Here is a 57671-nt window from a genome sequence, read left to right as displayed (position 1 = left end):
TTCCGGGCGGCCGGGAAGCTGTGCGGGACGAGCGACGAGAGCGCCGCAATCGCGGCAGGGCACCTCGATCGTGGTGACCTGTCCGAGGACCGCAAAGATGCGGCGGGGGCTGTTGGGTGTGCTCATGCAAGTCCCTCGAGTTCGCTCAGATCGGTATGGGCGCGCACCCCCGAGGCGGCGGTGTTGGTGGCGGCGACGCCGTTCGACGGACCTGCGGTACGGGAGGTCCGCATCGCGAGCAGCGCGCGCGACACAACGTCAGGGGTGGGGAAATCGGCGTCCCGGATGTAGAAGCGGGCATTGCCCTCCTCGAACCACCACCGCATCAGCGCACCGAGCTCGGCGGCCGGAACCGCCTCGATGCCGTCGCCTGCGAGGGCGCGGTGGAGGTTGCGGCCGGTGCGGGGCACCGACGGAGACGCCCCTCCCCCGTGCTTGCTCTGGTACCGCGTCCATGTCCGTCCGAGGTCGCGCAGTTGCTCAGCCATCTCGGGTTCGGCGACATCGGCGATGGTCCAGTCCTGTCCATCGGCGCGCCAGTCGCCGAGCATCTTCTCGAAGGTGGACTTCGACGGGGCCTGGGTGATGGTGCGCTGCCAGTGGGGCCGTGAGCGCAGGCACCAGCAGATCACGGTGACGGCCTGATGAAGGTTGCCGCCGGTGACGTGCGCGGCGGCGAGAAGGTTGCGCCGCCAGGTGTAGGTCGCCTTTGCGGTGTGCCGTTCGGCGATCGCGGCCCGCACAGTCTCGACGGCAGCGCTGAGGTCGATGACGAGGTCGGCGCGATCTCGAGTGGTGGCAAGAGAGTGCTCGGACAGCAGCTGGTCGAGTTCGCTTCGGGTACTGCGCCCTTGCCTCCTGGCGATGCTCGGTGCACCGCGGAGGCGTCGCCAGTAGTCGGTAGGGCACTGATCGGACCATGCCCACTCCAGCGCCGGCGCAGCGGCCGGGTAGTGCTCGGCGACCGCGGCGATCCACGCGTCCGGGTCGGTCGGCCGGTGCTTCGGGTTCGCGGCGAGCACCGCTTGAAGCCCGGCAGTGGCACCTGCCGGTGCGGGTGTGTCGGCGATGAAGCTCTGCTGGACGGTGAGGCGAGGGTCGGACAGCACGGCTGCGGTAACAGCGTCGATGAAGGCGGGCAGGGCGGCTGCGACCGCGTCCGAGACGACTGTGGCGAGTTCGGTGTCCGCGGCTGCGCGGAGGGGCATACCGGGGCCTTTCGATTGGTGGTCGTGGTGGTGCGCGAAAGGCTACGGTTTCGCTTCTCCAGTCCGGTCGGAAGACGAAATGGTCGTGTGTCCAGCAGTTTCGGTGTCCCTATCGAGGTGGCGCCTTGGTTCGACCGCGACCGGGTGTGCCTGTTCGGTGAGGGTGCATCGAACGGAAGCGGGCGGGGCCGGCGCCCGGGAAGGGGCGCATCCGATGGACGGGCAGAGGGTTACGCGGGTGAGCTGGCGTCGAGAGGCGGCCGGGCGGCTGTTCTCCGGTCGATGTTTTGTACGGCTGTGCGGGCCGTGGGGCGCCTGAAGCGTGTGGGGTGGGTTCCTGTGCCCGGTCGGGGGTTTCATAACGTCTGAGAGGCGGATCGATCTGGCGTCTCGGCGTCAGCCGGGACAGCGGGCCTGCAGCCTGGCGACGGTTCGTTGGGTCCGCAGCGTCGATCCGGCTGCAGGTCGCGTTCGTGTGGCGACCGTGCGTCGCGAATTTGCCCCTCCCCCCACACCCCCCACCTACCCAAGGTGACCACTAGTAGTTCTTATTTCTCAGTTCTTATTCGCGCGATAGGCGGTATGCCATGGGTATGCCACCCCTATGCCACGCCTATGCCAGACCGATTGGGCGGCATACCCTACGCCACACAAGCGTCGTTCCAGAGAGTGTGGCTTGACCTGCGGTGATGATTCCGGAACCCATCGTTCATCGCGCGGATGGCATACCCCATGACTGTCCGAATTATCTGAATCGGCATTGGGTATGACAGGGCTATGCCAGATTGGGGCCGACGGAAATCGGCATACCCTATGGCAGACCTACACCACCCCTACACCACCGGAAATACCGGACAAATGCCCCGCCGAGCCCTTTCGTGGACAGCTCGAAATCCCGTCCTGCGAAGGTAGTTCCGACCCCACGACGAAGCCCGCCCCGACGTGATCGGGACGGGCTTGTTCCTGTCGTAGCCAAATGCTCAACCGTGCACGATCGCACCGAACAGTGCTGCCTGCACGACGTGCTCGGCGATCCCCGCGTCGATGTCACCGTGTCGGCCATTCGCCGGCATCATGTCGTTCTCCCGGCTGGCGGCGGCGATCCGCGCGCGATGCGTCTCGGGCAAGTAGTCGACCTCTCCCTTGACGATTCGACTGATCCCTCGCGCTACGACATCGAGATCGACGATAAGTTCCTCCGCGTCCGGACCGGGAACCCAGCTCATGGTCTCGTGATCGAGAATGAGCTCCTCGGTGTGAACGAGCACCGCCCGCGGCGACTCGGTGTGCCTGTACTCGAGCACTGATGCCCAGTACGAGACCCCGCCTTCCATCGCGGTAGTGAAGACATCGGTGAGGAACTCAGTGCGTTCTGCGGAACGAGTGGCAGGCATGGGCAACTCCCTTGAAATCGGCCGGCGGCTGCGGCGGTGGTGGGCTGCGCTGACCGGACGCTCGGGAGTTGTTGGGAGCCACCGGCCGTGGATATAGCTCGGCGGGCCCACCAGTGGCGGGCCCGCCGTTCATGCAACGGTGCAGCGGACAGAGCCGGTCAACCGAGCCGGGTGCTGTTGAGATGCCCGAACCGATTGTCTCCGAACCGGGACAACAGTGAGCGCTGCAGTGGGGCACGCAGCGGCTCGTCGATCACGGACCACGACCGCGAGGTGAGGCCTTTGAATGCCGTTTCCGCGCCGGGCATCACAGCAAGGTGATCGAGCATCTCCTCCGGGGGCCGCAGGAGGTCGCCGGTCATCGAACTGGCGGGAATTAAAGGGCAGCCGGTGATTTCCTCCCAGTACTCCGAGGCGTACTGGTACATCCGGTTCTTCTCCAGGTCCGCGGGCGTCTGGTCGCACAGTCGCAGGCCGAGGAGTTCGGATCCGATCACCATCCGGAGCAACGGTGAGTCGACTTGGTGCACAAGGCTGTACAGACCAGAGGAGAAGTACTTCGGCTGACGAAACCCGCGAGTGGGCATCCAGCCGCGGATGAGGACCCAGTACCCATCGAGGGCGAGCTTTCCTTTGGCCTGCAGGTTGTCGAGGAGTCGCCCGACGTGACTGGTTCCGCCGAACACGTCGTTCCATTCGTTCGGGCGGTAGAGGACGCCGACGTGTTTGGTCTCGGGATGGGTGTTCGCGAGGGTGAGCAGTCCGATCTCTTCGAGGGTGAGTTCGTCGGCCAGGCACTGCTTCTCGAACGTCTTGGGGATCTGGACGAAGCCGGGGCCACTGGTGGTCCGGCGCGGTCTCCGCAGTTGACGGGGTTCAGGCACGACGCGCCTCCACTCGGAGCCACTGCCCGCCCAGGCGAGCGGACAGGTCATCGAGGTCGGTGTCGAGCCACCATCGCACGCAGGCCCGAACCACGGCGTATCTACTGCGCACTCCTCTTGCCGACGGATGTGCTGCGGCGATCGAGTCGAGCTTGCTGGCGACGTCGCCGTGCAGGGTGACGGTCGTGCGGACGGTGTCACCACGGGCGGGGGTGGCAAAGTAATTGGTCAGATTGGCTCCGTCATTCGTCGCGTGGAGGACCGCTTGAGTCACCAGGAAGCTCACCGGGCGGCCGGTCGTCTCGCGGAGACGGGCGAGCGTGGTCGCCGTTGCGCGGTCCCATCGCGCGGGCATCGTCTCGGTCATCGCGGTCCTCCTGGGTGGTTGGGCGTGGTGGTCGCGACATAGGACCATGTCGCTTCTCCACCGGCGCTGACCACGAGGAATTCGACGAACCTTCGGGCACGTGTCCCCCGCCGGCGGGTTTCTCTCCTGCGACCACGGAGGCGGACAGGCGTCTCCCGGGGAGACGGGGAGATTCGTAAGGCCGCGTCCTCTCGGCTCCACCAACGATGCGAATGCTCCGACTCTCACCCAGCGTAGAAACCGCCCCGGTGACTGTGCCGGGTGAGAATGAGACTCCTTCCCCACCTCCGATTGGACTGTGCGATGCGACGGATGCTGGCTCTGGCAGCTCTGACGGTGATGGCCGCGGCGTGCGGACCAGAGGTTTCGGTGTCCCCGGAGGAAACCGCCGATGCGCCGTCGGCTCCATCCACCGTCGCCACACCGAGCTGGGCATCCACCACCGCACCAGTAGCCTCCCCGCCCACCAGCAGCACGGCCACCCAGACTTCGACCATTCCCTCTCCTACGCCCGCAGCCGTTCCACATGAGAAGCCGCAGGTCAGGTTCGGGGGCACGATCGACGAACCTGCCGCCTTACCGATGCCACCGGCGGAGTTCATGGAAACGGTGGGAGCGCACGTACAAGTAGCTGGTGGCTGGCAAGGCGTTGTGGTGCCGACCAGCGTGCACTGCGAGACCGTTGGAGATCCGCCGCCTATAAGCGGGACGGGTTGGGGCTACTCCGCCAACGAAGATGGTGTCTTCGAGTCGCTCAACGTCGGTTTGCAGGCCGAGTATGAAGTGCCGAAACCGCGAAGCAATCGACCGCCCTACAGTCCATCCGTGCTCCTCGGGTGGGTAGATGAAACGGGGACTGGATGGAAGGCTCACGCCTCCTGGGCCATGGGGGCCGGGGGCCGAATGTGATCGTCAGTCCCGACCGTCGATCGATCCGTTTCAACGGGTATGCCTTGGCGACACCGTTGCTCGCAGGCTCGGGTGAGCTCGATCGCGTCACGTAAATTACCTTCGACGGCGCTGTGACCTGCGCAGATCCGATGCGTGACCTCAACTAGAGGAATCAACCGCTCCCGCCTTCAGCGCCCTATAGAGATAGGCCTCGCTCAATGCAGAGCTCGATGCAGAGATGGGTATGGGTGGTAGGGCACCACTCCCCACCCCGGACAGCGGTATCCCCGGGAGACACGTGGTCGTCCCGGGGATACGGCTCTCTCTCTATATATGTAGGGCGCTCAGGACTTTCGGCGGCGCCGTGCGTCGACCGGCAGCAGATCCTCAAGCCGATCGTTGGCCTTCGGGTCCTTGGCGATCGTCTCGAGACCGAGGCGCATCAACGCGATGACCATGGCGTTGTCCGACGGACGGCGGCCAAGGCGACGCTTGCGCTCACGACGGTCGCGGTCGCCGTACCAGTCGTCGCAGCCGTCCTGGAACTCGTCCTCGATCGACTGGTCCCACTCGACGTACTTGCGACGGACCTCGCTGTTAGTGGATTCGACGACCCGCTTGCTGCGCGACGTGGTGCTCTTTTTCTTCGTCGGTTCCGGAGCGGCCTTCGGTTCCGGAGCTTCCTCGACCTCCGACGGCGCGGGTGCGGGAGTCTCGGCCACCGGCGTCGTCTCCGGGACGGCAGTGAGCGAGGGCTCGACAGCTGCAGGTGCCGTTGCTGCCGGTGCCGTTGCGCTAACGAACGCCGGAGGCAGAGTGCCGCCGCCGAAGCGATCGGGTCGACCTGACGTCATCTTCGCCATTACTGAACTCCTTCTGCGACGGCCACGGCAACCGCCGCACCTTCATCTCCACCGGCGTCTGCGGCCGGCACATGGTCGTCTTCGTCGGGTTCGACGGTGAACTTGAGCGGGCTCTCGAACAGGACCTCACGCATCACCTGAGGAAGCTGTTCGTTCTGGAGCTTCTCGATGGTGTCCTCGTACCGCTCCGGGGCGAGCAGCGCGAGAAGGTTGAGTGCGTGCCGCATGTAAGCGGACACCAGGCGCAACTGCGAGTCGGTATTGATCTTCGGCTCCCCCGCTGCAGTGAACATCGAGGGCAGAGCGTCGGCGACGGACTCGCCACGACCGTTGGCAGCAGCGACGAACGCGGCTTCGTTGATAGCCGGCGCCCACACCCCGGATGCGAACGCGTCCCGCGGATCGTCGGCGTCGAAGCCGGAGTCAGGCCAGGTCCCATTCACGAACTGGACCGTGCCTTCGACTCCGATGCGGTGCTCGGTGGTGCGGTTGACCTTGGTGACCACGACGCCTGCCACTGCGAGCGGATGACGCCAGGCCTCCGCGAAGTGCTGGACCGCTCGGACGCCGTCAGCGAACCCGACCGTGCCGAGCAGTTCCGGGTGGGCCGGGAAGATGGCCCATCCGGAGGCGAGAATCGCGAGTTCCGTGGTCGACCCCACCGAGGGTGGGCAGTCGATCAACACGACGTCGTAGTCCGAGGACAGTCCGGACTCGTGCAACCCCTTCCACAATCGCAAGTGCGCGGCTGCGGGCTTCTCGTCCGCGATCTCCTGCAGCGCTGCGCCCGGTGAGGGCACAACATGAACCGAGCCTCCGGGTACGAGCGCTCCCCCGAGCTTCCAGGGCCGGGTTGTGTCGGGCTGCCACGGTTCGGTAGCCAGGTGCGCAGCGCGAGCGACGATGCTGGGCTCGGTCGGGTACTTGATCAGGTCGGCGATCGAGACGGGGTCCTCGACAGTCGGCCCGGTGCCGGTAAGGACCGTCATGCTGCGGTTGGTATCGGCGTCGACGATCAGGACCTTCACACCGACGTTCGCGAGGAACTTCGCGTACTGGGCGGTGGTGGTGGTCTTGGCGACTCCACCCTTCTGAGAGGTCATCGAGCAGGACTTGTCGAGTGCGGCGTTCAGTTCCGCAGGGGTCAGGCTCATCGGACCCCTCCCCCGCTGTGTCGACGCGAGGGGGCGACGAGATTCGTAGGCTGCACGGCAGCTCCTCGTGTTCTGGTGGTTGATGTGGTGCGAGAACCGTAGGTGGCGGGTTCTCCACGCGATCCGCGTGTGTCACAGGGTCCGGTGGTAGCGCGTGACTCCCGTGACTGGAGAGGTTCGCGTGGTTGAAGGGTAACGCGTGGACAGCGTGTCTCGTGTGTCTCCCCGGTTTCTAGTGATGCGCGTGTTTAGAGTGTCTCCCCCATTTCTCTGGTTCCATGCTGGTCACGGGTATCACGCATACCACTGGTGTCGGGTATGCCACGTGTATCTCGTGTCTCGCGTGTCGCCCTCGCCTCCCGGGTTTCGCGGGTGACAAGGGTGCCGTGGATAACCCGTGTGGCATGGGTCAGTCGGGTACTGCGGGGGTCACGTGTGACCCACGATTCGTGGGTGGCACGCCCTCTCCGGGTAACGCGGGTGTCTCGTGTTACCCCCTCTTCCCGTCAGGTTCGGGTATCGCGTGTGAGGTGTGTTCGTTGGGTGACCGGTTTGGCACGTGTTGGCCGGGTATTCCGCTATACCAGTGGGTTCCGGGTATCTCGTATTCGAGGGGTATAGCGGGTGACCGGCGATTCGTGTGTGTGTTGGGATGCACCGGTATCGCGTGTGGCGTGGGTGTCCCACTGTTTCCAGGCTCCGCGTGATTCGTGGGTGTCGCGTTGGTCGTGCGTTTCGCGTGTTGTCCCGGTTGAGTGTGTCTCCAGTTGTTCCCGTTTTACCGGTTGACGTGGGGTTTCGTGTGACTCTCGTGTTTCACGCAGTACCCCTATTGCCCGGGTATTGCACGGAACGCGTGCATCGGGGGAATCGCGTGTCACATGGGGTTCGCGGGTACTTGGGGTTTCGCGGGTGTCTTGTGTTGGTGGGGTCTCGCGGGGGTCATGGGAGTGGGGGAGTTATGTGACTCGCGGGAGTCGCGGGCTTCAGGGGTATCGCGGGAGTCGGGTGGGCCTAGGGAGTCGGGGTGTAGACGGGTATCGCGCGAGTCGGGTGGGGCGGGGGATCGGGGGTGCGGACGGGTATCGCGGGTCTCGCGCGTCTCCAGTGAGAGCCGGTGTTGTCGGGTATCGCGGGAGTCGAGTGGAGCTGGGGAGTCCGGGCGTGCGCGGGTGAAGCGGGTGTCACGGGTCTCGGGGGAGTCCGGGCAATGGCGGGGGGCGCGTGTTTCGCGGGATCCGGGTGGGGCGGGGGAGGGGAGTTGTAGGCGGGTATCGCGGGTGTCGCGCATTTCCAGTGCGGCCCGGCGTACTCGGGTTGAGCGGGTATCTCGTGTGTCGTGGGATACCGGGTTCTGGCGTGTGGCGTGTGTGTCTTGGGTGTCGGGTAGTTCGCGCGATTTGGGGAGTGCGCGGGTTTCGTGTGTATCCCGTGTTTCGCGTTTTGCGCGTGGCCCACGTGTGGCGCTCGGTTCTCGTGTTTCGGGCGTATCCCTGCATTCGTGCCGGTCTCGTACCCATTGGGTGTCGCGTGTTTCGTGTATTACCCGGGTATTGCGTGTATCGCGTGTCTGGCGTGTTGCGTGTATCCCAGGGGTCACCCTGGTTTCGTGCGGCGCGGGGGTTTCCCCTGCGATGCACGGCTCATGGGAGTCGTGTGGAGCGGGGGAGTCGTGCGGCGCGGAGGAGTCGTGCGGCACGGGCGACGGGCGACTCGTCGGGCCCGAGGTCGGCGACCGGGGCGGCTCGGGTGGCGTCGAATCGTCTTGGCCGCGATTGGTCGGCTGGCAGGCTGCGCCGGATGGGGCCTGCGGATGCCTGCGCGGCCCGCTGGCGCCCGAAACGGCGTCGGACGGACCCGGGGGCCCGATTTGCGTCCTCGACGCGTCAGCGGCTCGCTGACGCGTTTCTGGGTCGATCGGAGATCTGGGGTCCCGAACGCGAACGGGAGACCCCCGTTTTGCCGCCTGAGAGCCACGCTCGCGGACGAAAAAGCCAATCTGGGGTTCCTGTGCCGGAAAGGGGGAGCGGAGCGCTCAGAGGGCGTGCCGCGTTTCGCGTCCTCCGGGCCGCCTGCGGGCCGAACAGCGGTCTCGGAGGCCACACGACCGAGCCGAGGAGACACCCCTCGCCGACCGGGGTCCGGCGAGAGCAGGTGAGCCTCGTCGAGCCCTCCGCTCAGGCGGGAGCGGGAAGCTCTCACGGGAACAGCCAGTACGCGACCGCCACGGTGGCGGCGAGGACTGCGGCGGAGCCCGTCAGCGGGCGCCAGAGGCAGCTTCGAGCGCCGAGGTTCGCGTACCGCGGCTGGTGCAGCGCGACACCCAGCGCGAGGAGACCGAGGAGCGCAAGCGCGCCGATCCCGAGAACTGTCGGAAGCGGTGCGGCCGCGAACGCGAAGGCGAGGTCGCTGGTGCCTGTTCGAGTGCTCATGGCCACGAGTGGACCGAGCCGGTTCACCGCCTGTTGCAGACCCGAGAGTCCGACGACGGGACATACCGTCGGCGATGCCCTGCGACCTGGCTGGACAGCGGTCTCCCGGGGAGACACAAGGCGGCGGGGGAGACACCCGCGTCGGGTCCGGAAACGCCTCGGGGCCGGCTCCTCGAAAAGGAGCCGGCCCCGTCGTCACGCTCGCGTCCATGCGACCACCAGAGGCACGTGGACGACAACCCCGCGACCGATGTCCACGCGGGCGGACAGCGGTCGGATTCCTCGATCGATCGGATTCCGCTACCACCACGGAGGGCGGCGTGACCGATCTCAGCGTACGGGGAACACGCGGTGACCACCGGCGAACCCGCCACCGGCCCGTCGGCGTGTCAACGCGCCCCCGGGCTGCTCACCGGTCGGTGTGCCGCCACAGCGGGCGGAACGCTGCAGCTGCTTCCGACACGATCCGCCATGCCTCAAGCGTGGGGACCGGACCGCTGCGAGCCGCGCGTACCAGCGCCAGGCGCCCGGCCTCGACCGCATCCTCGACCGTGCGACCGACGAGGTCGTCGATCTCGTAGTCCCGGCGGCCCGGCTCCGCCTCACACGCCGCTCGCTCCACTTCGCCGGCCTGGCGGGCACCGCACTCTGCAGCGACCTCGAGGGCCTGGAGCTCACGCAGCGGACGGTCGCCACCCCAGCGGTCCGCGAACTCGGACAGCGCATCGGGGGAGGAGTCCGCATCCACCCCGGTGGCGGCTCGCTGCCGCGCGTTCTTCCACCGCACGTTCGCAGCGGCCCGGTTGATCCCGCCGAGAGCCTCCTGGCACTGCCGCCACGGCACGTCCATCTCCCGAGCCCGCACCAACGCGGCACCGGTCACCGCGGTGGCCATCGCGAGCCGGCCACGCTCGTCGCTCTCGCGGGCATGAGCGCTACGCAACGCATCCAAGGCTGCAGCCTGCTCCCGCACCGAGTCTGTGACCACCGCGTTCACGGACAGCACCGCCTTCTCGACTCCCGAAACTATGTCTACGTCCACAATACATAGACACACCGCCCGGGTGCCCGAACCACACACCCCACCGCCCACGCCCGCACCGCGCGCCCAAAACCCAGCCACCTGTGGTGGGTGGGGTGGGCGCCTGCCGGTGGTGGCCGGGGTGTGTGGGTGTCCCGGGGCGAAGGGTCGTCGTCGTTGGGGGTGTTCGTCCTGGGGTGCCGGTGCCCGGCCCGGTCACCCGGAGGGTGGCCGGGCAACCCAGCCCGTCGGGCTGGGTTGAGGGCGCCGGTTCCCCAGGCTCCCGGCCGCCGGTAGGGGCCGGGGGTTGACCTGCGCGGTGTTGGTGGGTGGTTCGTTCCCGGGGGCGGTGCGCCTTCGGTGCCGCACGGGTCGGTGGGTGTCGTTCGGCGCGGTCGCTGCAACGCGCCGTTGGTGACGGGGTGGGGTTCCTGATTTCGGCGGCACATCCTCGTGTGCCGGGCTGGTGGGGTGACCGGGGGTGGCCTCCGGCCGGATCGTTGTGGGCTGTGGGTGGGGCGGGGGTCGGCTTCGGGGGTGGCTTGTGGGCCTGCGGTGTGGGTGGCGTGCGACGTGGATGGTTGGCCCGTGGCGGGGTTGGCCCTGTGCTGACCCGTGAGGTCACTTCGGGTCGACACAGCACCGGGCGGGTCGACGGAGTTCCAGGGGGTTTGGCGCGGTCGCTGCAACGCGCCGTTGGTGACGGGGCGGGGTTCCTGATTTCGGCGGCACATCCTCGTGTGCCGGGTCGGGAGGGGTGGCCTCGCGGTGGCCGGGTGGGTGTGTGGTTTAGCGGCGGGTTCGCTCCGCTCAGATCGTGGTTGGCCGGCGGTCCGAGCGTTCGACGCGTGCGACCCGCCCCTCGCGGGTTGCCCGTCGGGATGACTCGGCGTCCACCCCGGGGGGGCAGCCCGACGACCCGACTGTCACCCACACGGGGCGGCCCGAGGGAAGACCTACGCCACCGCCGCAACAACCCCAGTCGGGGACGGCGCCTCCGGTGAGGTGCGCACGTTCGGGCCGGAGGCCCACCCGGCAGGACGGCGATCACCGCAACCACCCAGAAGCCACCAACCGGGGTGAACACCCCGCGGCCGTGCCCGGCAGCGCCTCCGGCGCGAACCCGACAGTCACCACCCCTGCGCGGCCGCCGCAGCAGGTTGATCCGACAAGGGCAACCCGCGCTGCCCCGGGGGCAACACCCCTCGTCCAAGGCGACCACCACACACCCACGCGATGCGAGGGGGTCCTCACCCCTGGGCGGCCCGTGAACCACGCAGCGTTCCGAGCGAGCGAGGAACCAAGGGGTTCACACCAAGGCCGCCCAAAAGGGGTGACCCCCACGCACCGCGCGGGCACCGACACCCCAAGAGGGGGCAGCAGGGGCACCACCGGCGAGGCACGAGACCAGTGGAACCCGCGACACCCCCGGGTGGAGGTGAGTGGCGGTGGTCGGCGGGGGTGGGGTGGGGGCTTTTCGCAGGTGTTTCAGGTGGAGAAGGCGGGTGATGGGGTGTGCGCGGTAAGCCCCCGGGTGGGGGGCGCGTTGGTGGGGGCCTTGTGGCTGGTGTGGCTGCGGGGTCTGGGGCTGGCGCGTTGGACGTGATGTGAGGAGTGGTGTTGGTGCCGGAGTACGTGGAGAAGGCGTCTGATTTGGGGGCGGGGTACCGGGTTCCGATGACGCGGAAGCGGCGGGCGGCGGCGGCGCGGCGGGGGAATCAGGGGATGTCGTCGGGGACGGTGCGGCGGCACGGGTGGCGTCGGACGCCGGGGGATGAGCAGTTGTTGGAGTTCGCCGGTGCGTTCGGTGCGATCACGCTTCGGCACGCCGCCGAACACTTTTATGGCGGGGTGTGGGAGACGGCGCGCAAGCGGGTGCAGTACATGCGGGAGGCAGGGCTGTTGGAGCGGTCCGACAACCTTCGGTGGGCGGGGACGGTGTTGTATCCGACGGCGGCGGGGATGGCGGCCGCGGCGGCCCCGGGGTTCCCGGAGCTGCGGGCGTTGGTGCCGTCGGAGGAGCGGATGCTGCACCGGTTGTTGGTGGCGGAGGCGGCGCTGCGGATGCGTGCCCGTGGGGTGCCGGTGGTGTCCGAGCGGCAGATACGGGCGGTGGAACGCGCGAATGACAGTGGGCAGGCGGCGGAGGCGTTCGCACGGTTCGTGGGTGTGGCGGTGGCGGGGTCGTCGGCGGCGGATGAGTTCGGAATGGCGGTCTCGCCGACAATGGATGGGGCGGGGCGTGCGCGGTGGTTCGGGGTGCCGGTCGGGGTGGCGGGGGAGCTGCATTGGCCGGACTTCACGGCGATTGTCGGTGGGCGGATTGTGGCCGTGGAAATGGAGATCACGCACAAGGAGCGGTGGCGGATGCTGCAGGTGCTGCGGGGCTACAAGATGTCGATCGAGGCCGGTCATATCGCGCAGGTGCTGTGGGAGGTCACCCCGGATGTGCAGATGCAGTTGGAGGGTCGGCGCAGTGTCGGCGGGTGGGATGACGGGTTGCTCGCGGACCTTGGTTTCCTTGAGTCCGGACAGGCTCCGGACTGGTCTGTGAAGGGTCGGCCGATGGTGGTGCGGCCGGCGCAGGGCCGTGATGACGGGGTGCGGTACGCGCTGTCGCAGAAGACGCTGCCGCCGTCGCTGCGGTGCTCGTATCGGGTGTGGCGGCAGTGGCTGCAGGTGTGGGAGCGGGATGACTCTGCGTTGGAGTTCGAGGAGTGGTTGATGCGTCCGCGAACGCTGCAACGCCTGCAGAGTTTGGGCTCCTGATCTGACCTGAATGCGTGCTACGAGTGGCTACAGTGTCGGCAGATCCGGAGGTCGCGCCATGGATTCTCGGTCCCGATACATCACCACTCCAGAGGACGCCGAGCAGTTCGCGGCGTCACAGATGAGGGATATGGGCTTCCCGGATGCGAGGGTGACCGGGCGCGGCGCTGACGGGGGCGTCGACGTCGTTGCCCGCCGTGCAGTCGCTCAAGTGAAGTGGATGCACTCGAAGGTGGGGCGGCCGGATCTGCAACGCCTGTACGGGGCGCGGGGCGCAGAACATTCCAAGGACATGCTGTTCTTCGCGGAGCTGCTGTCCCCTTCGCCGTACACGCAGGACGCCGTCGAGTACGCAGACGAGCACGGGATCGGCTTGTTCGCCTATACCTCCGACGGCAATTTGTTCCCTCTCAACCAGCACGCGAAGGACTTCGCGGCGGGTATCGATCAGGTCCGCGCGGCTCGTGCCGCAAGGGCCGCGTTCATGGTTACGGTCCGCACGGTGGTGTGGTCGAGCCTGCTGGTTGTGTCGATCTGCGGGCTGTTCATTTCTGTCTTGACGGTCCCGTCCGCCGCCCCGGTGTGGCTTGGATTCCTTGCGCTGTCTGTGCTGGGGCTGGTGCTTGCCCGGGTCTATCAGCCAGGCGCCAAGTAGGGGAAGCGGCCCCTCCGAGCGTCGAGATGAGTGCGGCCCGGGCTCGCGTCGAGGAGAGGGAGACGCGAGCCCGGGCCGTGTTGGTCACCGCGGTGAGGGGAGGAGCGCGGTGACCGGCGGGGCACTGTTTCGAGGGGAGGAAAACAGTGCCGTTGTCTGTTACGCCAAGTTCTGCCTCGACGTGTCTCCATAATTGCCTACCGCTTCTCCACCTGTTTCAGCGGCGGTATTCCGGCCGGGTGCGGCGAACCCTCCGCGGCGGTCAGAGTGCTCCATGAACCCGAGCTTGGACAGTGCCTCCAGGCGGTCCGAGGCGGTGAGCTTCCCGGCTCGCAGTTCCTTGCGGCGCGACTGCACCCACATGCCGAGGGCGAAGCCATCCTCGGTGACGTGGCGGCGGGGGACATCGGCGTTGCCATGGGTGGCGACGTACGCCCGCAGATGGTTCAGTCCGTGATCCCACTGCTGCTGGTGCAGTGAGGTGGGGCCGCGTACACCGCGAGGGCTCGTGGTCTCGAAGCCGACGGCGTGGAGCTGAGCGATCCGTTCCGGACCCAGCGAGGTGTTGCCGGCGCGGATCGCGGCCCGCTTATGGGCAACCCAGCTACCCAGAGCGAACCCGCAGTCCGGGCACACCCAGGACCGGGGCACGTGCCCGTCACCGTGCTGTTCGACGTAGGTACGAAGGTGCGACAGACCCGTCTCGAACCGCTTCTCCCTCATGCCCGCAGAGGTTAGAAACCGCCTTCTCCAGTCCGGATCGGTCGAGGCTCCGCGGTGGCGGTTCCTAACCTCGGACTGGACACGACAGTCCAGGTCAAGCGTTATCGGCTCTCGCTGAGGTCGCCGAGTGCGACCTTCTTCGCGCTGCTCGCGATAGTCGACAGATCCCGTCGCATCGCCTCCAACGTCTGTGTGGATCGCTTGTGCAGACCGAGGTGGTCGTCGGAGTGCATCGTGCGGGCCTCGCCGTAGAGCGTCGTAATGTCGAGGACGAAACGATCCTCGAATCGGCTACGACGGCGGCGCCGACCACCGTCTCCAGGGGTGTTCGGGGCGTCGAAGTACTCGATGGTCGCAACCACGCGATCGGCGATCGGCTCGTCGTTCACCGATTCGCCGGCCGCTTCCTCGTGCAGGATGTACCACGTATTTTTCAGCATCGTGCCGGGCATCAGGTTTGGGATGGTCTGGTCGTAACGCTGTATTAAGAACGGCACGAGGCTCGGCTGGCCGGATCGCGTGCCGGTATCGGCAAGCGGCGGGTCGAAGGTCACCGTGACGTCGTAGGCGACGGTCTGGCCGTAGTTCCGCACCTCTAGATCCGCGCTTTGACTCGTGGGGTGGGGGTTGAGCGTCAGGGCAGCGCCGACCATCGGACGCGATCGAGCGTGACTGTCAGCGGCCTGCGCGCGTAGCGATCGCACACCGAGGAACGCGGCGACGGCAACCGATAACGACGTCGCTATCGCTCCGCCTACGGTCGCAGCGGCAGAAACAACAGGCGCTGATTCAGCGGTAATGCCAAGCACGGCGACGGTTCCCCTTCCATCGGAGAGGGCCGAGCGTACGGCCTTACCCCGACAGAGCCGGGACTACCTCAAGCTCGGGGCGGGGATCCTTCGACGACTTCGAGGAGGTCTTGAATGCGAGCAAGGAGTTCGTCGGTGCGGTCGTCGAGCTCTTCGAAGGCCGGCTCAAGGTCTGCCATCGCTTTCGCGGTGCCGCGGCGCGCGGCGAGACCTGCTTCGTAGCGTGCCGCGAGCTCCTCGCTGGACAACTCTGGGGGCTCGACAGGCTCGGTGCTGTCCTTCTCGTCTTCGCTGATGGTTTCGACGACGTCCTCGACGGCGTCGGCCCAGCCGTCGTCGAAGAACTTCACCTCCCGTTGTTCCCGAGTGCTGGTGGTGCCGCTCAGGTGCGCGGTGAGGATGCGGGTGATGGCGCGGCGGGACAGGCCGACGCGGCTCAGACTGGCGTGGCCCCATTTGTCGAACGAGGGCAGCAGCGGTCCGTTGTGCCGGATTGCTGGGAGCAGTTGGAGGCCGGTAACGGAGTCGTCGGTGACCGGGGTGGCGTTGGTGAGGGACTCGCCGAGCCACCGGTTGGAGGGGGTGCGGTCGGTGAAGGCCTGCAGTCTGGCCCACCGCAGGTACACGGCGACCTGTTCGGTGCGGGGTGATTCGTGGGGGTCGTGGGGGATGAAGATGCCGTGGCTGGGGATGCGGAGGGTGCGGCCGTCGAACGTGATGTCGCTGCGTTGGAGGCGTCCGACCTGGATGGGCGAGAGGCCCATGCGGCAGGTCAGGGTGAGCAGGAGGGCGTCGCGTCGGCCGAAGAGACCTCCGGGCCAACCTGAGGTGGGCAGCCGCCGAATCACGTCGGTGGCAGCGTCCCGCAGGTCCGGGCGGGGCCGGGTCCGGCGGGTCAAGCGTTCCCGCAGTGCCTGAGCGGTCCCTGGAGCGGGGTAGCCGCAACGGGTGTGGACGGTGTTGATCGCGGTCACGCGGCGGCGGTGAGTGCTCGTGGCGGCGGGGTGTTCGTCAAGGAACAGCGCGATCGTCAGCGGATCCGCCGGCAATGCGGACGCCTCGACGGCGGTGCACCAGTCCGCGAACAGCTGCCAGTCGTACCTGTACCGCGCGCCGATCGCGATGGCCGGCACGAGGTCGCCGAGGGGGTAGGAGCTCGTCATGGCGTCATGCTCGCATCGCCCTGGTCCGGCATGAGGATGGGTGCGTCGGTCACCTGGGAAGGCTAGCCAGGGTGAGCACCGGGTCGGCCCGCCTCCCGCGGAATGCCAGGGGACGGGCCGATGCGCAGGTCGTGCGGGGTGTCAGGACACTTTGAGCGGCCGACCGTGTCTGCGCTGGTCACCTCGCTACCTCATGGTGGCCGATCCGGACGGGACTCGGCGGGCCGAGATCGGGCAGCTGCGGCCGGTTCGCTGAGGGGGGCGCGCACCCCGCCAGCACCAGGAAGCCCCCGGCACCGGGTGGTGTCGGGGGCTTCTGACGCCGATCGGGTGCTGGTCAGACGGCCTTGTTGGTGCCTGCGTCGGCGAACTGGTCGAGCAGGCACTCCGTGGGGGCCTTGTCGTGGCGCTGGCGGATCAGGCGCGGCTGAACCATCCGCGGGTGCTCGGGGTTGGCGACGTACAGGAACGTCACCACCCAGACCTGACCGACCTCGACTGCGCCCTTGCCGATGGTGGACGCGGTACCGACCTGGACGAGGTTCCCCTCGGCGTCGTGGACGGCGAGCTCCGCGGAGTCCTTCACCGGGTGCAGGGCGGTGACGACGACGTCGACGTCCTTGATGAGCTTGTGCTTGACCAGCATGGTCGAGCGGCGACCGGACTCGTATGTCCCGCAGTAGTGGCGCAGGATGATGCCTTCGCGCTGCTCGGCCACAGCGGATTCGAGCATGTCAGCCTTGTGCTGCGCGGTCACCGCGACGGGCGCGAGCACCACCGGGCTGCCCTCCGTGGCCTTGTCGACGGCGGGGATGCCCAACACCTCGGTGAGAATGGTGAGCGTGTGGTGGCGGACCGGGAACCCCATGGACTCGCGCGCCCAGGTGTTGATGCCGTCGGTGGCGACGATGAGGTCAAAGAGCACCAGGGTGCGTCCCACTACCTCACCGTCGAAAACCCAGCGCCCGGAGTGCAAGGCGCTGAACGGATGCAGGTGCGACGGTCCGACGTTGCGGACCTTCGCCTGCCCCTGGCGGTTGAGGACGCGAATCTCGCCGTTGTCGATTTCGATGACGACGCGGTCGCCGTCGTACTTGAACTGGGCGCACCAGTCGTCGGAGTCCATCGCGTCCGCCACGATCTCGGCGGGCTGCACGGAGGCGAGCATCGGTCGCACCGGCAGCGAGGGCATGGTGTCCTCGGCGACCGCGGGCTCCCCGAGGAACGAGGTGGCGGTCAGTGCCTCGACAGCGGCAGCGGTGAAGTCTTCACGACGGGTATCCATCTCGACGGCGGCGACCGGCTCGGTGACGATGCCGACGGCGTCGCCCTTCTGCAGACTCTCCACGAGCGTATCGAGCACCGCGAGGTTGTCCGCGGTGATGACGGTGCTGGTTTCGACGCCACCCGAGCGCACGGGCTCGTAGCCCTTCTTCACCTTGCCGGCGAACTTGGCGGCGGCGGCCTTCACTGCCGCCTCGGGGCTGGCGGTCTCGACGATCTTGGTGAAGGTGCCCAGGGTGCCGTTTCGGCCGTACTGGGAAACCCATGCGGAGCCGAAGGTGAAGGTCCGGTAGAACTTGTCGTTCCCGGCGCGCGGGTCGATGTAGACGGCCTCGTTGATGTGAGCGGTAGTGGTCACTGCGGTCCTTGTTTCCTTCCGGGGCGAGTCGATGTGCTGGTCGTGGGGGTCAAGACGCCTTGAGCAGGCCGACGGTGTGAGCCAGGCCCTCGATGTCGTCGCGGTCCTCGCTCGACTGGAGGGTCGGGTTGACGATCGTGACCGGCAAATCCTGGTCGAGGTAGAGGGTTCCGGCCTCGGTCTCGACGCTGACCATTCTGGGCATGACGTCCGACAGTTCGACGGTGCCGGTGACGCGGACGTGGCCGTCGTGGGCGCCGACGATCACGGCGCCGGTGATGTGGGTGAGCTCGCCTGGCGCAATCTCGATGTGCGCGACGGTGGCGGGGCTGTCGGAGTGGGTCGTCATGGTGTTCTCCTGGTCGTCGGTGCTGGTCTGGGGCAAACGTAGGAGTGGGCCGGTCCAGGTGTTTCAGCACGGCAATCCGTGAGTCGGGCTGGGTGCTGGGCGGCCGCCGGTAGGTTGCGCAGATGGCTCAGTTCACGAGTGACCCGGTGCGGACCCGTCAGCGGATCGCTGAGCTCGACGAGTACATGTCCAGGTCGGTGTTCGGTGCGGGCGGTTTCGTCTGCCGATCCAGTGCCAGCTGTGGCAGTGCGGCCGCGAAGAAGGCTGCCGACTTCTACGAAGGACAGCTCTCTCACGTGGGCCTGCACTACGACCTATTCGAAGACGGCGTCCCCCTGCGAGTGCTGGTGCTGGGCATGGAGATGGGGCGCCCGGACCGGCACATCTCCCTCGAGACGCGGCGACTGCAACAGGACGAAGCGATCGGGATGAGGTTCGGCGCCCGCCATGCACACATGCTCGGCACCACCAGCGCACTGCGCGCCGCGTTCGGCCGCGGCCTGGGCGATGACCGTGCTGGGGAGTTGTTGCCGCTGGCGAATGACCCGGTGCCGCAGCACGTCATGCAGTGCTATGCCCTGGTGAACAAGCGATTGTGCTCGGCGGTGCGGCCGGTCGACTCGGCGAAGGGCCGCCGATTTCAGGCCGCGCAGGTGCCGGCGATGGACCGGGCATGCCTCCCGCACCTTGCGGCGACGATCCGGATCCTCGAGCCCACCATGGTGATCCTGCAGAGCAAGGCACTTCGGTCGCTGATCGCGCCGCACCTCAAGCATGTTGAGCGGATCGATCCGGCGAACGAGCAGCTCGAGTACGCCGAGTTCGCCGGCGTCGCCACCGCGATCGCGAACTTCAGTCACCCCGCCGCTCACGCCCCGTACAACTGGGGCAGCTCGCACCGGAACGTCTACGCGATGGATGTCGTCGAGCCAACGTTGGAGACTGCGCGCAGCTTCCTCCTCGGATAGCCGCCGGTTGTCCTCGGTCGTTATCGCATGCGAGGGGCCGTTTCCACTGCTTACACTGCCGACATGGGTGAGCCCTGGGTCGACCGCGAGCGACTCGCTGACGCCGCTGACCTGTTCGCGGAGAAGGTCGACGTGCTGCTCGACCGAGTCGTGGACAGCGCGATCGGCCCTGCCCGCGCCCACTCGGCAGACCAACTACGGGACGACAGCGAGGCGCGGCTGCTGACGCGGATCGCGATCGCACATCGCGCCGGTGTCGATCCGGTGCTGGACGTGCAGCGCGCGCTGCGCGTTGGGATGACGTGGGAGCAGATCGGCGACGCGACCGGGATCGGTGCAAGTCCGGCGAGGACGAGGTGGTCAACGGACCAGCCGGTGGAAGGGACGTCGGACAACCGATCGCGGCGGCGCCGTTCGGTCGATGACCAGCAGATGTCGATGTGGTGATGGGTCTCCACCTGCGCTGATCGTCCCTGGTCTGTGGTGAAGCGCCGGGGATATGCGGGGAAAGCGTGCGCGGTTGAGTTCGAGACTTGGTGGACGCCGGCTGGTCTCGAGCACCGGTGTGCGAGGAAGGCAGCGAACAATTCGAGTATTCGCATAGTCATGCGACCCTGCCTGTGCACGGAGCATCATCGATTCACACGAGGTACCGCGGTCGGAAGCGATCCGCCTCGACTTCTTCCCGGCAGGAGTCGCCCCACCGCTCCGACAGTGTTGATGGTGACGCCATTGCCGGTTAGCAGGTTGTGCTCGCGGGCGAAGATCTCGACGGTGGCGGGGAGGCGTAGCCGGTCTGGGGGCGCTGGAGTGGTGGGGCGCCATATCTCCCCGAGGACATCACTTACGCGAACATCGAGCCAGGGAGTGCCGCCTGGTGGTCGTGCCGCCTGGTGGTGGTGCCACAGACAGTGACGCACTCACTGATCCCTGCCTGTGACGGTGAAACACGTCGGTGCCCGATGGGAGATTCTCGGTTCACGCTCGGCACCCCGATCGAGCGATCCGCACCACATAGGAGGCTTCGTGTCCGTCCCCCCTGCGTTCGCTCAGATTCCCGAGGTCAAGCCGGAGGCGCCGCCGTTTGTCCCCGACCTGGTCGGCGCGTTTGACCCGGTGTGGTGGCTGCTGCTGATCGCCGCGATCGTCGTGTTCGGGATTGCGTTCGCCTCGTACCGCGGCGTCATCCGGCTGCGGATCGCCGAGGAGTTCCCGCTGCTGTTCCTCTCCCCGGTGGCGGCGGCCGTAGCAGTCGCGGCCCTGGCGTACGGGACATAGCCGCAGCCGGTAAGACCGAATAGCGAAACGGCGGTGGGCTGTCCCGAGACAACGGGCAGGCCGCCGCCGTTCGTATCTGATCGGTGCTGGTCCGCGTCGAGCAGCTCGCGAACAACTTTCGGTCAGCGAGCGAAACGGGTGACAGCGTTGCCCGTCAGCGGGTTGTGCTCGCGGGCGTAGATCCCGACGGTGGTGGGGGAGGCGTGCCCGGTCTGCCGCTGGATTTCGTGGGGTTGTGCGCCGTTGCGGAGTGCTTCGGTGACGAACCCGGCGCGGACGGAGTGGCCGCCGAGTTGGGCGATCTTCGCGGGGGAGAAGCCGCCGGCGTGGGCTGCCCTGCGGTAGACGGCGTGGATGGCCTGCCCGGACAGTGCGGTGTCGCCGAGGTTGCCGTTGACGCGGATCGGCCGGAACACCGGCACGTCGATGTCGGTGAGCTGGGGGTGGGGGAGATGGCAGACGTGACCGGTTGGCTCGTCGTCGGTGCGGAGCAGTCGGATGATGCCGGGTCGGCCGGCAGCTTGGTGGGCGGCGATCACGTCGAGCCAGCGGCGGTAGGCGCAGGGGCCGCACACGGTGTGGGTGAGGGCGACAGGGGCGGCCTTGATCAGGCCGTGGCCGGTTTGGTCGGTCTTCGAGCGGCGGACCCGCATGTGGAGGCCATCGCTGGAGTGGATGGTGACGTCGCGGATCTGCAGGTCGGACAGCTCTGACCGGCGGAACGCACCGAGGAACCCAAGGAGGAGCAGTGCGGAGTCGCGGCGCTCGCGCGTTCGGGATTGCCAGGTCTTGGCCTCGCCGCGGAGAGTCGTGACGATGTGCTCGATCTCGGCGAGCTCGAGCGGCGCGACGCGTTTGACGGGACGGTCGCCGGCCGCGGCGTAGGTACGGCGCAGACCGGAGATGGTGTCCTTGACGAGCTGGTATTCGCCGGGTGCGCGGTGGTCGACGGCGCGGTGCCAGTAGTTGATCGAGGCGACCCACCGGGCGAGGGTGTTCATCGAGTAGGCGCGCTCGCCGGTCTCGGTACGCAGGTCCGCGCATTCGGTGAGGTAGTCGGCGACGACGGCGGGGTGGGCCGGTATCGAGATGTGGCCGTGGGCGCTGCACCAGGCGGTGAACTTCTCCCAGTCCTGCCGGTAGTTGCGGGCAGTGGAGGGGGAGTGGCGCTGTTCGAGAACGGCGACGATGCGAGCTTTGGATTCAGCGGAGAGGACGGGGGCTGTGGACAGCTCCGGGTTACCCGCGGCCACCGGGGCCGGTGCGGCAAGGATGGTTTCTCCCAGCAAGTGCTCTGTGGTCAACGCCGCTCCTCTCCTGTCTGGAGGGAGCCTACCGAGGAGCACCGACGCCTCGGTGGGACCGCGGTTCCTATTGGAACCGGGCCAGGCACAGTGCCCGGAGGAGTGATCTGGAGTCTGTCATATGGCCGGCCTATCCGCGATGTCCCATACCGGGGAGGCCACCGCCAACGACGGTACGGACCTGCGTCGGCTTACGGCGGTTCTTTCTCCGTCGCTCTTTCGCTTGTTCGGTGAACTCCAGTTCTATGAGAGCGCTTAAGGACTGTTGGAGCTCAAGGGCTTCATTGCGTAGACGCGCCAGTTCCGCAGGCGAACATGAGTCTGCAATGTGCTGCATCACCGTGTTGACTGGTGACCCGGATTCAAGAACTTCCCTGTCGGGAAGTCCGATTCGGGCTATGTGGCTCTGAACCGCTAGATGAACGGCATTCTTGACCGACTCACCGCCAATCGCGAGCGGCTTTACCTGCTTTTTCTTGCCAGGCTTGGATCGCGGACGGGGAGGAACCACAGCGTTTTGCACCTGCTGACGCACGATCTTCCGTGCACCGCACCGCGGGCATCCGACAGCAGCACTAGCTGATGGATACCGCACACCGCATACACAAATGAACGCCATCACGTGCCTTCCCATAGATTTGCCCCACTGTATCGACCCCACTGCGGAAATCAGCCAGTTCATCAGAAGGCTTGCGATCGGTGCATTGCCATGCGTGCGAGGCGATGCTGCTGTTCTCCGATGCTGCGGGTGCCAGCGAGTGGGGTGCGGGCGTGTGGCCACACCTGCTGCGCGAGCCTGGTGTAGTCACGTCCGGCCAGGATGACGACATTGGGGTGTCCGAGGAGTCCCTGCTGATCGGCCTGCTCCTGGAGCTGCTCGGCGGTGACGGATCCCGGTCGGCCGAAGCGCAGATCGTACGGTGCGATGACCTGGTCCAGGGGTAGTAGGCCGTGGAGGGCGCTGATGATGCGGATGTTGTCGCTGCTGGTGAGGGCATCGGCGGCGCGGCGGGTGAGTCGGTGGTAGCTGCCGGTGTACAGCTCTCCGGCCGGGCAGGGAAAGGGCGCTTTGGCGGCTCCACAGGGAACGATGACCAGCGGATCGCTCGCCGTCTCGGAGTAGACCGGAGTGACCCCGAGGTCCGCTTCAGTCCGGAGCTGGCGGAGGTCGTGTGCGACATGGTCGGCGACCGTCCACCGTAGCCAGTGCCAGCCGCGCCGTTCCGAGAGCTTGAACTCGCCGTGGCTATGGCCAGCGACGTGGAACGGGGCGTGCCAGAGCTGCAGATCGGTGTTGGGGAGGGTCATCTCGACCTGGTCGTGGGGTCTCCAGAGACGGGTGTGCAGCGGACCGATCGCGCGGGGGATTCCGATGTACTGTCCGCCGGTGGCGGGACCGATTCCGGGCAGCGATTCCACGAGTCCGACCTGCATGATCAGGTCGACCCCGGGGGAGGGTGGGGTCAGGTCGGGGTCGTCGTAGTCGTATGTGAGGCGGAAGTTCGGCGGCATCGAGATGTCCTTGAGGTTGAGGGAGGGGAGTGGCTACTCGCTGGGGGTGGTCTTGTTCGCCCAGTCGCAGCTGAGGCCGCCGGCGTCATAGCCGGTGCTCTGCTCCCAAAGGCACAGGACGGACGTTCCGTCGGAGAGCTCGATGGTGTGGACGCGAACCCAGACATCCCATGGCGTATCTGTGTCAAGCAGCAACTGCTGACGGGGCGTGTGGCCAGGCAGTGATCTCGTCGTAGATCGTGCCGGTCTTCAGACATCCATGGAGAATCCCGACGAGCCGGTTACCGAGCTGACGCAGCGCGGCATGATGGCCGACCTCCCGGGCTCGCAGCGCGTCGTAATAAGCCCGAGCACCCGGCGAGGTGTTCATCGAGCAGAACGCCCATTGATGACACGCATCGGCCAGGTGCTTGTTGCGGGCGTAGCGCGCCGACACCGTCTTCCTCTTTCCCGACGCTCGGGTGATCGGCGAGGTCCCGGCGTAGTTCTTGCGGGCCTTGGCATTACGGTATCGGTGCGGATCGTCGCCGAATTCTGCCAGCACCCGGGCGCCCAGCACGTCTCCCAGTCCGGGACAGCTGCGGACGATCTCAGCGGCCGGGTGCCGACGAAAACTGCGCTTGACCTCCTGCTCGAGCTCCTCGATCTGCTCGGCCAGATGCTCGAGCATGCGCGCTTGTCCGGCGACGACGACCGCGTAGGCATGTTCGATCGCAGCAGGTTGCCGCAGCGCCGGTGCCCGCAGCGCATCGCGGATGCGGGTGGCCGTGGCGGTGCGGTCCCCGCGCCGATGCGCCCGGGCCAGTTCCGCGGTGATCTGCCCGGTGGTCAGTCGTGCTGCGCGATCCGGATCGGGAGCTTTGCGCAGCAATGCCAGGGTGTCCGGGGCGGCGAGGTTGTCGAACGCGGTCAATGCGGCCGGGAAGTACTCGCGAAGCGCCGACCGCATCCGCTGCAGGTGCCGGGTCCGGTCCCAGATCAGGCCTTGGTGGGCCCGGGCAAGCAGTTTCAGGGCTTCGACCTGCGGGGAATCCCCGGCGATCTGGCGGTGATGACCCCGGTCCAGCCGGACGATCTCGGCGAGAACGTGAGCGTCGCCGGCGTCGGATTTGGCTCCCGAGGTACCGTGCCGTTCCCGATATCGTGCCGCCGACATCGGGTTGATCGCATAGACCTGATAGCCACAGGCGAGCAGCGCCGACACCCACACCCCACGATCGGTTTCGATCCCGACCACGACCGCACCCTCGGGGAGGTCACTGCTGCCGGTGCTGTCAGAATCGAAATGTTCGGCCACCACCTCGTGCAATCGGGCCAGCCCCTCGACGCCCTCCGGCAGCCGTATCCGCGCCAACCGGCGGCCGACGTCGTCTTCGACCTCGATGTCGTGATGGCCTTCCGCCCAGTCATCGCCGATGAACAACATGGAGTGAACCTCCGAACAGGCTGCTATCCACTATTTTTCGGTCCGGTAGCGGAGGAAAGCCGTCGGCGACCTAATGGCTCGAGTACTCACCGACACGCACGGCATCGGGGTACGTCATCCCATCAGCGATCACCGCTTCCCTCACGACCGGCGGGTACACGGTCTGAGTTCAGGCATCAGCCCGACTGCTCGGGGACGGGCCACGCCTGGTCTTGAGAGTGTTATCCCGCCGGTCGCTACCTACACCGAACCTTGCCACAGTCGTGGGGGTCGGTAGCTCCCATTAGGTCTTGGGGTCGCCTCCGATTCGGGTGACTTTCGGGGCATTGTCGCTGGTGGGGGTGCAGGCGGCGAGGGTCAATGTGGTGGTGGGCGGCGAGCAGCGTTGCGACGGCGATGCGGGAGGGGCGGTTGCGGTAGGTCATCGGCGGCTCCAAGCGTCTGGCGATCAGGTCGTTGGGATCCTGTCGGGCCGATGTTCGGGGTGTTTCAGTTGCCGCTGGGCGTTGGCTGGCGGAGGGGAATGTCCTGGTCGGGCGGGTAGTTGGGCGGCCTCACCGGCCCGTTACGTCACGTGACATAACGGGTTGCGCCATGAGGTGGCCGAACCCTCATCTTGGGGTTTCCGCAGCGGGTCGATGAGTCGCAATGGGCCGTGGCGAGGGGGGATTCAGCACCCGTCGGCGTCGGTCACCTGACGCCCGAAATGACCGGATTCCCTCGGCGTGCGGATAGGCGGACCGCCTCAAAGTCGGTGATCGCCACATTCCTGGTCATCGCATCAGTGTTGGCGCTAACTGTCATTAGCGCTGCTCGCACCATCAAAACGGGACGTTACTTGAAATACATCCCTGTTCCGCCACAAAACCCCAGGTCACGACTACTTGAGATGCAGCGAGAATTAACAGAATCCGCGGTTTTTTAGCAGGCTGCGAAGCAATCATACTGCCGCTGACCTGCGAAAACATGCGAAACCCGCTCCCGACTCCAGGGAGTCTTGCTCGAATTGCTGAGAATCTTGTCGACTCGCCTCACGAGGGACGCTCTACGGGAGCCGGCCGACCCGCTCTACCCCCTGCGAACTGGACCATGACGCAGAGCGGTTGCCGCTTCCTGCCAGCCACGTGGACGGTTCAGATACAGCTCGGGCCCGAGATGTCTCAACACCTCGGGCCCGAGCGAGACGGACGGACAGTCGTCCGTCAGCAAGTCACCAAGAAGGAGAAGATCGCGTTGGCGTTCCGCGGGGAATCCTCACCCGCCAACTTCAACTGCACGTCGCCGGTGCCGTCGATCTCCACTCCGTTCATCCCCCACGTCACAGACTCCGCGCGTATCGGATTCGTGACGGGCTGTATCTCCGGCGCCGTCAGTACAACAGTCTTGGCGGCACCGTCGATCTTGACCTGAATGTCATTGGGGAAGGCAACATCCGCATTCAACGACGGCCCCGTCCCCTCACACGTGACGGACGCGAGCGCAGGGGAGACGTTGTCGAACCCGATCTTCTTCTGCTCCTTGTTCCAGTTCACTTCCAACATGACGCGCCCGTCGACCTGACTCACTGAGCCAGAACGCGTCGCGGAGGCGGCGGTCGACGCCCCGGTCCCAGCCGCCGCTTCGCTGCCGTCATCGTCAGATGAACCGCATGCCGAGACACCGATCAAGCACAGCGCAGCGAGCGCCGTTCCTGCGTACGTCTTCATCCGGGTCACGAGCGTTTCCCCAACCTTCCGCCCGCCGTACTTCGGCGGTCTTTGTTCGAAAACTACCGGACGAGCGATGCGGCCTCTCGGCTGCAACACGACTCCCGACTGCAGCCAACGCCGGCCAACTCGCACGTGCCGGGACCTGGAGAAGGCGTTTCCGAGACTGCTTCCGACCGAATTCCGGTGAAGGGAGCACGATGTCCGACGAGGACGGCTACGACGAGGACCCCAGGTCGCCAGGGCGATCCAACGAAACCTCTGCAGGACTACCGATCGCGGCCCGCGTCCTGGCGGTGCTCGTTCCGATCGTCACGGTGCCGGCGACCATCGCAGTGACTGCGGTGTCATTGCTCATCGTCGAACGGCGACGAGTCCGCGGGCGGTGGTGGGCAACCTGGGCAGCCCTGAGTTTCCTACTCGGCGTCCTCATCTCCGGTTCGTTGCTTGCCTGGGTGCTCCAGCCCCTCCAACTTCCCGCGTGGCTCATCACATCTCTGGCTGGCGCCTCGCCAGCCGACGCTGCCTCCGGTGTCGACGGTGACGTCGGCGCCGCGCTGCGGGACGTCGCGACGTCGACGGCCGGGGCTGCGGTACTCGGGCAGCTGCTGTTCGCGTTGCCTGTCGGCTTCGCGGTCACCGCGGTGTTCACCCGGGTGCGCCGATTCAAGCGGGAGAAGCTCGGCGAGATCGAAGGACCCGAGTTCTCGAACTGGCGGCCCGTCGGTGTCCTCGATCGGATGCGTGCGCGCCGCGTCACCGAACAGATCCGCGCCGGCCATCACACCATCGCACCTATCGAGGCGACCTCATGACACTGAATCCGATCTCTGCCAAGACCACGCTGTTTCGCCGACGCGGCCACGATGCGGGGCAGGTCGCCGTCGGCATCGGCCGCTACGGCTTCCCAGCCGTCTGCGACCTCGACGCGTTGAAACTGCCGGCGCTCGTGCTCGGCGGCCCCCGTACCGGTAAGACACGACTCGCGAATTCGATGAATGCTCAGCAGGTCCGGGTGACCGGTGGCGGCGCGTGCATCATCGATTTCAAGGGCGGCGACGACATTCCCTCGTACTGGGCGGAGGTGGCGCAGCAAGAGAATCGGGCGTTCCATCACTTCACGCTGAACGAGAAGTCCTCCGGCGCCTACCGGCGCCCACACCCGTACGCGCGCACCCAGCCCTCGTTCTACGACCCGCTGGTGCGCGGCAACGGTGACAGCAAGACCGCGATGCTCCTCAATTCGGTGGACCGTGACGGCGACGCCGCGGCGTACTTGAGGACAGCCGAGGACGTCGTGATGTTGGCGTTCGACATCGCCGACCTGACGGGGTTCTCCGCCGGCAAGGGCGGGCTCGAGACGCTCACCGCGATCCTCGACCCGGCCGCCCTCGACAAGGCAGCCAACCAGCTGACGGTCGACGCGGTCCTTCGTGCGCATCCCTCGATGGCCGACGTCGATGCCCGCCGCCGCGTCAACGATCTACAGCAGCGGGTCGCGGAGATGGGGCAGAAGACCCGCGGTGCAGGCAATCTGCTGGCCGGCGCGATCGGGGACAGCCAGACGCTGATCTCGAAGTTCGCGAACTCGTCGGCACTGGGAGGTCGACTGCGCCCGGGACGCGACGCGACCGACACGATCGACCTCGTCCGGGCGGTGCTGCAGGGCGAGATCGTCGTGTTCTCGCTGCCGTCGAACGACTACCGAAGCCTGTCCATTCTGGTGTCGACGATGGTGCTGCTCGATCTGCAGAACACGACCTCGACGCTGCGGAAGAACATCGCGGATGTCCGGAGGCTGACCGGGGATACCTCCCGCAAAGCTGACGCGACGCCGTGGAAGCCGTTCGTGGTGCAGGTCGAAGAGCTCGGCTCCGCGAAGTCGACGGCGGCCGCGGCCGCGTTGCTCGGGCTGCTCAACAAGTCCTCGAACGAAGGCATTCGCGTTACGCTCTCCTCGCAGGGCTGGGGTGATTTCGTCGCCGTCGACGGCACCGGTGTGTGGGCGAACCAGGTGCTCGAGCAGGTCTACAACCTCTTCTGTTTTCAGCTCGGATCCGACGCCGACGATCAGACCGTCTGCGGGTTCTCGGGACAGGTCGACAAACGCAAGCCGCGGATGAAGCACGAGATCGACATCGGCGGCAGGTGGCGGCTGTGGTCCGGCGCCCGGTCGATGAACTCGGGCATGACCGATTCTGTCCGGGAGACTCGCATCCCCCTGGGAACGCTGCAGGAGCTGACCAAGGACGACGCGACCGACACTCGCGAGTTCATCTGGATCGCGAAGACACCCACGCTGAGCGCGGTGCACACCGTCGACGAGGGGCCGAACATGTGGTTCGAGCCGCTGCGGTTGGTGACCGTGCTCGAACCTCCGAACCGGCACGATTTCTTCGGCGATCCGGCTGCGGTGGAGCAGGCCGAGGCTCTCCGTGACGAGGTGCTCGACAAGACATCGGAGCGGGTGCGGTCGGACGCGGTGCTCGCTCACGTGCTGTCGGCGGATGCCGCTTCGGTCGAGGAACCGACGCACGAGGCCGCGTCTGCGCCCGTGCTGGCCGACGCCGAGGATCCGTGGGCCGTCGCTGCGCCCCTGCCGGCGAGAGAGCAACTCCGCGAGCCCGTCTCCGTGCGTCCGGTCGATTCCGACGTGCCATTGCGACCAGATCCCGGCCCGGACCCGTGGGACGAGACGGACACCGAGTGGGGGATCGATCCCTGGGATAGCGACGCCGATCGTGGCCAGGCGGCGGTGGAGAAGTACGGAGGTTGAATGTGCCCGCGCAGTGAATTGACCACGCCGCCCGACGCCACCGATCTGTGAGGCCTTGAATGTCAGCTCCCACCCCGCCGCCCGGGTATCGGCCCGTGCACCCGCTTCCGCCGGCTCCGGGTTACACGCCCGCGCCGGCCGATCCGCCCGCAGTGTCGGCTCCGTCTGCTGGCACACCGACCGCTCCTCCGGTCCCAGATCGCAGGCCGCCGCGCCGGGCGATGCCGCCCGCACCGGTCGTTGCCCCCGGGACGGCTGGGGCTGCCCCTCGCATGCAGGAACGTCCGACCCGGCCGCGCCCAGCGCCGTCTCGGGCCCCGGCTGAGGCGCAACCCGAGCCTGCCTACGCCGCTACGCCGGACACCCCGCCTGCGAAAGACAAGAAGACCGGTAACAGCCTGCGCGGGCGAGCAACGGCCGCGTTCTCGGCCGTACGCGGAGAGCACGAGCCGGCGCCGAAGTACGACGGCTCCACCAATGACGACTTCGATGTCCCGCCGATCGGTGGGCATCCGTCCCACACGAAGAGCCGCCAGTGGGCGGTGCGGCTGGGTATCCCGGTGGGTGTCCTGCTGTTGGCGGCCGGCACCACGTTCGCAGTGGGGGTGAACATCGGGTCGTCGCGTGTCCCGGCGCAGGGCGCGATCTCGCAGAACGAGGCGCTGCGGTTCCGCCTGTCGTCGTATCCCGTCGAGCAGGCAGCGGTGTTCGGTCAGCAGTACCTCAACGTCTGCCTGACCCGTCCGGCCGCGTCGAACACTGCCGCGGTCCGCACCCGCGGCGAGGTGCTGGCTCGGATGGCGACGAGCGGCACGGAGTCAGGGTGTGGCTATTCCGGTACTTCGACTGCGGAGGCAGAGAAACCGGAGAGCATCGTCTTCACCGGACAGATCAGCTCGGTGCGCGAAGGCTACACCGAAGGGGCCGCCGCGTATTTGACGTACCAGGTGGCCTACGACTCGGAAAAGACCTTGGAAGCGGTCGTTCCGGTGTGGGTCAACGATCGTGCAGACCCGACGCTGATGCGGGTCGTCGGCAATGTCGGCTTCATGCCGGCACCCCGGTTGGGTGCGCCTCCCGCCTACGCCGAGACGCGAGCCAAGGACGCCCAGCTGGCGACGCAGCTGCGCGATCAGGTGCTCTCTCCGTTCCTGCAGGCGTGGGGATCATCGGATGCCCAGCAGCTCAATCTGACGTTGACCGAAGACGCATCGTTTGCGGCTCGCGCTGGCCTGCGCGGCTTGTTGGTCAACCCCACCGTGGAGAAGGTGACCGTGTACACCGCCCGGACAGAGTCCGGCGGAACGATCCACTACCAGTCCGGCGACGAGGTTGTCGCGGAGACGACTGTCGAGTGGACCAGTGCGATGAGCACGTCGAAGCAGGCTGGCACGTACCAGATCCGGTTGCGGTACGTGCAGGGGAAGTGGGCGGTTCTCGACGTCACGGGGTCCGCCTTGGATCCGTCTGGGGGACCGGTTCCGAACAGCGGCGCAGCCGCGTCGTCATCGGGTGCGCCCGACAGTTCGTCACGCAGTGGATCGTCGTCGCCCTCGTCGCCGACAACGCCTGTGCAGCCGCAGGAGCCGACGCAGGCCGCGTCCGGTCCATTCGATCCTGCAGGGGTCCCCAGCGCGTAGTCCCCGGGGAAGTCCCTCGTAGAACGCCAATTTCGGCGTCTGTCGGGTTCGGGTGGAGAACCCATGCGAGATCGTGCAGTCGCCGCGACTGGCCCGCAAGGCGGGTGCGGCCCTTACGAGAAAGGAAGCACAGCATGTGGGATCAGGTTCTGGCATTGACGGGAGACCCGTCGACCGCTGTCGTCGCGCAGCAGGGGTGGGGCACGGTCAACGAAATCGCAGAGAGTGTCCGCGACAATCTCCTCCTCATCGGCAGCACTCTGCTGACCGTCTTCGGGTCCATCCTCGCCGTGAAGATCGGTGGCTCCGGCAAGGGCAAGATGCGCGAGCGCATCGGTGACGTCGGCGTGTGGGTCTTCGCCGGGGTCTTCGCTGGGCTGGTCACCTTCATCCCGGGCCTCGCCACCTCGCTCGGCAAGGAGACTGTCCAGTCCGGCACCACTGGTGGCGGGGTATCCGTGGTCGACGGACAGTAGAGCCTCGCGATGTCCGCCGGCGACAACTCTTCCCGAATCATCTCCCATGACTGGACCAACCTGTTCCGGCACCGGTCCCGTCAGTTCTCGATGGACGAGTTCCGCCTCCCTGGCGTGGACTGGGTCGGAGCAGGTGTCGCAGGCGGAGCCGCGCTATCCATCGGGATCGGCACCACGCTGCTGCTGTGGCTGCTCGGAATCGGCTGGTGGTGGATCGGACTGCTGGTCGGCATCGTAGCCGGTGGTGCGGTCTACCCCGTGGTGGCCAAGGACACCGAGGGGCGGGTCACGCCCCTCGAATCGACCACCCTCTGGATCGACTACCACCTGTTCCAGCCCGCAATGCTGCAGGGCACAGGCAAGGACGAGTACCCGACCGATCTGCACTGGCAGGCCATCCTCTACCGCCCCGAGGACATGCCGGATTACAGCGACAGCTTTCCCACACCCGCGCCTTACGGCACCTACCGGAAGTAGCTTCCCGTGACATACATCTTCCTTGGCGTCCTCGTCATTTGCGTCGTCTACTTCGGTGCTCGGAAAGTCCAAGCGCGCAAAACCTCCGCCCCCACGGGGCGCGCTCGGCAGAAGAAGCTGACGACAGTGGCGGACCGGGAACGGCTGCCGTACCGATACGCGGACGACCTGATCTTCATCTCCGGAGACTCAGTGTGGACCGCGCTGCGGCTCGCCGGCACGACCGACGAGTTCCTCACGGCCGACGAGAAGCAGTCAGCTGCCGAGTTGGTGGCGCAGACCTACAACACGCTGCTGGCCGTCTTCAACGGCAAGTCGGTGCAGTGCCACGAGATCATCCGGTACCGGCCGACGTCGGCGGAGGAGTGGGCCCGGGGCTACCTCAAGACGTCCTGGAATCCGTCGCGACTGATGCGCCAGCTTCTGCGCCACGTGTCGGCGTTGCTGTCCGAATCCACACCGGAGCGCCAGCGCTACCTGATGGTGCGGCTCGGCGAGTTCACCGGCGAGACCGTCCCCGACCCACTCAGCGCCATCGCGAATCGGGTCACCGCCGTCGCCGACGAACAGTTCCGAGCATCGGATCTCGAGCCGTTCCGCGATCTCGCGATCCGGGTGCACCTCCAGCTCGCCACGTTCCGCGCAACACCGTGCACCCGCGGCGACCTGATCTGGCTGATCCGAAAGACACTGTCCGGGCACCGCTTCCCGTCCGAACAGCCGATCCTGACGTCGAAGCCGCTGCGGACAAGTTTCTTCGACATGGCCGTGAACTTCCGTGGTCGCAATGGGCAGGACTATGTCGAGATCATCGACACCGACCCGGATACCGGGGACGAGCGATCGACCTACACCGCAACCCTCGTCGTTGCGTCGTCCGCACCGATCCTCGAGTTCAACCCGGTCATGGCGTGGGGTCCGGCCCTCGCGCAGCTTCCGCGGCCGGTCGAGCTGTCGTGGCGCTACGAGCTGATCTCGGCGGCCGAGTTCAAGGACCGAGCCCTCAAGGTCGCCAAGAACATCAAGGATGAGGCCGCCGACCGCGACAAGGTCCAGGCCTCGGAGGATCCGCGATTCGAGAACAAGTACGACCGGGCGCAGGCCTTGTTCGAAGAGGCGAGTACCGCTCCGCAGCCCGCGATGATCGGCCGGTTGCGGCTGGTGCTCTCAGCGCCGACGCCCAAGGAACTCGTCGCCGCCGAAGAAGACGTCCGAGCGATGATGGGCGACCTGGAGATGGTGCGCGTTCCCCGTGCCCAGTCCCACCTGCTCAAAGAGCAGCTGCCGGGGGACTACACGGGCAAGATCTTCGGCGGCCTCGTCGCTGCGCAGGGTGGCGGGGTGAAGATCGGCGAGCGCACCACCGATGTGTGGGCGCCGGCGGTGGCTCGCCTCGATTCCGATGACCAGGTCGGCGACGCAGTCGAGGCGAACCGGGGGAGGACCCGAGGCTGGCGCGGGTTCCCGGTCGGCTACACCTACACCAATGGCGCGCCGGTCCACTTCGGGCTGCACGTGCAGGTTGCGCGGGACCGCGGCGCAGGCATCGCGATCATCGGCGCCTCGGGCGGCGGCAAGTCGACTCTCGCCCTGCTGCTGTACTTCTGGGAATCCGAGTCCGGCACGCAGTGCATGGTGCTCGACCCGAAGAACGACTTCGAGAAGTTCACGTACTACATCGCATTCGGCGAACAGGTGATGCAGCCGGGATTCTCCGCCGACGCGGAAGCCGGGATTCTCGGTACCGAGGAGTCCCAGTTCCAGCCGGTCAACCCGGAGTTCTGGGCCGAGACCACGATCGTCAGTCTCGCCCGCGGCGCCGCTGGCCAGTTGGATGCGTGGTCGCTGACCGACTCGTACGCCGAGGCTGACGAACTCGCCCGCGGCCAGGTCGAGGTGCTGTTCACCGACAAGGACGATCGCACGATCGTCGAGCAGGCGTTGGCTGTGATGAAGGAGGCCTACGACGCCGAACAGGCCGGCGAACCCATTCACGGCGACCCGATCGTGCCGTCGATGGGGACAGTGGTTCGGTTCCTCGAGCAGAGCCGTGAGAAGTACCGGCCGATGGCAGAAGATGCGGACAACGCGAATGCCTTCAACGCGACCGAGAAGCTCGAACAGCTCGATCGAGTGATCAACCGGTTCAAGCGTGCTCGTGACACTCGCTACGCCAAGCTGCTCGTCGGTAACGGCCAGCGAGTCGACCTCGGTGACATGACCCGTCGGCGGGTCATCTTCACGCTCCACGGGTTTGCGCCGCCGAAGAAGCCGGACCAGCCCGAGACGTGGTCGGAGTCCGAGCGCAATGCGGCAGCCGCGATGTTCACGGTGCTCGATCTGGTGCAGAAGCTCTTCGACGATCGTCCGAAGCCGAATCCGGTGACCGGTGAGATGAAGACGCCGCCGCGTGCACTGTTCGTCGACGAGGGGTACATGATCGCCCGGCAGCCGACTGGGCAGGGCATCCTCTCCCGTGGCCTGCGTCAGGGCCGCTCGCTCAACCTGGTGATCGTGTTCATCTCCCAGCAGCCCCGCGACGTGCAGGAGATTGAACAGCAGGCCAAGGACGCCGGCGAGGCCGACTCGAACCAGTTCGGCACCATCTTCATGTTCCGGCAGAAGTCCCCGGTCGAGGCGGCCCGTGCGCTGGAGCTGCTGCGGGATACCAGCGGAGGGACCACGACCGAAACGGTCGCGCTGGCACGCAAGCTCCTCGAGGAAGGCAAGAGCGCTGGCGGTCAGCTTCGTGGTGGTCGGTGTGTGATGCGCGATGTCGACAACCGCGTCGCCACGGTTTCGGTGGACCAGATGTTCGCCGAGCTCGCCCGGGCTACCGAGACGAACCCGAATGACCGTCCTCGAGCCCAGAGCATTCCGATCAGTGGCAGTGGACGGGACTGGGAGATCGACCCGACCACGATGCTCGAAGTCCGCACGGGAATCAGCGAAGCCAACATGCGCGGTGACTACACCGACGACCTCGAACTCGACGAGGACTGGCACGACTTCATCGCTCGCAACATCGACGAGCTCGAAGCGGCCAATGCCGCGGCGGCAGTGACTGCCGAGCGCCTGTACACCGAATCCGGATTGAAGGATGCGCACTGATGGCTACCCTTGCCCCTCAACAGCTCTGGACCGGCCGCAGCTCGCGGTGGGGCCGCAAGTTCATGGATGTGCTCACCCAGCCTCGTCTGATGTTCCGCGGCGTCGCGGTGGTGTCGGCGCTGTTCCTAGCTGCCGGCCTCGTGCAGGAGATCAGCGTCGTGTCGACCCTCGTGGTTGCCTCGATGCTGGCCGGGGTTGCCGGTCTGGTCGTCGCATGGCGGCGTAGCCCGGCACACGTCTTGGCGGCCGTCTCAACGCTGGTGTACGCGGGCGTAGTCGTCGCGCTCGGTGCGGCATCGTCGTGGCTGACGATGATCGAGGGCAGGTATGCGTACTTCACCGCCTACCTGACCGGGCTGCTGGCGCTCGCGGTGCTGGTACTGCGTTCGCGACGAATCGGCCCCTCGCCGGCACTCACCACCTTCCTGGCTCAGACCGCACTGATGGCCACCCTCCCGCTCCAGCTGTGGCTTTCGTCTGCCTCCGCTGCGATCGGCGGGCTGATCCTCGGGGCCGCGGTTGCGTGGTGGCGGCAGCGTCTCGCGCCACGACGTGCGCAGACGGATCAGCGGGTCCGCCACCTCGCGGGTCGAGCGTGGCAGGTGGTAACCGCGGTGGTGGTGACGTTGCTGGTCACGGCCACGGTGATGCTCGGCTCGGCCGCGCCGGCGGGAGCGTGGGGTTTCTCGTCGATCACGAACGCGATCACGGAGCCCGTCAAGGAAGCCATGTGCGGTATGACCGCACCCAACCTCGAACAGCAGCCGGTGGGTTCCGGCCCTGAGGCATGGTTCTCGAACCTGAACCTGGCTGGTGCGGTCGATGCGGAAACGGGTCAGCGTTCGGACAACGCGAAGGACATCCGTCTCGCGGCCGGCGGCGACATGACGCAGTACACCCTCTACGAGATCTCGGGTCTGCGCGGCTTGGACTGGGTGAACTGGCAGTACTCGCCGGACGCCGACGGGGAGGCGAAGCCCGACCAGTGCTCGATTCCGGCATGGATGTGGACGATGTCGGGCAACGCCATCTTCACCGTCAACCTCTACATCCTGCAGGCGACCATCGCGCTCAAGGAACTCGCGCAGGCGAAGAACCCGGTCGCCTGGCTGTACGACAAGTCGAACTCGGTGGTCGCGAACGTCTTCACCAACCTTGCGCTGCCGCTGATGGGTATCGCGATGGCTCTGGGTGCGATCGCGATCGGAATGGCAGCGGTGCGGGGCGGGGGCCGCGACGCGATCGGGAAGGCGGTCGCATCGATTGGCGTCATGATTCTCGCCGGGGCCATGTTCGGCGGCATCATTGCCGACAAGAACAGCGACCAGTCCCTCGATGAGCCGCAGGGCGCGGGCTTCTACGTCGTGGCAAACACGCTCGATTCGATGATCGGGCAGTTGAATTCGGCGCTGACGACGGCGATCTTGTCCGATCTCAACGATGACAATGGCGAAGAGTTCTGCCACGTCCCGCCGGGGAACACCGAGGCTCTTGGGCAGCGGGTGTCCTCGTGTGTGCTCGCGGAAACCTTGGCGTACCGGCCGTGGGCGCTCGGACAGTTCGGGCCTTCGGGTGGACGTGCGATCAACGTCGATGAAGGCAAGCCCGATGCCGGATCCGGGCAGGCTGTGGAAGGTGTCCGATACGGCCAGGACGCAGCGACCAAGGGCGATGGACTGCCGTGCTACGTCAACCTTGACATGTGCCGTGACCTGCGGACCTACCTGATCGTGCAGCAGGGCGGACCGGCCATCGGCGATCTGGTCACGACCTGCCTGAATGCCAACAATCCGAAGAACCTCGCCGATGCGCAGCAGTGCGTTCCCTATTTCGCTGCAGGGAAGGTTCTGGCTGATCGGGTCACCGCCGTTACAGACGCGTCTGACGGTGATACGGGGCAAACAGGCGGTTCTCCCGCACTGGCTGGAGTTGACGCGAGCACGATGTACTCGGCGTTCACCGGCACCAATGGCCTGCAGCGGCTCACTCAGGCCGCGTCGTCTCTCGTCGCGACGCTGGTCATTGCGATCGCACTCACGTCGCTGTCGATCATCACGATGCTCTGGCACGTGCTGCTGTTCGCGCTCTTCATGATCGGCCCCCTGGTCCTCGCAGGAGCGACATTCACCGGTAAGACCAACGGCGCTAAGGAATGGGTGTGGAATGTGCTGCACACATTCAGCGCACGCTTCGCCTACGGCCTGATCATGACCCTGATCATCTGGCTGATCTGCCTGGTATTCCGCTCCGACAGCATCTACACCGGTATGAAGATCATCATCGTCGGAATGGTGCTGTTCGGGTTCTTCAAGCTGATCCGCAAGATCGACGAGAAGATCCGCCCACAGCAGGGCTCGATGAACGTGAACATGGCCGACCAGGCTCGCCGCGGTATGACTACGACAAAGGCCATGACCGCGTACGCCGGATACAAGGGTGCGCAGCGCCTTTCGCGCGCGCCCGGCGCGGTCGGCCGCGGCACGGGCGCTGCGGTGCAGGCCGGCGGCCGCTCCGCGAAGTCCGCGGTCCTCACCGGCGGCCGGATGGTCAGGGGCGCCGCGGTGGGATCGGTCAACGCGCTCGGTGGTGAGCACAAGTCCAACCTCGCCGCGTCCCGGGCCATGGGCCGCAGCGGGACCCGCGTGATGGCGCGGCGTCTGGTGACCGCCCCAGTCACAGGCACCGCCGGCGCGGTCCGCGGCGCCTACCAGGGAGCGCGGGGCCGCACCCCGGCCTACGCCGGTGAGGGAACGAACCGGGCTGTCGACTCCCTGGCTCGCGGCGCGAAGTCCACGGCCAAGGTGACCAAGGAGGCCCAGTTCCTGGCCCAGTACTCGGCGCTGCGCGCACAGGAAGCGGTGGGCAACAGGCTCAATCCGGCACGCAAGCTCCCCGATCAGCGACGCGGGAAGAACGCGAAGCAGGGAGCGGGCAGCAACGGGGGAGGAGAAGCGTAGTGACATTCTCCGACCCGACTTCGACCGATCTCAGTACGACGACTCAAGGACAGCGCATGGAAACCACGGCCAACGGCAACCACCATCCCGCCGATGACCTCGCCGAGGCGCTCGACGCGTTCGACGCCGCCGGATATGGGGATGAGGTGTTGTACGGCTACGACCCTCAGGTGCTGTACGACAACGAGACCGGTGAGGTTCGGATCATCGTCGTCGTTCCCGTGGAGGGCGGTGGCGAGCAGCCGATCCACATTCCACTCGACGACGAGGGGATGGTCGCCGTCGTCAACGGGCTCGCGGAAGCGCGCGGCGTCCAACCGCGCATGTCGGCGCCGGCACGTCACCCGCTGGCCGAGGAGATCGATGCTCCCGGTGAAGCGCCGAAGCGGTCAGCGATCCGACGAATGGTGGATCCGGCTGGGATCGGCGGGCTGACACCAGATGACCTGCCGCCGACGATCTTCGGAGTGCAGTCGAACAAGATGATCGCGTACATCCTGATCGGAGTGCTCATCATCTCGTTCCTGCTGATGATCCTGCTCTGACTCTATCTGCCTCTCCACGAAGCGGCCCCCACCCGACGGTGGGGGCCGCTTCGCGTTTCCGCTGGTCAGCAGCTGGTGGAGAACCCGTACGCAATCGTCTGTCCGACCGATCGACGTCGACGCAGGAAGGACCCGTCATGGATCTTGCTGACCGCACACGGCGGTGGGCTGGACAGGCCATCAACGAGGTCGGGGCCAGGCTCACCACCACCCGCGGTCGCCTGGTCCTCTGGGGAGTCGTTCTCGTTCTCTCGGCGTCGTTGTCCGAGACCGGATCACAGCGACTCGGCGACGGTGGCGTGCGCATGGCCGCCCTGATGCTCGCGGTGATCGCCCTCGAGCTCACGGTTGCGGCGGTCCGCTGGCTGTGGCGCCGGTTCAAGCAGCGGCGTGCGCGTCACGCTGTCCGGAGCGGCCGATGAGTACGGCCAGCACGCGGACCGCGCTGGCCGCGATACTGCTCGCAGCAGCGGTCGCCCTCGCGGGATGCGGCGGTGACAGCCCATCTGCCCCGGCAACGCCGACTGTGCTCCCCGACGACCCGGGAAACATCGAGGTCACCCCGAAGCACACCTACGCAGAAGTGCCGGCAGCCGACGCTGAGGCATTCGCTATCGACTTCATCAAGCTGTACGGCACGTTCAGCCCCGCCAACCCGGCGCCAGGGCGGACGTGGATGTCGTCGTGGCGGTCGCTTGCCATGCCGGAAGTATCCAGTCGGGCCGAGGCGGAATTCGACAGCATCTGGGGGTGGACCTGGGACCAGCAGGTTCAGGCGCAGGACGTGTTGCCGGCCGGGCCCGTTCAACTCGACGCAGACTTTGGGACGGTGACCGTCCGCATCCCGGCCCGCCGCTACGTGCTCGGGCTCCTCGCGCAGCACGTGGAGGACGGGCATTGGGAGAACCTGCATTTCGAGGTCGTCGTCGGGCCGAGGACTGTCGGGGAGGCCGACTCCGGTCTGGCGGTGTACCGCGTCGAGATGCGTGGTGCCTGACAGATGTGGGTTGTAGCAGGCAAGGTCGCCGCGAAGGCGGCCACCAAGGCGGTCGCGAAGAAGGCCGCCGGAGGGCAGGCTCCGAAGAAGAAACGGTGGCCGCTCTACCTGTCGATTCTCGGTGCGATCGCCGCGTTCTTCGCAGTCCTGTTGCTGTTGGTCGGGAACATGATCACCGCATTCGTCGCGGCGATCACCGGAACCACCACAGTCGTCTCGACTGACTGCGGTGTCGACCGAGGGCGGGTGTCCGCGTTCGGTGCCGCCGGTGGATCGTTGTCCGGTGTCCGTGCCGGATCACTGGCCATCCCCATGGCCTCGGGTACCTACACGATCTCCTCCGGATGGGGGATGCGTGACGGTGGCATGCACAACGGCAGCGACTTCGCCGCCCCCGTCGGCACACCGATCTACGCCGCCGCCGACGGCGAGGTGACCGTCGCCGGTCCCGTCTCCGGATACGGCAACGCGATCATCGTCGAGCACAACCTCAACGGCCAACGGGTCGCCACGCTCTACGGGCACATGTTTGGCGACGGCGTGCTGGTGAAGGCCGGTGACCTGGTCCGCGGTGGACAGCACATCGCCAACGTCGGCAACGACGGCGACAGCTCCGGCCCCCACCTGCACTTCTCCCTGCATCCTGGCGGCTACGTCAACTACAACTCCGGTGTCGATCCGATGCCGTGGCTCACGCAAGACCTGCCCGCAGCCTCATCGCTGGCAGCTGCGCGTCCCGAGTACACGCCGATCGACCCGAGCACGTCGACCAGCGCCAATCCCTTCGACGCTCTCACCGCGCCGGCCGCCGAGATGGTCGCCTTGCCGGCCGAGAAGGGCACCGAGTCCGGGATGCAGGTCGACGGTGTGCGCGTCATGCGGGCCGCGTCGGCGAAGTTCCCCGCCGTCACGACGATCGGTGGCCTACGGCCCGGGGACCCGGGCGACCACGGGTCCGGTCGTGCCGTCGACATCATGGTCCCGGACTACAAGAGTCCCGAGGGGACCAAGCTCGGCGACGACATCGTCGCCTACTTCCAGGCGAACGCCGACGCCTTCCACGTCGACTACCTGATCTGGCAGCAACGACTGTGGCAGAACGGCTCCTGGTCTGTGATGGAAGACCGAGGATCGGACACCGAAAATCACTTCGATCACGTCCACGTCAGCGTCGCCGGTGGTGGAACCCCGAACGGCGACACACGCTACGGCACCGCGCCGGGCATCTCCCCGAATTCTCCACCCGCGATCCTCGCGGCCGACACGTCCACCTCCACCGCCGACTGCATCGAGCCACAGACCAGCGGTGGAGGCGGTCTCGCCGATGGCTCGGTGCCCGAGAAGTACCGGGCCGCGGTCATCGCCGCAGGCTCGATGTGTCCGGAGATCAAACCCCCGCTGATCGCCGCGCAGCTCGAGCAGGAATCCGGCTGGCAGGAAGGGGTCACCAGCGCGGGCGACGGCGTCAACTCCGGTGGCGCCCAAGGTATGGCCCAGTTCATGCCGGGCACGTGGGCAACGATGGGCGTCGACTCCGGCCTGGACAGAAGCGGACGGCCCGAGGGCCCGAACGCGCCGGACCCGTTCAATCCGTTCGACGCGATCGCCGCCCAGGGCAAGTACATGTGCTACATCGTCGACCAGCTCAAACCTCACGTGGCCAGCGAAAAGGTCAAGGGCGACATCGTCGATCTGGCATTGGCCGGCTACAACGCGGGTGAGGGTGCGGTGATCGAGTACGGGGGGATCCCACCGTTCGGGCAGACCCAGGCGTACGTTCCCGGCATTCGCGCCCGGATGGCGAAGTACGAGGCCAACATCGGGTCGTCCCCGGAAGTCCCGGGGGGAGGCCCGGCCATCACCGTCGCCGGCAGTCCCTTCGCGCGCGCGATGATCGAAGCCGCGTCACGTCAGCAGGGTCTGCCCTACGTGTGGGGTGGCGGTGGAGCTGACGGCCCCACTGCCGGTCAGGGCGCCGGCGAACTCGGCTTCGACTGTTCTGGGCTGGTGCTGTACGCCGTCGCGCAGGCATCCGGACAGCGGACGATCCTTCCTCGCACCACCTGGGGGCAGGTCGAGACCGGCACCGCGGTGTCCAAGGAGAACATTCAGCCTGGTGATGCGGTGTATTCCAACGGCACCGCGCATGTGGCCATCTGGCTCGGTGACGGAAAGGTCCTCGAGGCGCAGACTTTCGGGGTGCCCGTCGGCGTCCACCCATTCGACCTGAACAACGCCGAAAACATCAGGAGGTTCGGATGATCCGCCGTGCACTGACCAGTGTCACTGCCCTCGCGTTGGTCGCGGCCGTGATGGCCGGCTGCTCCTCGTCGAGCGAGGAGTCGACACCACAGCCCACCGAGACCGCGCCGACGAAGGTGCTGCCGTCGACCTTGCCGACACTCGACGCGTCGACCATCGACACCAGCGACCCGGATGCCGTGGCCATCGCGTTCGCTGAGACGTCGTACACGCTGTTACCGGGGGCCGATCCGGACATGAACGCTGGAATGGTCCGTGCTGCAGCGGTCCTGGATCCGAAGCTCGCCGAGGACATCCGCGGCCAGGTCGGGCGTTCCTCGCCGGGGTACGAGTGGAACCGGTGGGCGCAGGCGGGTGCGATGGTGGATGCCACTGCGGCGATCGACACGCAAGAGGTGCCGCCGCAGACTGCTCTCGAGGCGTACCGGATGGTGCGGGTGACGCAGACGGTGGAGAACTCGACGCGGTTCATTGCGCGACGACAGCTAGTGCTGCTGTTGACCCTGGTCAACATCGACGGCGAGTGGAAAGTCTCGCGTCTGACCCAGCTCTGAGCTGTTACCTCAGATCCACGCGTGTCAGGACTTCTCGGAGGCGCTCTTGATTGGTGATGAGCCATTCGGCCATCTCGTCCCACCGGTCGCGGTCGTTGATGTCGTTGAACGGCGAGGAAACGATGATCCGAGCGGCCTTGTTGTCCGGCATCGGATCCCATGTCACCTCGGCGTTGACCAGCGAGTCGACGATGTGGCGATGCTCGACCAGGATGGCGTACCGGCGCTCGTTCTCCTCGGCGTTGGCCGAGAAGTACACCTGATGTGTAAGGACTCCGTTGAACCAACTCATCAGCAGCTGAACGTTGCTGATACCCGTGCCTATGGGTTGCCAGGGTTTGTTCAAGCCGGTGGCGTTCGTCCAAGACGGATACCGGTCCCGAATCCGGTCGAGGACAACCGCCCAGAATTCGCGGTACACCACAGCCGACGCGGACTCACCTGTCGAGGTCGCCGCCTTCTTCACTGTCTTCTCCCAGTCGTTCGGTTTGACGACCAGTTCGAAGTTCGGGGCGACGGGGGAGTCGCCGATCCGCACCACACGGATCTCTACACCGAAGAATCTGGTGTCCTCGTCGGTGCGATGATTGAGCCATTCCAGTGCCGCCCGGTGCTCCTCACGGAACCCCGTGGTCACCCACACAATTGTGCTTGGGTTCGTGCCGGCCGCGTACGTGATGATCTGGCCGAGATGCTGATGATCCGAACGCCCGAGCTGGTTTTCGACGATCACCTTCCGGTCCGTTCCCTGATCCCGGCCGATCAAGTCCAGGCGGAACCCCCCGACTCGGTGCTCTGCTGCTTCGAGAACGAGATCGTCAATACCGAGCAGCTCCGCGAGAACATCCGCGTTCTCCAGCAACCAAGGCGTGAAGTGCAATGCCTCGTCCGGCCACACCGTACGGGGCGCAACCGAGGTCAACCGTGCCAACTCAAAGCCGCCTGTCATCGCTGCTTCCCTCCACTCCGGTCATCCGCTCGCAGCTTATGCAGCCAGGGCCCACAGCACGGGACAAAGACGCCAGCACCCGACCGAGTGCTCCAGCAAAGTCCGCCCGACCATCCTTGCCCGTCGGGAAACGGCCACGGAGCAGAGGGAGCGGGTGCTCGGCACGGACCGGCTTCCGGCTCCGCGGTGCTCGTCGCCACGCCAACTCTCGTTGCCACCACTCCCACATCAGCGATTCTGCGGTGTACAGCCTCTGACGTGCTTCGATCACGCCCGCCACGCCCAGCTTCACAGCGGCAGCAGCCATAGCCGAGACCACCTTCTTCACAGCCCGACCGCACCGAGTGACAAGTCCGAGGTCCTGCAGGAGCCGCAGATGCCGAGTGACCGTCGCTGCGGGGAGGCCCGTCGCCTGAGAGAGCGAGGAGGTGCTGTGGTGGCCCGAGAGGAGGGCGCGGTGGGTGGCACCGCAGGCGCCGCCGAGGCCGGTGCTGGTCCAGAGGTCGTGGCGGGCGTGGAGCAGGGTCTGGTGGAGGCGGGTGCCCAGGAGGGGATCGGGGGCGGGTACCCCTTGTGATTCAGTTCTAACCTCAACGGCAGGAAGGTCCAACCGATACCGATCGGATCGCGTTCCCCGGCAGGTATCTACTCGGGTGATCCATCCGTTCTCCCGCAGCCAACTCAGCGCCCTCGACGCAGTCGGCTGCGTGACCCCCGCAGTCAGGGCCAGACGTCGCTGATCGATGTCGAACTCTGTCCGTCCGGTCTCCCACGCAATCAGGCACAGTGCATCGAGAACACATCGTCTGTGGACTCCGGCGTTGCCGCTCCACTGTGTGGAGTCGGTACCGGCGGCGTGCTGAATCTGGTGGGCGCGAAACCTGCCGCCCTTGTCGGTGGTTGTCTCCGCGCGACAGGGGTGCTTCTGGGTCCATCGGTTCCAGGCTGCCAAGGCACGGTCCCACTGGCGCAGCGCGAACCGATCGATGTCGGGGCGTTGAACGCGGCCGGTACCGCCGTAGCGACCGGTGCGGAGATACTCGAGGGCGGGTGCGGTACGCGCGGCGGAGAGGACATCGTCGGTGCGCCATCCGTTGGCGGCCATGCGCAACAGGGCAGAGAACGCAGGGCCACTGTGGTCGTCTCGTGGGCGGATGGGGGTCGACAGCGCGGCGTGGAGCGCGGCGTGGCGGGGGTCGTCTTCGAGGTTGCAGCGGATGGCGGGGGCCCGGGTTTCGACGATGGTCGGGCCGGTGAGGACTTCCAGGCGCGGGGACTTGCGGGGTGTACGGGGCTTCGGCTGCGGCGTCGACTCGGTGGTGCCGGCGGTGTTGAGGACCGTCAGCATCATGGTCAGATGCTTGGAGAGCCGGCGCAGGTCGAGCATGGTCGCGCCGAGGGACAGTGCGGCGAGCGCTTCGTTGGGGTCACCGTCGGGATCGGGCAGTACGGGGGTGGAGCATGTGCCGCTGCGGTGAGCGGAGGCCGGGAGACGGACGCAGCCGGTTCGCGGGTTGGTCAGGGGCGACAGGTCGAGGCTGCTGTGGAGCTGTTTGGTCAGGCGGGCGAGGGAGCGCACCGCTCCGGCGGCTACCGGCTCGGCCATGCGGATCCAGACGTGGCGGCCCCATTGGCTGCCGGAGGCTGTCACCAAGTGTGGGATGTTCAGCGACCGCAGTGTCGAGGTGAAGGCGAGTGCGTCAGCAATGGAGTCGGCGAGTCCGATCGATGGTGCTTGGGTCGAGTCGAAGTCGAACGCGAGGAATCGGTAGGTGCCGTGAGGGTCGGCGAGGTACATCGCGACGGGGAAGTCCGGTAGGTCGGCCGGAAATGGCGCGTCGGTGTAGGTGTGGGTGCGCGCGGTGTCGACTCGGGCGGAGGGTCGCGGGGACCATTCGTGAAACGCCTGGTAGTAGGTGTGGCGCCAGTTGTGGTCCGTGACAGTTGTGACAGCGTCGTTGTGTGTTGCCGATGGATCAGCGCATAGATGTGCGCTACCATCGAACTGTCCTGCTAGCACAGGAAAGCTCCTCATTGGTTCGGAGCCGCGGATCAGCAGAGCTGGTAACTCTGCCCCGCACATGAACACTGGTTCGGTGAGTTGGCGCTCACCGAGCAGCTACAGAAGCCCCGCTTATGCGGGGTTTAGCTGTTTCTAGGGGTGGTTAGTTCCTAGACATGTACGTCCACGGCTGATGAAGTTGTTCATGGGCCTGACGCCGGTTGGCTGGTAAGGCCGGCCCGGCGTGTGGCGTTAGCCGGTCATCAGCAGCTGGCTCCTCTCGGGCATCAGGTGCCCTAGGCCTACGCGGTGGGCAAGCAGAGAGGCGACGACGTCGGGGCGACGAAGAGCTGCCTCGGCCGCGAACTCGTCAAGGACCGGGACGAGTTCCTTGGGCACGCGAATCGCGAGTGTCCCTGTCCCCTCCGATTCATGGGCCACCGATGGGATGACTTCTGCGAAGTCGAACATCGGCTCACCGTGAAGAACGAGGTCAGGGCGACCGGCGGTTTCGGAGAGCAAGTCAGCGACTGCTCTGCTTACAGGCAGACCACGTCGCTCCGCATAGGTAGCGAGAGCATCGACGACGGCCTGGGGCGCGTGGAAACGAATCTGCGTTCGTTCGCCGAGGTGTGGTTGAGCCATGGCGGTCATTAAACACGCATAACTGTTACGGAGTTGCACGACACGCCGCACTTGTAACAGTTACGGCTGAAACACCCGGCGAAGCGCCTCCGTACCTTCACCGACATGAGCACACCAGACGCCCACTCCGTCGGCGGCGACAACCCCGCCCTCGCCGGGCAGTCCCTCCGCAACCGCTCGCGCGCGCAACGCCGCGCCCTGCGCACCATGACCGGTCAGCTCATAGTCACCGCCAGCGCGATCACCGCGACGGTCACCACCATCGCTCTGCTGTTCGTGCTCCCGCTCATGGACGCCCTCGCCGTGGGCACCTACAGCGCCGCGGCACTCGCCGCCGCCTACGCACTCATCACCTTCCCACGCCGCGCCGCAGCAGTCGGCTTCGCGTTCGTCGCAGCCGCGCTGGTCTTCACTATTGGTCAGATCTACGAGCTCGGGGCCGCTGCATCCTGGGCCGCCGCCCTTGCATGCGCAGTCACCTCGGTGGCCGTGTTCTCGACCCGTCGCACCACCCGAACCCCGTACCTCCCCACCGTCGCAGTCTTGACCGTCATCGTCACGGCCTTCTGGGCGACGGCCGCCCTCGGTCTACCGCGTTGGCTGTGGGTAGCACCCGCCCTCGTCACGAGCCTGGTGGCTGTCGGGTGGCGCGCTGCGTGGCCGATCACCTGGCGGGCACGCCGCGCGGGTTGGCGCTCGAAGATCCGGTACCGCACCGGCGCACCGCTTGCCGAGCGCCCGGACGGGGACGGCCGGTGGATGGCCGAGGAGTACCTCGAGGTCGGCGCTGACGCCGAACGCATCACCGCTCACATGTTGACCGGCCTCGACGACCGCTGGCACGTGTTGCACTCTCGGGCACTGCACTACACGGCGGCGGATGCGGACCACATCGTGATCGGCCCGGCTGGTGTCCTGCTCATCGACAGCAAGTACCGGTCAGGGCACTTCGAAGCCCGCCCCTGGGTTACCGAAGATGGCACCGCCGGCAGCGACTGGTTCTACAACGGCCAGGTGCTCGACGCCAGCCTCGCGCAGTCGGCGATCTTCGAAGCTGACCGCATCGCGTGGGCCTTCCACGCCGATGGCCTCGATCGCCAAGCGGTCCCGATCGTCCTCGCCATCCACGGCGCCCGCATGAATGTGCCCTGGGGGGAGTGGACGATCGAGCTGCTTGGTGATCCGGTTGACGATGACTCCGAGACGCCGGTGGTCGGTACCCGACTCGTCACACTCGTCGACGCGACCCACCTGGTCGACTACCTGACATCGTTGCCGGCCCGACGGTTCACGACGCCGACGAAGCACGAACGCGCCACTGGAAGACGAGAATCACTGACCCCTCGGCAGGTTGAGGAGCGCGCACAGCGGCGCTACGTTCGCGACCTCGCTGCGGTATGCGAGCACGTGTTCGTGCCGGTGCCACAGTGACCGGAAACTGCAGCCTCCACCGAAACCCCCACAACGCTTAGTCCATGATGACCGGCACAACTGTTTATGCCCCCCTAGCGAAGGATGGCCTGTGTCGACGAATCAGGTAGAGGAAACCCAGCCCGGAACCGGCGACACAGACGATGTCACAAGTACTCCGGACGACCAAACCGAAACGAGTACTCCGGACCTCAACCCGTTGCCGGCACCCACTCCAGCAGACGAACCGAACCCTCCAGCAGAACGTCCCTTTAGCTGGTGGCACAAGAAGCCCGGAGATCGAGAATGGAAATCGGGAATTCGTGAAGTCCTCATAGGTGTCGGTGCAGCAGCCTTGATCGCCTTCCTTGGAGTTGCGTACACGACTATCACCGACGATCGCCGGGCGGAACAGGCAGAGCGACTTGAGAACCTTCGGTTCATCCGAGAGCGTTCCGACGAGAAACTGGAGACACCCCGTCCGTTCAACGGAATGGACTTAACTGGGCAGAATATGGCAGGTCTCTTCCTTTACGACGCCGACATCGCACTTGCTGCTCTGCCCGACGCCAATCTCTTGCGAGCCGTACTCGCCAGAGCCGACCTTTCCGGCACCGACCTCTCCGGCGCTAATCTCGTCGGCACGGATTTCACCGAGGCCATTTTGGACCAGGCCGTACTCACCGGTGCAGACTTGACCGAAGCCATGGTCGATTCTGCCTCCTTCGAGGGGGCCAATCTGTCCGATGCCAACCTCCTCGGTACCCGTATCACCTCACTACAGCTGTCGCGCATCTGCAAATACGGTGACCGGCCGCCGCGGAATCTTCCAACTGACGTGGAGCTCCCGGACAACCGCGACCTGACCGAGTGCGGACGCTAACTACCAGCAAGACTCACGATCAATCGCCCCAGGCTGGGAGTCTGCTGATTTCCTCCGTGCCAGCGGATTTGATTCGGTCGTCTCGACCAATGATTTTCGAATGCCCACAAAGCTGAATTAAGTAGAGAAGTTTCGGCGTATCAGCTCGTCGAACTCTAAGCGATCTTGGTCTGCGCTTTGGTTTCTACTGATTTGGTCAGGCATCAGGTCGCCTGAGCCTACCCCGGTGGTCTCCGCTACCGCATGGACTGCAGGAGGTTCCACGACCACCGGTGCATCCCACCAGTCTGCTGGTGTTGGCGTGCCGGGCGCGGCCGATGGAGACGTCTTGACCGACTCGGGTCGGCGGAGGGTTTGGCGGGCGTTGTCCCGCGCGTGGCGAAGGTGCTGCAACCTCCGATGCTGTTCGACCGCAACGACGGACAGCATGAAGGCGAGCACCCCGAGTATCGCCACGAGCGGGAGCGGTATGACCCATCGTGGGGCCCCCGCCCATACGAGAAGTGCAACCGGGATGTTCATCAGTGCGGAGACCGTTAGCGCCGCCCACCATGCGGGGACAGCGAACGCGACCCGGATCAGGGCAATGCTGATGAGTATTGCGAGCACGAACGCGCCCGCGTGAAGTATCGCGGACATGGCCGGCGCCTTTCTCTTCGGTCAGTTACCCGCGGCTGCGGGCTCACCCTCGACGGTAAAGGTCGGCTGCGACGGTGTTGCAGATGTCGTTGCCGGAGCCTTCTTGGTGGTGGTCACGGCCGAATTGCGGCCTCCGAGTTCACTGGTGAAGTAGTCCGCGGTCCAGGTCAATGCGTCGCGGCCTCGCGAGTCGACGACGAGCTGGCCGTAGTTCTGGTGCGCACCACCGGAATAGAAGGAGATGGCTCGGGTCGCGGAGCGAGTGACGGAGGCGACGTTGAACGAGGAGGCGAGGTTCGACACCGCGCCAAGGTCGACGCCGTCGAGGATCCCGCTGGTGTCGGCCGCGGTGGCGAGGGTGTCGAGGATCAGCGGTGGGATCGCGAGCAGGTCACCGCTCATCACGTACTTCACGATCAGAGCGACGTTCTGAGCGAGTGCGGTCAGGTCGAGGCGGTTGATGACCTTGAGGACATCCCCGGCCAGCCTTTCAGGTGACCCGGTGGGCATGGTCTGCAGGATCGCAATGAGCGGGTCGAGATCGACCGAGTCGACAGCTTCGACGATGCCCACGAGCTTGGCGTTGAAGGCGTTGACGATGTTGGGCATGGCGGGGAAGTCGCCGACGGCGGCGAGCGAGCCCAAGGTGGCCAGGTCGTTGACGATGCCTTGGAAGTCGATGCGTGCGACCTTGCCCGAGGTGACCGAGGCTTGGCGGAGCAGAGAGACCGGTTGGATGCCACGCACGATGCGTGCTGCCGCGGTGACATCGCTACCGCCGAGTCCTGCGAGCGGGCCGAGAACTTCGGCGAGGTCGGCGGCGGAACCCATGAGTTGATTTGCGCCGAGGCTCTCGGCTCCGTCGGCGAGGCTGTCGAGGATCCTCGAGAGGTTGTCGATGTCGACACTGCGGACCGTGTTGAGGACGGTGCTGGCGCGGTACTGGGCCGTGTCCTGGGAGAAGTCAGTAAGGGTGGCGGCGGCGTATCCGTTGCTGATGTTCTGCGCGAGGCTGCGGACCAGCTGGCTGTCCTTGCGTGTTTGGGTCGCGATCGTGCGCGCGCCAGCGGTGTCCCCGGAGGAGAGTGCGGTCTGGATGCGAGTAGATGCGGTCTTGAGGCCGTCGATGTTGAGATGGGCGAGATCGGTGGCCGTGGCGGTGTCGGCAGGGTTGGTGGGGGCGTCGTCGGCGCTGCTTGCCAGCCCGACGTTGCCGAGCACCGATCCGATGCCACTGAGGAGACCGTCGTCGCCCGGGGTGGCGCAGTAAAGGTCGGGGGCGGGATCGCAGATGGTCATGACCTTCATGCCGGAGAACCCGTCGGTACGCGGACCGGCGATGCCGTGGCCGGGCGGATTCGGGCCGACGACAGTTTCCCCGGGGGTACCGCGGCGAGGGTCTGCGATCAAGACGGTGGCGCGCAGTCTGGATGCGGGGATCGGACCGTTGCCTTGTGCGATCTGTTCTGCGATGTCGCCGGCGATGTCAGCGCCTTGGCTGTATCCGGTGAGTCCGAACAGGGTGGACGGGCAGCGAGCGGCGCGCTGCTTGAGTGCGGTGCTGACGGCGGCGACGCCGTCGGCCTTGCTGTCGGCGTAGCCGACGCCTTGGTCGAAGGCGGTGGCTTCGTAGGCGGGGAAGAGAGAGCTGATGGTGCCGCCGGACTTGGCGGCGGCCTTGTCGGTGACAGTCTTGAGCATCCCCACGGGCGTACTCGGGTCTGCGTTCTTGTTGGTCTCCCAGGTGCCTGGGACGGCGATGATTTCGGCGGGGGAGCAGTCGCCGGGAGCGGCGTATGCCGGGGGGCCGGCCAGCGCGCCGACGCCGAGGCTGGTTGCGCCTGCGACGGCTGTGGTGAGTGCAGCGGTGGCGGCGCGTGTGAGCATGGATGCGCGGGGCGTCATCGGGCATCTCCGAGTCAGGTGTGGGCCCGGATCGACGTCGATGGCCGGTGTGATTGGCCGGTCTCGCTGTCCCCGGATCCGCTGGGTGTGGACGCGGACACCCTGGCAAACGCCTTCTCCACTCTGATGAAAAAGGCCATCTACCTGCACAAAAAGGAGGAGCGCCGGCAAGGCCGACGCTCACTACGCTCTATCGGATCTGCCCACACACACCCGCCGCGAGGGAGGGGTGCATAGGTAGCGCGACTCTCTGGGAGACGCGGCCGCACGACGTGGATGAACCAGCCGCCAGCACGTCCAATAGTAGTAGACATTCTCGGTGAGGCCAACCGCGATGGGGGATCGGCGCGGTGCCCGAGCCTCGTGCCCACTGGTCATCAGCTCCGACCGGCAGCTGGTGAACCGGACCGATAGCTTGTGCCGCACCACCGATTGGAAGGAGCGCAGATGACCAAAGCTGAGTCCGTATTCGAGATGGCCGCGACCCGGCTGCGGAGTGTCGCCGGGCGCGCCACCCCGGGGCCTTATCTCCGATCGAAGGCCGTACCTGGCGCTTTGCGCTGCGTGGACGCTCCCGATGGCGGGGAGCAGCACCTCGCATTCGGAATTGCGCGGCAGGAGGATTTTCGCCTTCTCGTCGGTGCCGATCCGGGGATGTACGAGCTGTTAGCGGCGGTGTTCGCGGCGGCCGCCGGGTCCGATGCGGCCGCACCGGAGCTGGCGGACCTGGCGGCGTACCTGAGTCAGAAGATGGGGTTGAAGCTGCCTGCGGTCGCGTTCTATCCAGCAGACGAGGCGGTTGTCGAGGACCCGGAAGCACCCGCTGCGGCGCCCGTCGTCGCTCCGGAGCCGACTCCCACGGCACCCTCACGGGCACCTCGCGCACACTCCGTGGTCCAGCCTGCCGCAACCGCCCCGGCGTTGGACGCCGCAGACCTGTAGTCACGGTTCATGCAGCGACCAACTGAACTGCGTCACCACCGATCCTCCGGTACATGTCCGACGCGACGGTTGGAGAAACGTCGAACTCGTTGTTGCGGCGCACCGCAATCGCTGCCCGGTGGGCCGCCTCGTTCAGTGGATGCCCATCGTGACCACGGACCCAGCGCACCGTGCTTCCGGTCCGTTGCAGCTTCTCCCGCAGCGCCCGGACTCGGCCGGCGTGACTCGAAATGAGCCAACAGGGGACGTCGGGATCGTTGCTCTGCAGGTAGGTGGCGACGTGCAGACTGTCGGTGAGGATCTCCAGCTGGCCAGTGTGTCGGCGCACCGCCATCTCGATCGCGAGGCACTCACCCAAGTTGATGCTCTCCACGTCGGGTAGGTAGTCGACGTAGACCCTGCCGGCGGCGTCCACTGCGCTGATGCCGACACCGGCGCGGCCGCGACGCTTCGACGCGTCGGTGGCGACCTGCAGAATCGACTCCCGTTTGCCGCTGCGGGTCGGGTCGGGGTTCTTCGACGATTTCGGTACCTCGGGTAGAGCGCGTCCGGCGGCATGGAAGAGTTCGGAAAGGCAGCCGAGCGGACTCGCTGTGAGGACGACTGCGGGGAAGCTCGCAGCGCATCGTCGTGTCTCGGCGCGAACTCCCGAATGGTCGATGTACAAGGCGGGGCGGATGATGGATTGTTCCGCGAGCGCATAGAAGTGCTCGAACGCATCGAGTACTACCGCTTCGGCGCGCTGCGTGTGGTCACGTTCGAAGGGGACTGTCGTGGTGTGGCCATCTATGCCTTGATATGTCACAACGGCTGTGTGCGGCCGGATGCGTTGCGTCAGATCGGGGGAGGGTCGATCGACGCGAATGACTCCCGCGACCACCGTTTTTTCTGTGCGGTCTTGCCAGTTCCTCCATGATGCGTGCAGTGCAACGGGACTGAGGATGGCGTGGAGCGGCGACAGCGTGGGCATGAATCCTCCTCTGTGGGGATCGGTCCGCAGGACCGGGTTGTCGGGGACGCCTCCACAGAACCTCCTCGGGCGGCGGATGTTTCAGTCCCCGGCTGTCGCACTGTCAGGGGGTCGGGCAGACCGAGTCGCAGCTCAGCTTGTTCGCGATGTAGAACCGTCCTCCGGCTGAGACCACCGTGTACTGCTGGTGGTACTCGTGGCTCACGCCGTCAGGGGTGGTGACCGTCAGTCGCACGTTGTAGACGTTCTCGGTCTCGGTGCTGGTGATCACGATGTTGTGGGTCGTCAGCGGGTCGAGTCGGTCGATGTCGGTTTGGATTGCCTGCGCGGTGGCGGGAGTGTTCTGGCTGGCGACGAGGTATCCGGCAGCGGCGGCACCGTTGCGCTGCTCGTAGTACGCGTTGTCGAAGCCGAGGATCACCCCGGGGCCGCTGGTGGTGTCCCCGGGAGCAGGAGCGGAAGCGACGGTGCTCGGCGTCGCCGGCGCGGTCGTCGTGACGGCAGCGGTTGTACCTACCGCCGCCGAGGATTCCTGATCTGTGAAGCCGCCCCGGAAAGTGCCGACGGCAACGGCGCCGAGGACCACAACCCCGGCGACGACAGCGACCACGCCGACGCGACGACGCTTTCCCGCGGGGGTTCGGGTCGGTTTCTGGGGAGTCCGAAGAAACGCGTCGGTGTCGAAGTCCCCTTCGGGCATGCCCCCGTAGGGATCTGCTGTGCGGGCGTCGGAAGAGTGGTGGTCATAGTCGGATGTCTCGTAGTGATCGGCACCACGGTATTCGGACTCGGCGCGCGGATCCCAGGGCTCGTAGTCGGGTAAAGGGGCAGGGGTCACCGCGGGGAACGCAGCGGTCACCTCCGAGGCGTCGTCGAAGCCGTCGGTGCCCCCGCCGAATTCGTCCGCGACGTACTCGTCGCCGAACCCCTGGTCGTACCCGGGAGTGAAGCTCTGTCCGTCGGTGACTGGTTCCTCAGCCCATGGGTCGTCGCTGTCCCACTCGTCGTTCCCGGGCATTGGCTGTGTGTCGGGTTCTACGCGTCCGCGTGCCATGGCGTTCCTCGTATCGGGTCGGTCTGGTGGTCGGTGCGCAGAACCGTAGCCCCATGCTTCTCCACGCAGGTCATCGCTTGTTTGCCCTGCATGCGAACGCTTTTCACTCGGCGTCGGGTGGGAGTGGAGAAGCTCCGCTCTACGGTCGGCGCGACCTTTGCGACATCGTGCGGGGCCCCGCGTCGCACAGGCTCACCGGTCCCGGAGCCGCCGGGAACTCGGTATCAGCTCTGGCTGCAGCACAGGAGGAACAACAGATGGCCAAGAAGCACCGCAAGCCACGAAGCTCGTGGATTGCCCCGACGGCGGTCGCCGCTGGTATCGGCATGACCGCCATCACCGGCGCGGGGATCGCCACTGCCGCCCCGGAGTCGGGGTGGTCGAACCCGGATCCTTCGGACAGCGCACCGGAGTCCGGGTGGTCGAACCCGAACCCGACACCGGCAACTCCGGAACCCGCGCCCGTGCAGAGTGCTCCTGCGCCCGAGGAGTCGTTCTGGGTCGCTCCGCCGCCCCAGTACAACCGCGGCACGCGAGCGTACAACCCGGAAACCGGCGGTGGCGTGACGCAGACAGTCTGGTCCGGCAACGACTACTCCGGGGGCAACAACTACTCCGGAGGCGACGATTACTCGGGTGGTACCAACTACTCCGAGAACACCTCGCCCCAGGTCGACTGGAGCAATCTGCATGCACCCACGCCGGTGATCGATCCGACGCTCCCGATCGAAGCTCCCAAGGACAAGATCCGCGTCGGACGGGTGATCTTCGATCAGCCGAACTGGGTCTCGGACATCGATGCCAAGCGCACCAACAACACCACGGCCGTCATCGAAGCCCAGGTCACCGACGCGTGGCGCTCGGTTGGTCTGGAAACCACCGAAGCCGAAAAGGTCGCCTCCGGGCAGGTGGCGGGAACGGCGCTCGGCGCGGTGAGCGGGTTCGCGACCGGTTGTGCGGCTACAGCAGTTCCGGCAGGGCTCATCGGCGGCACGATCGGTGGAATCGGTGGGGCTGTCCTGGGCGGATGGGTTCCCTCTCCGATCCCCGGAACCGCACCGATCACCACCGGTGTCGCGGGCACTGCCGGTGGCGCCGCGATCGGCGCTGCAGCAGGCTGCGTTGCCGGTGGTGCGGTCGGCGCCGGAATTGGTGGCGCCGCAGGCCTCGCGGCTGGTACCGCCTACGGAGCCGGCGAGGGTGCCACCCCGATCGAGACGACGGTCCCGGACGTCGAAGAGGACCAGATCGCCGAGCAGGTGGACACCACCTTCGATCAGTGGTCCCAGGATCCGGTGGGTGCGACCGTGGTCGACGCGGTTCAGTCGTTCACTACCGAGACGGCCCCGGCCCTCGACACACAGGTCCGGGACTTCGTCGGCGCTCAGGCGGGTGGCGAACAGATCCTCGACCAGGTCGACCAGACCCTCGAGACGTTCTTCAACGACGCCACGCCGGGTCTGAGCGGAAACCTGATCAGCACGGCGGTCGGTGACGCCATCGCAGCTTTCGGGGCTGCCCCGGCCGCGGATCCGGCTGCGCCGATCGCGGGCTGACCGCAACAGCAAGACAGCGGGCTCCACACCAGCATTGGTGTGGAGCCCACTGTCGTGTGCTCAGCGAATCAACTTGCCGCGACGGTATTCACGGCCACCCCAGACACCGGTCTGCCCGGTCGCGCTGGCGTAGGTGCCGCACGCGTTGGCGATCGGGCAGCGAGCGCAGATTCTGGCGGCGTAGTCGAACGACTCGCTCGGGTCCGGGAACCATCGGTCCGGGTGCTGGTCGCCGCGGCAAGCGGCGACGTCCCAGTCCGTGGCGTCCTCGGAGATGGGGAGCAGGTCGGTCAGGGTCAGCGTGACTGTCATCGGGATGTGCCTCCTTCCAGGCGATTCAGGTTGTTGGGATCAACTCGCGCCAGATGGCCTGCTGGCGCTTCTGGTCGGTACGGGGTGCCCGGGGCACCCACAGGAGCGGCATGTCGGCCTCCTCGGGGGTGCGGTCTGCCTTGCGGCCGTTGCAGTCCGAGCAGGCGGCAACGAGGTTGCCGTAGTGGTCTCCTCCGCCGCGACTCTTGGGAAATACGTGGTCCACTGTCCGGGCACCGGGCTGGCCGCAGTACGCGCACCGGTGGTGGTCGCGAGCGAGCACCGCTGCGAAGCTCGCGCGGGTGTCATCATCGATCGCCGGTCGCGGGGGAGTGTGGACGTACTCGAGCAGCTGGATCGTGTGCGGCAGAGGGATCGCCACGTGCTGCGATCGCACCACGAAGCGTGGAGTGTGCTCGACCAAGGTGATCGCGAGTTCCTCGTTGAGCAGCACCACCGCTCGGGCGGCCGGTACGACGTCGAAGTCCTCGTAGGTGACGTTGAGGACCCGCACGCGGGTGTTCATCCAGGTGCGGGCGGTGATGGCGGTGGGTGGGCGGTGCATGGCAATCGACAACCTCGTTCTCTCGCAGAGGGGAGTGGCGGGTTCTCGAGGTGTGCTCGTCCCGTTGAGGCCGGGGTCGGCCGGAAGTCACCTCGGGGGTGACTGAAAGTCGGGGCGCGCACGCCCCGAGAGGAGGGGCGTCAGGAGACGCGGAATCCGGCGGTTGTGCCGGAGTGTTCAGCGAGCCGGTCCAGGAATTGGATCTTCGGCTGCGACATGCACTGTAGGTACGCGCTGGTGCGCATTCGAGTGTCCTTCCTGGTCGTAGGTGGCTGCTACCGGTCGCCCAGTGTGCCATGCGAGAGCGGGGAAGTGTTGCAGATATTGAGCTCGCGCGCCGTCGACCTCCGTCAGCAGTCACCAAGATCGAGCCCGCGAACTGGTGAACCCTCTACGTACGGTCGAGCCGCCAGTTCACCAACGATCAAGGGGTATTCATGAGCAAGCTCAACGGTGCAGTGCGACGTGCGGTTCAGATTGCAGCCGGAGTGGCTGCGGCAGGAGCCCTAACTATCTCCGGAGCCGGGCTCGCATCAGCGGCATCACCGCCGGTCACACCAAGCCCGGGCGGAGACAACATCTGGCCCATCATCAACCTCGACCGGTGCGGCGGCCCGATCCAAGTATCGAGAGACACCGTCCCCGGTCGAACGGACCTGCTCGGGGTGACACTCACGCCGACGGGCAACTTCGGCGCCAGCCCGCAATGCGCAGCCCCAGTGAAGCTGGAGTGGGTGAACGGAATCGCGCCGTTCGGCCACGCCGTGACAGTCACAGTGGACAAGCCCGGACCCAACCGAGTCGACATCCCGATCGGTGCGGGCGCGAGCCTACTGACGGTCCAGACGCTGGGAGTGCCGGCGTTCGGGACATCCCAGTACGTGTGGATGCAGCCGTGATGCGTGGGTAACCCCACTGCAGGCGAAAGGCCCTGCCACACGTCGTGGCAGGGCCTTCCCGGGGATCGTGGCGACGATCAGGCCGAGAACTTGAGGTGAGCCTGGGTCTTCCCGAGGACCTTCTGGCCCTCCACGGACACCGTGACGTCGATCCGCGCCGTGCGCTCCTCGTCGTCGAGCCGAGCCACCTTCGCCGAGATCGACAGTTCGGCACCCTTCGCCTCGTCGACCACAACCGGCCGCGTGAATCGGGTCTCGTACGAGATGACCGCAGTAGGATCGCCGACCCAGTCCGCGACCACCTGCAGGCCGAGCGCCGCGGTCAGCATCCCGTGGGCGAGAACGCCCGGCAACCCCGCGCTGGCCGCAGTGACGTCGCTGAAGTGGATGGGGTTGAAGTCGCCCGAGGCGCCGGCATAGCGGACGAGGTCATCTCGGGTCACCGTCAGGTCGGCCTTCGCAACAACCGCCCCGACCTCGAGGTCGACGAATCGAGGAACTGTGTAGGTCATACGTCATCTCCTCGGTGCAGCAGCGACGAGGTGATGGTGACGACCAGATCGCCGCTCTCATCTCGGATCTCGCAGATCGTGGAAAGGATGGAGCTGCCAGCACGCTCGGTGACGT

At 66.4% G+C, this 57671-nt stretch carries 50 protein-coding genes (2 of these 50 cut by a window edge); 22 read left to right on the top strand and 28 right to left on the bottom strand.

The window, feature by feature from the left end; all coding sequences use genetic code 11:
- The 9 genes from U9J23_RS27160 to U9J23_RS27120 all read right to left on the bottom strand — a co-directional run.
- Positions 1-126, bottom strand: the 5' end (the start) of a protein-coding gene (locus U9J23_RS27160) for a hypothetical protein (RefSeq protein WP_193904250.1). The gene continues 726 nt to the left of window position 1, outside the view; 126 of the gene's 852 nt are visible here — the first part of the coding sequence; the start codon lies at positions 124-126; its stop codon lies beyond the left edge, outside the window.
- A complete protein-coding gene (locus U9J23_RS27155) occupies positions 123-1208 on the bottom strand; it encodes a hypothetical protein (RefSeq protein WP_229568574.1) in 1086 nt (361 codons plus the stop codon). Before U9J23_RS27155 ends, U9J23_RS27160 begins: the two co-directional genes overlap by 4 nt.
- A gap of 980 nt (positions 1209-2188) precedes the next feature.
- Positions 2189-2602: a hypothetical protein gene (locus U9J23_RS27150; RefSeq protein WP_193904248.1), complete on the bottom strand. Its 414-nt coding sequence runs from the start codon at positions 2600-2602 to the stop codon at positions 2189-2191.
- 158 nt (positions 2603-2760) lie between these two features.
- The gene (locus tag U9J23_RS27145) at positions 2761-3486 is read right to left on the bottom strand and encodes a hypothetical protein (RefSeq protein WP_169690343.1); all 726 of its coding nucleotides are present in this window, start codon (positions 3484-3486) and stop codon (positions 2761-2763) included.
- Positions 3479-3853, bottom strand: coding sequence for a hypothetical protein (locus U9J23_RS27140; protein ID WP_169690342.1), 375 nt, complete (start codon positions 3851-3853; stop codon positions 3479-3481). The genes U9J23_RS27145 and U9J23_RS27140 overlap by 8 nt, the downstream gene beginning before the upstream one ends.
- Before the next feature lie 1235 nt (positions 3854-5088).
- Positions 5089-5607 carry a hypothetical protein gene (locus U9J23_RS27135; protein ID WP_326603616.1) on the bottom strand — a complete coding sequence of 173 codons (519 nt, stop codon included), beginning with the start codon at positions 5605-5607 and terminating at the stop codon, positions 5089-5091.
- The gene (locus U9J23_RS27130; RefSeq protein ID WP_138846040.1) at positions 5607-6761 is read right to left on the bottom strand and encodes a ParA family protein; all 1155 of its coding nucleotides are present in this window, start codon (positions 6759-6761) and stop codon (positions 5607-5609) included. Before U9J23_RS27130 ends, U9J23_RS27135 begins: the two co-directional genes overlap by 1 nt.
- 2198 nt (positions 6762-8959) lie before the next feature.
- The gene (locus tag U9J23_RS27125; RefSeq protein WP_326603613.1) at positions 8960-9193 is read right to left on the bottom strand and encodes a hypothetical protein; all 234 of its coding nucleotides are present in this window, start codon (positions 9191-9193) and stop codon (positions 8960-8962) included.
- A 409-nt stretch (positions 9194-9602) separates the two neighbouring features.
- Positions 9603-10190 (bottom strand): hypothetical protein, encoded by a 588-nt coding sequence (locus U9J23_RS27120; protein WP_283480967.1) that lies wholly within the window; start codon positions 10188-10190, stop codon positions 9603-9605.
- A gap of 1647 nt (positions 10191-11837) precedes the next feature.
- Here U9J23_RS27120 and U9J23_RS27115 point away from each other — a divergent pair.
- Together U9J23_RS27115 and U9J23_RS27110 are read left to right on the top strand one after the other, a co-directional pair.
- The gene (locus tag U9J23_RS27115; protein WP_326603610.1) at positions 11838-12983 is read left to right on the top strand and encodes a hypothetical protein; all 1146 of its coding nucleotides are present in this window, start codon (positions 11838-11840) and stop codon (positions 12981-12983) included.
- A 58-nt stretch (positions 12984-13041) separates the two neighbouring features.
- Positions 13042-13638, top strand: a complete 597-nt coding sequence (locus tag U9J23_RS27110) for a restriction endonuclease (protein WP_228045355.1) — start codon at positions 13042-13044, stop codon at positions 13636-13638.
- Between the two features lie 159 nt (positions 13639-13797).
- Here the strand turns inward: U9J23_RS27110 and U9J23_RS27105 are convergent, their stop codons facing one another.
- The 5 genes from U9J23_RS27105 to U9J23_RS27085 all read right to left on the bottom strand — a co-directional run bounded on the left by U9J23_RS27105 (position 13798) and on the right by U9J23_RS27085 (position 18324).
- The gene (locus tag U9J23_RS27105) at positions 13798-14361 is read right to left on the bottom strand and encodes a helicase associated domain-containing protein (protein ID WP_326603607.1); all 564 of its coding nucleotides are present in this window, start codon (positions 14359-14361) and stop codon (positions 13798-13800) included.
- A 101-nt stretch (positions 14362-14462) separates the two neighbouring features.
- On the bottom strand, positions 14463-14954 hold the full coding sequence (locus U9J23_RS27100) for a hypothetical protein (RefSeq protein WP_228045353.1): 492 nt from the start codon (positions 14952-14954) through the stop codon (positions 14463-14465).
- A 284-nt stretch (positions 14955-15238) separates the two neighbouring features.
- Complete coding sequence (locus U9J23_RS27095; protein WP_326603604.1) at positions 15239-16333, bottom strand: hypothetical protein; 1095 nt, start codon at positions 16331-16333, stop codon at positions 15239-15241.
- Between the two features lie 337 nt (positions 16334-16670).
- Complete coding sequence (locus tag U9J23_RS27090) at positions 16671-17975, bottom strand: ATP-dependent DNA ligase (protein ID WP_229568565.1); 1305 nt, start codon at positions 17973-17975, stop codon at positions 16671-16673.
- A 49-nt stretch (positions 17976-18024) separates the two neighbouring features.
- Entirely contained in the window at positions 18025-18324 is a 300-nt protein-coding gene (locus U9J23_RS27085) for a hypothetical protein (RefSeq protein ID WP_193904241.1), read from the bottom strand.
- A gap of 122 nt (positions 18325-18446) precedes the next feature.
- Between U9J23_RS27085 and U9J23_RS27080 the strand changes: the two genes are divergently transcribed.
- From U9J23_RS27080 to U9J23_RS27070, 3 genes are all read left to right on the top strand, one after another.
- Positions 18447-19292 carry a hypothetical protein gene (locus U9J23_RS27080; RefSeq protein ID WP_193904240.1) on the top strand — a complete coding sequence of 282 codons (846 nt, stop codon included), beginning with the start codon at positions 18447-18449 and terminating at the stop codon, positions 19290-19292.
- 63 nt (positions 19293-19355) lie between these two features.
- Complete coding sequence (locus tag U9J23_RS27075) at positions 19356-19739, top strand: hypothetical protein (protein ID WP_193904239.1); 384 nt, start codon at positions 19356-19358, stop codon at positions 19737-19739.
- Positions 19740-20318: 579 nt separating this feature from the next.
- Positions 20319-20570: a hypothetical protein gene (locus U9J23_RS27070; protein ID WP_193904238.1), complete on the top strand. Its 252-nt coding sequence runs from the start codon at positions 20319-20321 to the stop codon at positions 20568-20570.
- Between the two features lie 122 nt (positions 20571-20692).
- Here the strand turns inward: U9J23_RS27070 and U9J23_RS27065 are convergent, their stop codons facing one another.
- From U9J23_RS27065 to U9J23_RS27050, 4 genes are all read right to left on the bottom strand, one after another.
- Positions 20693-21874 (bottom strand): tyrosine-type recombinase/integrase, encoded by a 1182-nt coding sequence (locus tag U9J23_RS27065; protein WP_326603600.1) that lies wholly within the window; start codon positions 21872-21874, stop codon positions 20693-20695.
- Positions 21875-22555: 681 nt separating this feature from the next.
- Positions 22556-23386 carry a DUF6884 domain-containing protein gene (locus U9J23_RS27060; protein ID WP_326603598.1) on the bottom strand — a complete coding sequence of 277 codons (831 nt, stop codon included), beginning with the start codon at positions 23384-23386 and terminating at the stop codon, positions 22556-22558.
- A 184-nt stretch (positions 23387-23570) separates the two neighbouring features.
- Positions 23571-24812 (bottom strand): IS110 family transposase, encoded by a 1242-nt coding sequence (locus U9J23_RS27055; RefSeq protein WP_019288849.1) that lies wholly within the window; start codon positions 24810-24812, stop codon positions 23571-23573.
- Positions 24813-26014: 1202 nt separating this feature from the next.
- The gene (locus tag U9J23_RS27050; RefSeq protein ID WP_193904234.1) at positions 26015-26527 is read right to left on the bottom strand and encodes a hypothetical protein; all 513 of its coding nucleotides are present in this window, start codon (positions 26525-26527) and stop codon (positions 26015-26017) included.
- Positions 26528-26718: 191 nt separating this feature from the next.
- Here U9J23_RS27050 and U9J23_RS27045 point away from each other — a divergent pair, with 191 nt between their 5' ends.
- The 12 genes from U9J23_RS27045 (at position 26719) to U9J23_RS26990 (ending at position 42313) form a co-directional block, all read left to right on the top strand.
- Positions 26719-27333 (top strand): hypothetical protein, encoded by a 615-nt coding sequence (locus U9J23_RS27045; protein ID WP_193904233.1) that lies wholly within the window; start codon positions 26719-26721, stop codon positions 27331-27333.
- A complete protein-coding gene (locus U9J23_RS27040) occupies positions 27330-29294 on the top strand; it encodes a hypothetical protein (RefSeq protein WP_326603593.1) in 1965 nt (654 codons plus the stop codon). The genes U9J23_RS27045 and U9J23_RS27040 overlap by 4 nt, the downstream gene beginning before the upstream one ends.
- Positions 29295-29566: 272 nt before the next feature.
- Entirely contained in the window at positions 29567-30934 is a 1368-nt protein-coding gene (locus U9J23_RS27035) for a conjugal transfer protein (RefSeq protein WP_193904231.1), read from the top strand.
- 134 nt (positions 30935-31068) lie between these two features.
- A complete protein-coding gene (locus U9J23_RS27030) occupies positions 31069-31410 on the top strand; it encodes a hypothetical protein (protein WP_193904230.1) in 342 nt (113 codons plus the stop codon).
- Between the two features lie 9 nt (positions 31411-31419).
- The gene (locus tag U9J23_RS27025) at positions 31420-31887 is read left to right on the top strand and encodes a hypothetical protein (RefSeq protein WP_193904229.1); all 468 of its coding nucleotides are present in this window, start codon (positions 31420-31422) and stop codon (positions 31885-31887) included.
- Positions 31888-32013: 126 nt separating this feature from the next.
- Entirely contained in the window at positions 32014-34998 is a 2985-nt protein-coding gene (locus U9J23_RS27020) for an ATP-binding protein (RefSeq protein WP_326603590.1), read from the top strand.
- Positions 34998-37955, top strand: a complete 2958-nt coding sequence (locus U9J23_RS27015; RefSeq protein WP_326603588.1) for a hypothetical protein — start codon at positions 34998-35000, stop codon at positions 37953-37955. Before U9J23_RS27020 ends, U9J23_RS27015 begins: the two co-directional genes overlap by 1 nt.
- 56 nt (positions 37956-38011) lie before the next feature.
- Complete coding sequence (locus U9J23_RS27010) at positions 38012-38500, top strand: hypothetical protein (RefSeq protein ID WP_138846064.1); 489 nt, start codon at positions 38012-38014, stop codon at positions 38498-38500.
- Between the two features lie 137 nt (positions 38501-38637).
- Positions 38638-38922, top strand: coding sequence for a hypothetical protein (locus tag U9J23_RS27005; RefSeq protein ID WP_138846065.1), 285 nt, complete (start codon positions 38638-38640; stop codon positions 38920-38922).
- Positions 38919-39497 (top strand): hypothetical protein, encoded by a 579-nt coding sequence (locus U9J23_RS27000; RefSeq protein ID WP_138846066.1) that lies wholly within the window; start codon positions 38919-38921, stop codon positions 39495-39497. Before U9J23_RS27005 ends, U9J23_RS27000 begins: the two co-directional genes overlap by 4 nt.
- 3 nt (positions 39498-39500) lie before the next feature.
- A complete protein-coding gene (locus U9J23_RS26995) occupies positions 39501-41759 on the top strand; it encodes a peptidoglycan DD-metalloendopeptidase family protein (RefSeq protein ID WP_326603586.1) in 2259 nt (752 codons plus the stop codon).
- Positions 41756-42313: a hypothetical protein gene (locus U9J23_RS26990; RefSeq protein WP_169690315.1), complete on the top strand. Its 558-nt coding sequence runs from the start codon at positions 41756-41758 to the stop codon at positions 42311-42313. The genes U9J23_RS26995 and U9J23_RS26990 overlap by 4 nt, the downstream gene beginning before the upstream one ends.
- Positions 42314-42317: 4 nt before the next feature.
- Here the strand turns inward: U9J23_RS26990 and U9J23_RS26985 are convergent, their stop codons facing one another.
- From U9J23_RS26985 to U9J23_RS26975, 3 genes are all read right to left on the bottom strand, one after another.
- Complete coding sequence (locus U9J23_RS26985; protein WP_193904225.1) at positions 42318-43262, bottom strand: DUF4268 domain-containing protein; 945 nt, start codon at positions 43260-43262, stop codon at positions 42318-42320.
- Entirely contained in the window at positions 43246-45060 is a 1815-nt protein-coding gene (locus U9J23_RS26980; protein WP_442802300.1) for a TOTE conflict system archaeo-eukaryotic primase domain-containing protein, read from the bottom strand. Before U9J23_RS26980 ends, U9J23_RS26985 begins: the two co-directional genes overlap by 17 nt.
- A gap of 456 nt (positions 45061-45516) precedes the next feature.
- Positions 45517-45735 carry a hypothetical protein gene (locus U9J23_RS26975; RefSeq protein WP_138846071.1) on the bottom strand — a complete coding sequence of 73 codons (219 nt, stop codon included), beginning with the start codon at positions 45733-45735 and terminating at the stop codon, positions 45517-45519.
- Positions 45736-46014: 279 nt separating this feature from the next.
- Here U9J23_RS26975 and U9J23_RS26970 point away from each other — a divergent pair, with 279 nt between their 5' ends.
- Both U9J23_RS26970 and U9J23_RS26965 read left to right on the top strand, forming a co-directional pair.
- A complete protein-coding gene (locus tag U9J23_RS26970) occupies positions 46015-47340 on the top strand; it encodes a nuclease-related domain-containing protein (protein WP_326603582.1) in 1326 nt (441 codons plus the stop codon).
- Positions 47341-47431: 91 nt separating this feature from the next.
- Positions 47432-48202, top strand: coding sequence for a pentapeptide repeat-containing protein (locus U9J23_RS26965; RefSeq protein WP_326603581.1), 771 nt, complete (start codon positions 47432-47434; stop codon positions 48200-48202).
- Positions 48203-48862: 660 nt separating this feature from the next.
- Here the strand turns inward: U9J23_RS26965 and U9J23_RS26960 are convergent.
- Positions 48863-50746 carry a cutinase family protein gene (locus U9J23_RS26960; RefSeq protein ID WP_326603579.1) on the bottom strand — a complete coding sequence of 628 codons (1884 nt, stop codon included), beginning with the start codon at positions 50744-50746 and terminating at the stop codon, positions 48863-48865.
- A 447-nt stretch (positions 50747-51193) separates the two neighbouring features.
- Here U9J23_RS26960 and U9J23_RS26955 point away from each other — a divergent pair, with 447 nt between their 5' ends.
- Positions 51194-51688: a hypothetical protein gene (locus tag U9J23_RS26955; RefSeq protein ID WP_138845859.1), complete on the top strand. Its 495-nt coding sequence runs from the start codon at positions 51194-51196 to the stop codon at positions 51686-51688.
- Positions 51689-51695: 7 nt separating this feature from the next.
- Here the strand turns inward: U9J23_RS26955 and U9J23_RS26950 are convergent, their stop codons facing one another.
- Together U9J23_RS26950 and U9J23_RS26945 are read right to left on the bottom strand one after the other, a co-directional pair.
- The gene (locus U9J23_RS26950) at positions 51696-52658 is read right to left on the bottom strand and encodes an RNase H family protein (RefSeq protein ID WP_326603577.1); all 963 of its coding nucleotides are present in this window, start codon (positions 52656-52658) and stop codon (positions 51696-51698) included.
- A gap of 103 nt (positions 52659-52761) precedes the next feature.
- Complete coding sequence (locus tag U9J23_RS26945) at positions 52762-53676, bottom strand: hypothetical protein (RefSeq protein WP_326603575.1); 915 nt, start codon at positions 53674-53676, stop codon at positions 52762-52764.
- A gap of 293 nt (positions 53677-53969) precedes the next feature.
- On the opposite strand from U9J23_RS26945, the gene U9J23_RS26940 reads away from it, so the two are divergent.
- Complete coding sequence (locus U9J23_RS26940; RefSeq protein ID WP_326603573.1) at positions 53970-55268, top strand: insoluble domain protein; 1299 nt, start codon at positions 53970-53972, stop codon at positions 55266-55268.
- Positions 55269-55328: 60 nt separating this feature from the next.
- Here U9J23_RS26940 and U9J23_RS26935 read toward each other — a convergent pair whose 3' ends face one another.
- Positions 55329-55580 carry a WhiB family transcriptional regulator gene (locus U9J23_RS26935; RefSeq protein ID WP_326603571.1) on the bottom strand — a complete coding sequence of 84 codons (252 nt, stop codon included), beginning with the start codon at positions 55578-55580 and terminating at the stop codon, positions 55329-55331.
- 25 nt (positions 55581-55605) lie between these two features.
- Positions 55606-56145, bottom strand: coding sequence for an HNH endonuclease (locus U9J23_RS26930; RefSeq protein ID WP_326603569.1), 540 nt, complete (start codon positions 56143-56145; stop codon positions 55606-55608).
- A gap of 437 nt (positions 56146-56582) precedes the next feature.
- On the opposite strand from U9J23_RS26930, the gene U9J23_RS26925 reads away from it, so the two are divergent.
- Positions 56583-57044: a hypothetical protein gene (locus U9J23_RS26925; protein WP_326603567.1), complete on the top strand. Its 462-nt coding sequence runs from the start codon at positions 56583-56585 to the stop codon at positions 57042-57044.
- A gap of 77 nt (positions 57045-57121) precedes the next feature.
- Here U9J23_RS26925 and U9J23_RS26920 read toward each other — a convergent pair whose 3' ends face one another.
- Complete coding sequence (locus U9J23_RS26920) at positions 57122-57556, bottom strand: MaoC/PaaZ C-terminal domain-containing protein (RefSeq protein WP_229568736.1); 435 nt, start codon at positions 57554-57556, stop codon at positions 57122-57124.
- Positions 57553-57671, bottom strand: partial view of an FAS1-like dehydratase domain-containing protein gene (locus tag U9J23_RS26915; RefSeq protein WP_326603566.1) — the 3' end only. The gene runs 331 nt beyond the window's last position; only the last 119 of its 450 coding nucleotides appear in the window; its start codon lies off the right edge, out of view — the gene reads right to left on this strand; the stop codon is at positions 57553-57555. Before U9J23_RS26915 ends, U9J23_RS26920 begins: the two co-directional genes overlap by 4 nt.

It is taken from the genome of Rhodococcus sp. PD04, from assembly GCF_035918275.1.
GTDB lineage: Bacteria > Actinomycetota > Actinomycetes > Mycobacteriales > Mycobacteriaceae > Rhodococcus > Rhodococcus rhodochrous.
This window is presented reverse-complemented; position numbering and strand designations above follow the sequence as displayed.

Excerpts from the sequence above, each read along its gene's own strand:
- U9J23_RS27155 (WP_229568574.1), bottom strand. The coding sequence starts at position 1,208 with ATGCCCCTCCGCGCAGCCGCGGACACCGAACTCGCCACAGTCGTCTCG.
- U9J23_RS27150 (WP_193904248.1), bottom strand. The coding sequence starts at position 2,602 with ATGCCTGCCACTCGTTCCGCAGAACGCACTGAGTTCCTCACCGATGTC.
- U9J23_RS27140 (WP_169690342.1), bottom strand. The coding sequence starts at position 3,853 with ATGACCGAGACGATGCCCGCGCGATGGGACCGCGCAACGGCGACCACG.
- U9J23_RS27135 (WP_326603616.1), bottom strand. The coding sequence starts at position 5,607 with ATGGCGAAGATGACGTCAGGTCGACCCGATCGCTTCGGCGGCGGCACT.
- U9J23_RS27130 (WP_138846040.1), bottom strand. The coding sequence starts at position 6,761 with ATGAGCCTGACCCCTGCGGAACTGAACGCCGCACTCGACAAGTCCTGC.
- U9J23_RS27125 (WP_326603613.1), bottom strand. The coding sequence starts at position 9,193 with ATGAGCACTCGAACAGGCACCAGCGACCTCGCCTTCGCGTTCGCGGCC.
- U9J23_RS27110 (WP_228045355.1), top strand. The coding sequence starts at position 13,042 with ATGGATTCTCGGTCCCGATACATCACCACTCCAGAGGACGCCGAGCAG.
- U9J23_RS27105 (WP_326603607.1), bottom strand. The coding sequence starts at position 14,361 with ATGAGGGAGAAGCGGTTCGAGACGGGTCTGTCGCACCTTCGTACCTAC.
- U9J23_RS27095 (WP_326603604.1), bottom strand. The coding sequence starts at position 16,333 with ATGACGAGCTCCTACCCCCTCGGCGACCTCGTGCCGGCCATCGCGATC.
- U9J23_RS27085 (WP_193904241.1), bottom strand. The coding sequence starts at position 18,324 with ATGACGACCCACTCCGACAGCCCCGCCACCGTCGCGCACATCGAGATT.
- U9J23_RS27080 (WP_193904240.1), top strand. The coding sequence starts at position 18,447 with ATGGCTCAGTTCACGAGTGACCCGGTGCGGACCCGTCAGCGGATCGCT.
- U9J23_RS27075 (WP_193904239.1), top strand. The coding sequence starts at position 19,356 with ATGGGTGAGCCCTGGGTCGACCGCGAGCGACTCGCTGACGCCGCTGAC.
- U9J23_RS27060 (WP_326603598.1), bottom strand. The coding sequence starts at position 23,386 with ATGCCGCCGAACTTCCGCCTCACATACGACTACGACGACCCCGACCTG.
- U9J23_RS27055 (WP_019288849.1), bottom strand. The coding sequence starts at position 24,812 with ATGTTGTTCATCGGCGATGACTGGGCGGAAGGCCATCACGACATCGAG.
- U9J23_RS27045 (WP_193904233.1), top strand. The coding sequence starts at position 26,719 with ATGTCCGACGAGGACGGCTACGACGAGGACCCCAGGTCGCCAGGGCGA.
- U9J23_RS27040 (WP_326603593.1), top strand. The coding sequence starts at position 27,330 with ATGACACTGAATCCGATCTCTGCCAAGACCACGCTGTTTCGCCGACGC.
- U9J23_RS27035 (WP_193904231.1), top strand. The coding sequence starts at position 29,567 with ATGCAGGAACGTCCGACCCGGCCGCGCCCAGCGCCGTCTCGGGCCCCG.
- U9J23_RS27030 (WP_193904230.1), top strand. The coding sequence starts at position 31,069 with ATGTGGGATCAGGTTCTGGCATTGACGGGAGACCCGTCGACCGCTGTC.
- U9J23_RS27025 (WP_193904229.1), top strand. The coding sequence starts at position 31,420 with ATGTCCGCCGGCGACAACTCTTCCCGAATCATCTCCCATGACTGGACC.
- U9J23_RS27015 (WP_326603588.1), top strand. The coding sequence starts at position 34,998 with ATGGCTACCCTTGCCCCTCAACAGCTCTGGACCGGCCGCAGCTCGCGG.
- U9J23_RS27010 (WP_138846064.1), top strand. The coding sequence starts at position 38,012 with ATGGAAACCACGGCCAACGGCAACCACCATCCCGCCGATGACCTCGCC.
- U9J23_RS27005 (WP_138846065.1), top strand. The coding sequence starts at position 38,638 with ATGGATCTTGCTGACCGCACACGGCGGTGGGCTGGACAGGCCATCAAC.
- U9J23_RS27000 (WP_138846066.1), top strand. The coding sequence starts at position 38,919 with ATGAGTACGGCCAGCACGCGGACCGCGCTGGCCGCGATACTGCTCGCA.
- U9J23_RS26995 (WP_326603586.1), top strand. The coding sequence starts at position 39,501 with ATGTGGGTTGTAGCAGGCAAGGTCGCCGCGAAGGCGGCCACCAAGGCG.
- U9J23_RS26990 (WP_169690315.1), top strand. The coding sequence starts at position 41,756 with ATGATCCGCCGTGCACTGACCAGTGTCACTGCCCTCGCGTTGGTCGCG.
- U9J23_RS26985 (WP_193904225.1), bottom strand. The coding sequence starts at position 43,262 with ATGACAGGCGGCTTTGAGTTGGCACGGTTGACCTCGGTTGCGCCCCGT.
- U9J23_RS26980 (WP_442802300.1), bottom strand. The coding sequence starts at position 45,060 with ATGTACCTCGCCGACCCTCACGGCACCTACCGATTCCTCGCGTTCGAC.
- U9J23_RS26975 (WP_138846071.1), bottom strand. The coding sequence starts at position 45,735 with ATGTTCGACTTCGCAGAAGTCATCCCATCGGTGGCCCATGAATCGGAG.
- U9J23_RS26970 (WP_326603582.1), top strand. The coding sequence starts at position 46,015 with ATGAGCACACCAGACGCCCACTCCGTCGGCGGCGACAACCCCGCCCTC.
- U9J23_RS26960 (WP_326603579.1), bottom strand. The coding sequence starts at position 50,746 with ATGACGCCCCGCGCATCCATGCTCACACGCGCCGCCACCGCTGCACTC.
- U9J23_RS26955 (WP_138845859.1), top strand. The coding sequence starts at position 51,194 with ATGACCAAAGCTGAGTCCGTATTCGAGATGGCCGCGACCCGGCTGCGG.
- U9J23_RS26950 (WP_326603577.1), bottom strand. The coding sequence starts at position 52,658 with ATGCCCACGCTGTCGCCGCTCCACGCCATCCTCAGTCCCGTTGCACTG.
- U9J23_RS26945 (WP_326603575.1), bottom strand. The coding sequence starts at position 53,676 with ATGCCCGGGAACGACGAGTGGGACAGCGACGACCCATGGGCTGAGGAA.
- U9J23_RS26940 (WP_326603573.1), top strand. The coding sequence starts at position 53,970 with ATGGCCAAGAAGCACCGCAAGCCACGAAGCTCGTGGATTGCCCCGACG.
- U9J23_RS26935 (WP_326603571.1), bottom strand. The coding sequence starts at position 55,580 with ATGACAGTCACGCTGACCCTGACCGACCTGCTCCCCATCTCCGAGGAC.
- U9J23_RS26930 (WP_326603569.1), bottom strand. The coding sequence starts at position 56,145 with ATGCACCGCCCACCCACCGCCATCACCGCCCGCACCTGGATGAACACC.
- U9J23_RS26925 (WP_326603567.1), top strand. The coding sequence starts at position 56,583 with ATGAGCAAGCTCAACGGTGCAGTGCGACGTGCGGTTCAGATTGCAGCC.
- U9J23_RS26920 (WP_229568736.1), bottom strand. The coding sequence starts at position 57,556 with ATGACCTACACAGTTCCTCGATTCGTCGACCTCGAGGTCGGGGCGGTT.